The sequence below is a fragment of the Modestobacter altitudinis genome, from assembly GCF_005930475.1.
GTDB classification, from domain to species: Bacteria; Actinomycetota; Actinomycetes; order Mycobacteriales; family Geodermatophilaceae; genus Modestobacter; species Modestobacter altitudinis.
Genome location: NZ_SJEW01000004.1, coordinates 114,515 through 163,301, shown reverse-complemented (window position 1 = coordinate 163,301; position 48,787 = coordinate 114,515). Strand labels below are relative to the sequence as shown.

The following is a 48,787-nucleotide window of genomic DNA, read 5'->3' as shown; positions in this document are numbered from 1 at the left end:
CCTCTGCGCCCGCCCCCGCGCCGCCGACCGTCACCACCTCCGCGCCCGCACCGTCTCCCTCGTCCACGCCGTGTGGCTGAGAGCCGACCGGCGCGGCCGTCGCCAGACCCGCGGGCACCGGGTGACACACCGGTACCGCGGCACTCGCGTCGCGCCGGTCGCGGCCGGGCCAGCGATTAGGCTCCCCGACGGCGTGGCGACCCTCGTCGTGCCCGGACCGGAGCCGCGAACCGCGCACCCGCTCGCCCGAGAGGACCCCCGATGACCACGCCCTCAGTGCTCGGTGAGCGCTATGAGATCGGCGGGGTGCTCGGCCGTGGCGGGATGGCGGAGGTGCACCGGGGGCGGGACCTGCGGCTCGGTCGCGAGGTCGCGGTCAAGGTGCTGCGGCAGGACCTCGCCCGCGACCCGTCCTCCCAGGTGCGGTTCCGCCGGGAGGCGCAGGCCGCCGCGTCGCTGAACCACCCGGCCATCGTCGCGGTCTACGACACCGGTGAGGACCGCGGGCCCGCGGGGGCGACCCCGTACATCGTCATGGAGTACGTCGAGGGCGAGACGCTGCGCGACGTCCTCCGGCGGGAGGGCCCGCTCCTCCCCGACCGCGCCATGTCGCTGACCGCGGACATCTGCGCGGCCCTGGACTTCAGCCACCGCAACGGCATCGTGCACCGGGACGTGAAGCCCGCGAACGTCATGATCACCCCGCAGGGCACCGTCAAGGTGATGGACTTCGGCATCGCCCGGGCGGTCTCGGACTCGGCTGCCACGATGACCTCCACCGCGGCCGTGATCGGCACCGCGCAGTACCTCTCCCCGGAGCAGGCCCGCGGCGAGGGCGTCGACGCCCGCTCCGACGTCTACTCCGCCGGCTGCCTGCTCTACGAGCTCGTCACCGGCGGCCCGCCGTTCACCGGGGACTCACCGGTGGCCGTGGCCTACCAGCACGTGCGGGAGGACCCGAGGACGCCGTCGTCGATCAACCCGGCGATCCCCCCGGACCTCGACGCCATCCTGCTCAAGGCGATGAGCAAGAACCCGGCCAACCGCTACCAGTCGGCCGCCGACATGCGCGCGGACCTGCTCCGCGCCGTCGCCGGTCAGCGGGTCGAGGCGACGCCGGTGATGAGCGACGCCGAGAAGACCACGATCATCGGCGCGGCCGTAGTGGGTCGTGGTGACGACGACGGCTGGGACGACCAGGACGCGCAGAAGCGCAGGCGGAACCGGATCATCGCCCTGGTGGTCGGTGCCCTCGTGCTGATCGGCGGGGCCATCGCCATCGCGCTGGCACTGACCGGCGGCAACGGCGACGACGCCCCACCGGCCACCACCCAGGTGACGGTGCCCGACCTGGCGGGCAGGACCCAGGACGAGGCGACGGCGGCGATCACCGCGGCCGGGCTCACCGTCGGCACGGTCAGCCGGGAGGCGAGCACCGAGGAGCAGAAGGACACCGTCCTCAGCTCCGACCCGGCCTCCGGCGAGAAGGCCGACCCGCAGACGCCGGTCCGCCTGGTGATCGGCGGCGGGCCCAACACCATCGCCGTGCCCAACGTGGTCGGTCGCGACCAGGACGCCGCGGTGACCGCGCTCGAGGGCGCCGGGTTCACCGGCAGCATCAGCACCCAGCAGGAGCGCTCGCTGGCGCCCGAGGGTCAGGTCATCGCCGTCGACCCGGCGGCGGGCTCGCAGGCGGCTCCGGACACCCGGATCACGCTCAGCGTGTCCACCGGGTCGATCGAGCTGCCGGACGTGCGCGGGCTGAGCGAGTCCGCGGCCCGCGAGCAGCTGGTGGCCGCGGGCATCGACAACGGCAACATCGAGACCACGAACGGGGAGAGCGACGCGGTGGCGGCCGGCAACGTGGTGGACTCCGACCCGGGCCCGCGGTCCGCGGTCGCCGAGGGCGACGTGGTCACGCTGCTGATCGCCGTCCCGATCCCGAGCGAGGCGCCGACCACGCCGACGACCCCCGCGACCCCCGCTCCGACGACGACGCCGACGGCCCCCACGCCCACCCTTCCGACAGCCAGCCCGACGAGCTAGATGAAGGACCACCCTTCCCCCACGCCTCGCAAGCTCGGCGCGGGCCCCTGAAGGGCGGCCTGAACCGTCAGACGGTGGCGACGGTGAGGCGGTGGGCGGTGGCCTCGGCGGCAGCGACCCTGGCCGGGTCCGGTGCCAGCCCGCAGCTGGTCAGCCAGTTGGCGAGCAGCTGGTGGCCGCCCTCGGTCAGCACCGACTCGGGGTGGAACTGGACGCCCTCGATCGGCAGCTCGCGGTGCCGCAGCGCCATGACGATGCCCGACGGGGTCCGGCCGGTGACCTCGAGCTCGGCGGGCACGGTGTCGGCCTCCACGGCGAGCGAGTGGTACCGGGTGGCGGTGAACGGTGACGCCAGCCCGGCGAGGACGCCGACGCCGTCGTGCACCACCTGGCTGGTCTTCCCGTGCAGCAGCTCGGGCGCGCGGCCGACGACGCCACCGAAGGCCTCGGCGATCGCCTGGTGGCCCAGGCAGACCCCCAGGACGGGCACCCCGGCCTCCGCGGCAGCACGCACCATCGGCACGGTCACCCCGGCGTCGGTGGGCGTCCCGGGCCCCGGCGAGAGCAGCACTCCGGCGACGTCGAGGTCGGCCAGCTCGGCGACCGTCACCGCGTCGTTGCGCCGCACGACGCTGGGCACGCCCAGCTGACCGAGGTACTGCACGAGGTTGTAGACGAAGCTGTCGAAGTTGTCGACGACGAGCACCGGCCGCGGGGCGTCGAGGATGGCCACGCCTCAGGTGTACACGCCCCCGCCCCCCGGTCAGTCGGTGGGGGCCGTGCTGGCGTACTGGAGGTCCAGCGGGCCCTCGTAGGCGGGCAGGCTGACCTGGCGCTGGTCGGCCACCTGGTAGGTGAGGCCGAACTGGTCGACGGCGGCCCTGAGCAGCTGGACCTCGTAGGAGGCCGCCAGGCGCTGACGCATCTCCGCCGCGTTCCCGACGGCGGTGACGACGAACGGCGGTGAGTAGGTGCGGCCCTGCAGCAGGAGGGTGTTCCCGACGCAGATCACCGCGCTGGTCGCGATCAGCCGCTGACCCATGATCGCCACGCCGTCCGCCCCGGCGGCCCACATGGCGTTGACCACGCCCTGAACGTCGGACTGGTGGATGACCAGGTTGTCCGGGCTGACGTTGCCGGGCTGGGCGCCGTTGGGCTCGGGAGGCGCGTCGTCCAGGGTGACCGACAGGCCGGGTCCCTCCAGCGCGGTCAGGCCGGCGGAGGTCGTGCCCTGGGCGCCCTCGGCCTGTGCCGCGGCCACCTCGCCGTTGCGGGAGGCCGCCTGGTCGGTGAGGCCCTGGACCTGCTGCTGCAGCTGGGCGAGCTCCTCCTGCTGCCGGGCGACGTCGGCGTCCCGCTGCTGGATGAGGCCGGGGAGCTGCGAGCTCTCCCCCGCCCGCAGGTCGGTGCCCAGCGCCGTCCGGCTGGAGGTGGCGAAGAGCAGGCCGGCCACCAGGGCGACGACGGGCACGAGCGCCGTCCACAGCGAGAGCCGTCGCCACCGGACCGACCGCGACATGCTCACCTCCTGGCCGGCGTCCGCTCGCGCCGGGCACCGCCCCGCAGGGTGACGCGCCCCGCGCACCGGACGGGTCTGCTCGCCCGGCAGCTTAGGCTGGGATGAGTCCACGCCGGGGCGACAGGCCACCGGCCCAGTGAGGGAGTCCGTTCGGTGCCCAAGTCGAAGGTGCGCAAGAAGTCGGTGTACACCCCGCCGGAGGGAGTGCTCCCCTCCCGCGCGGCCCGTGCCCGCGCCGTGGAGCCCAGCCCCCGCTGGTACGCGGTCCTCATGGTCGCCCTGATGCTCATCGGCCTGCTGTGGATCGTCGTCTACTACGTCGCCGGCGACCGGATCGGCTTCATGGTGTCCCTCGGGGCCTGGAACTTCGCCATCGGCTTCGGCGCCATGGTCGCCGGCCTGGTCCTCTCGATGCGCTGGCGCTGACCCACCCGCTCCACCGCGCTGTCCACAGGCCCCTGTCCCGATCCGGGACAGGGGCCTGTGTCGTCCCCGGACTTGTCCACCGTCGTTCGGTCACCGCGCGGATGCGGTGAGTGACCGATCCGGGATGTCGACAAGCGGACAACCCGCAGGTCAGCGCGCTGTCCGGGGACCCGGCTGTGTACAGCGCTCCAGTCCGTCCACAGGCGGACCGCTCGGTCGTCCCCATGGTTGTCCACGACATGTGGAGTGTGGACAGCCGCCACCGAGGCGTTGACCTGCGCAGATGCCGCCGATGTGACGGTTGGGACGGAAAGGGCACGGGGGTAACTACACCGCTGGAAGTCCGTCCCCAGTTGTGTACACACCTGTGGGTAAACGTGGACAACCAACTTCTTTCGAACTGCGCTCCAGCTCCTTACTACCCGTGGGCCACGAAGGCAAACGAGCAGGGTGACGGGCCGGTCGCACGCGCCCGCCGGCGTGTTGTCGACGATCCGCCGGTCGCGCCGACCCGTCGGCCGGACGGCGGGCCGGGGGACAGCGGGGACGGTCCTGTGGACAGCGGCGGCCCGAGCCGGGTCCTGACAAGCTGGGGAGGTGCAGTGGGGGCCCCGGACCGGCGAGGTCGTCGCGACCGCGGTGGCCGGGCTGGCGCTGGCCCTCGCCGTCTTCGCGGTCGACCCGGTCGGCCGGGTGCTGGTGGGCGGGGCGGCACTGCTGCTGCTCGGTCTGGCCGCCCACGACGCCGTCCTCCGCCCACGGGTGCGGACCGGCCCGGACGGCGTGACGGTGCGGGCGCTCGCCGGCCGCACGACGATCGCGTGGCCGCACGTGCGGGCCCGGGTGCGCGTGCAGCGGCGCTGGGGGGTGCGGGCGCGCACTCTCGAGCTGGAGGACCGCACGGACGACGCCGTGCTGGTCGTGCTGGGGCGGCGCGAGCTGGGCACGGACCCGGCGACGGTGGCCGAGGTGCTGCAGGCCGGCGGCGCCGCCGGGTGAGGGCTCCGGTCAGCCCACGCCGGCGTACACCAGCGCCAGCAGGACGACGACGAGAGCGGCGATGCCGGCGATCGCCAGCGGCGGGCGGCGGCGGGCGGCGACCAGCACCGCGGCCGCGGCGGCCCCACCGACCAGGCCGCCCAGGTGCCCGATCAGCGAGACACCGGGCAGGAAGCTGATCACCAGGTTGATGCCCAGCAGGGTCAGCAGCCCGCGGAGGTCCTGCTTCTGGTGCACCAGTACGACGCCGTAGGCACCCATCAGGCCGTAGATGGCGGTGGAGGCGCCGGCCACCTGCCCGAAGGGGGCGCCCAGCAGCTGGATGGCCGCTGCGCCGCCGATGATCGACACCAGGTAGACGGTCAGGTAGCGGCCCCGGCCGAGCAGGCGCTCGAGCTCGGAGCCGAACACCAGCAGGGAGAGCATGTTCAGCCCCAGGTGGAGCACGCCGTAGTGCAGGAAGGCCGCGGTGAACGGCCGCCACCAGTCGCCCATCTGCACGAACAGCGGCACCTGGGCCAGGTCCTGGAAGAGCTCGGTGCGGTAGTTCTGCAGCGGGTCCTGCCCACCGATCCCGGTCAGGACGGCGGTGAGCAGGAACATCGCGACGTTGACCCCGATCAGGGTCAGCGTGACCGGGCCCCAGCGGCGCCCGGCGCGTTGCAGCCCGCCGGTGCGACGCGGCTCGCGCACCCCGGCGTTGCCCGCTGCGACGTCGTCCGGGCACTGGAACCCGACGGCGGCGGGGTTCATGCACTCCGGGCAGATCGGCCGACCGCAGCGCACGCAGTGCACGCCGGTGGGGCGGTCGGGGTGCCGGTAGCACGTCGCCGGAGGCGCCGGCTGCGGGTTGCCCGCGCCGGCGCCCCCGGTGTCGTCCCTGCCGTCAGGAGCGCTCAGCTGCGCTGCACCTCGACGGAGGTGATGACCACGTCGTCGACCGGACGGTCACCGCGGGCGGTCGGGGTGGTGGCGATCGCGTCGACGACCTGCCGGCTGGCGTCGTCGGCCACCTCGCCGAAGATCGTGTGCTTGCGGTTCAGGTGCGGCGTGGGGCCGACGGTGATGAAGAACTGCGAGCCGTTGGTGCCGGGGCCGGCGTTCGCCATGGCCAGCAGGTAGGGCCGGTTGAACGACAGGTCGGGGTGGAACTCGTCGCCGAACTGGTAGCCGGGGCCGCCGATGCCCTGCCCGAGCGGGTCGCCGCCCTGGATCATGAAGCCCTCGATGACCCGGTGGAACACCGTGCCGTCGTAGAGCTTGTCGGTGGTCTTGGCGCGGGTCTTCGGGTGCGTCCACTCCTTGGCGCCCTCGGCGAGGTCGGCGAAGTTCGCGACCGTCTTCGGGGCGTGGTCGGGGAACAGGTCGACGGTGATGTCGCCGCGGTTGGTGTGCAGGACGGCGCGCCGCGCGGGAGCAGTCTGTTCAGTCACGGGACCACTCTCCCACTGCCGTGCAGCGGCGTGCCGACGGGTGGGCCGGAGGGGTGGAGACGAGGGGAATCGAACCCCTAACCCCCGCCTTGCAAAGGCGGTGCTCTGCCAATTGAGCTACGTCCCCGGGAAGCGCGGCGAGCCGCGCCGGTCCTGGGCGGTGCTGGTCAGGACGGGCGGGGTGTGCTGACCGCGTCGGGCCCGCTGGTGGCCTCGGCCCACAGGTCGGCCTCGCCCTTGCCGGCGGTGCGCTTGCGGACGGCGACCACCGCACTGGCAGCCAGCGCTGCCATCGCCAGCTTCTTCAGCACGCGGGACCTCCTCGATCGGTGGTGACCGTCGCGGCTCCGGTGACCGCTGCGGGGCGTCCGGGTGCGGGTGACCGGCCCCCTGGAGGGGGTGCCGGTCGCCCGCCGTCGGTGCACGGGTGGGCCTGGGAGGACTTGAACCTCCGGCCTCATCCTTATCAGGGATGCGCTCTAACCGCCTGAGCTACAGGCCCGTGGACCGTGGAAGAGCCTACCTGGCGGTCGGCAGCTCCCCGACACGGGGTCCTTGCCGCTAGTCCCGCTCGGCGAGGGTGACCTCGAGGCCACCGACGAGGTCGGAGCAGAGGTTGTAGACGAACGCCGCCACCGTGCACAGCGCGGTCAGCAGCACGATGTTCACCGCGCCGATCACCGCCGCCCCGCCGAGGACGACCGTGCCCGAGATGACGTTGCCACCACTGCCGGCCTCCTCGCCCGAGGAGCTGCTGAGCTGCCCGATGAGGTCGTTGAGGGTGTCGAAGACGCCCAGGCCACCGAGGACGCCGTAGAGGACGGCGACCGCGATCATCCACACGAAGAACAGCGCGATGGAGACGACCAGCGAGATCTTCAGCGCCGACCAGGTGTCGATGTGGCGCAGCTGGAGCCGGGCCCGCCGCGGGCCGCGGCCCGCGCCGCGCACCTTGCCGGTCCGCGCGGTCGCCTCCGCGGCCGGCCGGTCGCCGTCCGGGGTGCGGGCGGGCGAGGGACGCGCGGAGGCGTCCGGCGGCCGTGCCGCGACCGGGCTGACGGTGACCGCCTGGGTCGCGTCCACCGGCAGCGGGCCGCCGCGGGCGGCGCGGTTGGTGCCGGTGACCGGGGGCACCGGGGGCGCGGGGGTCGCCTGCGGACCCAGCGGCGTGACCGGGTGGGCCGCCGGCGGCGTGGGGGCGGCGCCCTTGGTCATCGAGACCGGGGCCTCGGCGGAGGTGGCGTCGGGGACCCGCGCCCGCACGGTGGCATCAGGCGTCTCCGCCGACCCGGCCGGAGCCGGTGCCGCCGCACGGGCGCCGGCCGGCGACGAGCCGACGGCGGTCGCACCGGCTGGGGACGGTGCGTCCTCCCGCTCCCGAGGGGCGTCGACCGGGGCAACGGCCTCCGGCACCCCGTCGGACGTGCCGGACCCGCTCCGGGTCCCGGTACGCACCGAACTGCGCCCTCGGTCGCTCATCCCAGTCTCCTGTCCCCCAGCGGCCTCGGCCGCGTCGCTGCACCCACCGGTCCACCGCCTGGCACGCGGGCGGTGGACCGGTCACTGCGGTGGTCGTTGCGCAGCCCGGAGCTGGGACGTCGTCGTCCCCGGCACCGGTCTGGCATCGGCCCCAGACTAGGCGTCGGGCTCGTCGTTGTCCGTCGTACGCGCGATAGCCACGATCGACACGTCATCGGGCAAGTTCATGAGCTTGACACCCATCGTCGCGCGGTCCCGGGTGTGCCGGACGCCGTTGACCGGGGTCCGGATCACGCCGCCCCCGGAGGTGATGGCGTAGAGCTCGTCGCCGAGCACCACCGACAGCGCACCGACGAGCGCGCCCTTGCGGGCCTTGGGGTCGGCGGTGAGCACGCCCTTGCCGCCGCGGTTCTGCTCCGGGTAGTGCTCGATGCCGGTCCGCTTGGCGTACCCACCCTCGGTGGCGACCAGCACGTCGACGCCCTCGGTGACGACGATCATCGACAGGAGCTGGTCGTCGTCGGTGAGCGAGATGCCGCGCACGCCCTCGGTGGCCCGGCCCATCGGGCGCAGCTGGGCGTCGTCGGCCTTGAAGCAGATCGACATCGCCTTGCGGGTGACCAGCAGCAGGTTCTGGTCCGGGCTGATCAGCGTCGCGCCCACCAGCTCGTCGTCGTCCCGCAGGTTGATCGCGATGACGCCGCCGGTGCGGGGGGAGTCGAAGTCGGTCAGCCGGGTCTTCTTCACCTGCCCGCGCGAGGTGGCCAGCACCAGGTACGGCGCGACGGAGTAGTCCTTGATCTGGATGACCTGGGCGATCTTCTCGTCCGGCTGGAAGGCCAGGATGTTGGCCACGTGCGCACCGCGGGCGGTGCGGGCGGCCTCCGGCAGCTCGTAGGCCTTGGCCCGGTAGACCCGGCCCTTGTTGGTGAAGAACAGGATCCAGTCGTGGGTGGAGCCCACGAAGAACTGCTGGACCAGGTCGTCCTGCTTGAGCTGCGCACCCATCACGCCCTTGCCGCCGCGCCGCTGGGAGCGGTAGAGGTCGGCCTTGGTGCGCTTGGCGTAGCCGGTGCGGGTGATCGTGACGACCACCTGCTCCTCGGCGATGAGGTCCTCCATCGACACGTCACCGTCGTTGGCCACGAACTGGGTGCGCCGGTCGTCGCCGTACCTCTCGACGATCTCGGCGAGCTCGTCGCGGATGATCTGCCGCTGCCGCTCGGGGGAGTCCAGGATCGCCTGCAGTTCCGCGATCCGGGCCTCGATCTCGGCGAGCTCGTCCAGGATCCGCTGCCGCTCCAGGGCGGCCAGCCGGCGCAGCTGCAGGTCGAGGATCGAGACCGCCTGGATCTCGTCGACGTCCAGCAGCTCCATCAGCCCGCTGCGAGCGGCCTCGGCCGACTCACTGGCCCGGATGAGGGCGATGACGGCGTCGAGCTGGTCCAGCGCCTTGGCGTAGCCGCGCAGGATGTGCGCGCGCTCCTCGGCCTTGCGCAGCCGGTACCGGGTGCGCCGGACGATGACCTCGACCTGGTGGGCCACCCACAGCCGCACGAGCTCGTCCAGCCGCAGCGTCCGCGGGACGCCGTCGACGATGGACAGCATGTTGCAGCCGAACGTCGTCTGCAGCTGGGTGTGCTTGTAGAGGTTGTTCAGCACCACCTTGGCGACGGCGTCCCGGCGCAGCGTGATGACCAGCCGGCGGCCGACCCGGTCGCTGGACTCGTCGGCGATCTCGGAGATCCCCTGCAGCCGGCCGTCGCGGACACCGTCGGCGATCGCCTCGGCGAGGTTGTCCGGGTTGACCTGGTAGGGCAGCTCGGTGACCACGAGCTGCACCCGGCCCCGGGAGTCCTCCTCGACGGTGACCACGGCGCGCATGCGCACCGAGCCGCGACCGGTGCGGTAGGCGTCCTCGATGCCCTCGCGGCCGACGATCAGCCCGTGGGTCGGGAAGTCCGGGCCCTTGACCCGCTCCATGCACGCGGTGAGGGCCTCCTCGGGCTCCGCCTCCGGGTGGTCCAGCATCCAGAAGACGGCGGCGGCGACCTCGCGCAGGTTGTGCGGGGGCATGTTGGTCGCCATGCCGACGGCGATGCCGGCCGAGCCGTTGACCAGCAGGTTCGGGAACCGGCCGGGCAGGACCAGCGGCTCGGACTTGGTGCCGTCGTAGTTGGGCTGGAAGTCGACGGTCTCCTCGTCGATGTCCCGCAGCATCTCCATGGCCAGCGGCGTCAGTCGTGCCTCGGTGTTGTGGCTGACGAACCCGTTGGTGACGAAGGCGTGGTCGTCGGTCTCGACCTTCAGCGAGAAGACCGGGGCGATGCCGGCCTCGACCACCGAGGCGACCTCGGCGTAGTGGAACCGCCCGTCGACCAGGGGTGCCACGACCTCCAGCGCCTCGGCGTTGGTGATCCGGGCCTCGATGAGGTCGCGGTCGCGTTCCCACCGCTCGATCCGGTCGACGTTGTGCCGGCGCAACCAGTTCAGCTCGGTCCACCGCTCCGCGCCGGCGGCACGCAGGAACTCGGCGACGAAGGGCACGTGGTCTGCGGACATCGCCGAGGACGTCGCAGGCACCTGGGCCAGCTCGGCTTGCAGCTTGCCCTGCTTGCGACCGAGGAAACCGACGTGGGCAGCGAACAGCCGCGCGTCCCGCCGGTTGCTGACGACGACCTTGATCTCGCCGTTGGCGTACCGACAGAGGGAGGAGACGACGCCGAACTCCAGCAGCAGCTGCTGGACCTCGCGGGCCAACCGGTCGCTGCGGGTGGAGTAGCTGATCTGGATGCTGTTCCGGGGCAGCAGGGACGACGATCCGTCCCCCTCGAACAGCGCCTGCAGGAACACCCGCCGGGTGCCGGTCGTCGACCGCCAGATGAAGGCGGGGACCTGCTTGGCAGCGCTGCGCTGCCCGACCATCTCGCCGAGGTCGGTCCTGCGGAGCGACGCGGTGTCCTGCACGTCCAGCTCGTGCAGGGTGCTGCCCGAGGCGATGACGCGCGAGGAGACGTGGCGCTGGCCGCCGACGTGGCGGTCATAGGCAGCGAGGACCTCGGTGAAGAAGGCGCCGTCCACGTTGTTGAAGCCCGCGCGCTCCTCGGACACCCAGCCCTCGCTGACGAAGGCACCGGCCAGCAGTGCGGCGTCGGCGTCGCCGGTCGAGGGGGCGTCGACCTCCTCGCGCGGCTGGCGCTGCAGGACGACCCGGTCGCCCGGCTCAATCTCGTCGATCAGCTTCCACAGCAGCGTCGGCACGCCGAGGACGCTGACCAGGCAGAGCACCGGGTGGTTGCCGGTACCGGTCAGCTCGAAGCCGCCCGTGGTGGTCAGCTTCTTGACCGGGTGGACGCCGGAGTGGAAGACCGTGCTGGCAAGCACCGGGTCGCCGTTGCGGTCTAGGACCTTGAGGCCGAGCTCGCGCTCGCTGTTCGGCGCCATCCCGACGGCCAGCTCGTCGAGCGTGACCGTGCCCTCGACGGTGCGCACCAGTGTGTCGCCGATCACACAATACCGCATGGCCGCGGCCGGGTCGTTGCCCGGCGAGCCGAAGTTGCCCTGGCCGTCGATCAGCGGGTAGCGCATGGACCAGGGCTGGGCCAGCCGCACGAGGGCGTCGTAGATCGCCGAGTCGCCGTGCGGGTGGTAGTTGCCCATGACCTCGCCGACGACGCGGGCGCACTTGACGGTGGCCCGGTCGGGGCGGAAGCCCTGGTCGTACATGGCGTAGAGCACCCGGCGGTGCACGGGCTTGAGCCCGTCGCGCACCTCGGGCAGCGCGCGGCCGACGATGACCGACATCGCGTAGTCGATGTAGCTGCGCTGCATCTCGTACTGCAGGTCCACCGGCTCGACGCGGTCGCGGCTGGGGGTTTCCGTCACGGTTCAGTTCTCCACAATCGAAGGACCCTGTCCTCCCCACCCTTCGCGAGCTCAGGGCGGGTCCCGGGACGGGGCCGGGGGCGTGTAGCGGTGGGGGTCTCTCGACTACACGTCGAGGAAGCGGACGTCCTTGGCGTTGCGGGTGATGAAGCTGCGGCGGGCCTCGACGTCCTCGCCCATCAGCACGCTGAACAGCTCGTCGGCAGCGGCGGCGTCGTCGAGGGTGACCTGGCGCAGGATCCGCGTGTCGGGGTCCATGGTGGTCTCCCACAGCTCCTTGGCGTCCATCTCGCCGAGGCCCTTGAACCGCTGGATGCCGTCGTCCTTGGGGATCTTGCGACCCGCCTCGGCGCCGGCCTTGAGCAGCGCGTCGCGCTCCCGGTCGGAGTAGGCGTACTCGAGGCCGACCTTGCCGCCCCACTTGATCTTGTACAGCGGGGGGGCGGCCAGGTAGACGTGGCCGGCCTCGACCAGCGGGCGCATGAAGCGGAACAGCAGGGTCAGCAGCAGCGTGGTGATGTGCTGGCCGTCGACGTCGGCGTCCGCCATCAGGATGATCTTGTGATAGCGGAGCTTGGTCAGGTCGAACTCGTCGTGGATGCCGGTGCCGAAGGCGGTGATCATCGACTGGACCTCGGTGTTCTTCAGCACCCGGTCGATGCGCGCCTTCTCGACGTTGATGATCTTGCCGCGGATGGGCAGGATCGCCTGGTACATCGAGTCGCGGCCGGACTTCGCCGAGCCACCGGCCGAGTCGCCCTCGACGATGTAGACCTCGGAGTTGCGCGGGTCGGTCGAGCGGCAGTCCGACAGCTTGCCGGGCAGGCCGCTGACCGACAGCAGGCTCTTGCGGGCCAGCTTGCGGGCGTCCTGCGCGGCCCGGCGGGCACGGGCGGCCGAGGCGGCCTTGGTGATGATGACCTTGGCCTCGGCCGGGTTGGCCTCGAACCAGTGCCCGATCTGGTCGTTGCAGACCTTCTGCACGAAGCCCTTGACCTCGGTGTTGCCGAGCTTGGTCTTCGTCTGGCCCTCGAACTGCGGGTCGCCGAGCTTCACCGAGACGATCGCGGCCAGGCCCTCACGGATGTCGTCGCCGGTCAGCGCGTCGTCCTTGGCCTTGAGGATCCCCTTCTCCTTGGCATACCGGTTGACGATCGAGGTGAGCGCCGCCCGGAAGCCCTCCTCGTGCGTGCCGCCCTCGTGGGTGTTGATGATGTTGGCGAAGGTGTGCACCGACTCGGAGTAGGCGTCGGACCACTGCATCGCGACCTCGAGGGACATCGCGGTGTCGTTCTTGCCGACGCCGTCGGCGGAGAAGCTGATCACCGAGCGGTGGATCGCGCTCTTGCGGCGGTTGATGTAGGTGACGTAGTCGACCAGGCCGCCGTCGTAGCGGTAGGTGACCTCGGTGGGCTCGAACGCCTCGTCCTCGTGGCCGGGGGCGGTGGCCTCCTCGACGATCGAGGTCTCCTCGGCCAGCCCGGTGTCGGCCTTGCCGTGCCCGGGCCGCTCGTCGCGCAGGATGATCGTCAGGCCCTTGTTCAGGAAGGCCATCTCCTGCAGCCGACGGCTGATCGTGTCGAACGAGTAGGTCGTCGTCTCGAAGATCGTCGGGTCGGCCCAGAAGGTGATCGCCGTCCCGCGCTTGTCGGTCGGGCCGATCTCGTCCAGCTTGCCCGGCTTGGCCTCGGTGTAGTGCTGGTGCCACTCGGTGCCGCGGGTCCAGATGCTGACGTCCAGCTCAGAGGAGAGCGCGTTGACGACGGTGACGCCGACGCCGTGCAGGCCACCGGAGACGCCGTAGCTCTTGCCGTCGAACTTGCCGCCGGCGTGCAGGATCGTCAGCACGACCTCGACCGTGGGCCGCTTCTCCACCGGGTGCATGTCGACCGGGATGCCACGGCCGTTGTCCTCGACCCGCACACCGCCGTCGGCCAGCAGGGTGACCTTGACCGTGTCGCAGTAGCCGGCCAGCGCCTCGTCCACGGCGTTGTCCACGACCTCCCACACCATGTGGTGCAGGCCGCGCTCACCGGTCGAGCCGATGTACATGCCGGGGCGCTTGCGGACCGCCTCGAGGCCCTCGAGGACGGTGATGGAACTACCGGAGTAGGCGGTCTCGTTCTGCGGCGCTGCGACCACGTGGGGCCCTTCTCTTGCGCAACCGGGCAGCCGTGGCGACCACGTCGACGCAGACGTCGACCGGCGCAGGACGGCTCTCAGGGGGCTGCTGGGGGTGTGTCCCCTCCAGAGTACCGGGTCAGCGCACCCAGGACGCGCCGTCCACGCCCTGACGTCCCGCCAGAGCCCCTCCCGGCACATCCGGTACCACCGGTGTCGGCCCCCGGCCCGACACGCCGTCCTCGGCCCACGTGCAGGGGCCCGCCGCGAGACGAAGGACCCCGTCCTCCTCACCCCTCGCGAGCTCGGGGCGAGCCTCGGGACGGGGCCAGGGGCAAAGGGCCCTTCCTCAGTTGACCGGACCGCCCTTGGTGAACCGGTCGGGGTCCAGCGGGGGTGCCGGCTGCCCGGTGCGCCGCTGCACGAGCACGGTCACCACCCAGAGCAGGACGCCGATGCCGAGCAGGATGCCGGCGATCCGGTACTGCTCCGAGGGCCGACCGGCCCACGGCGTGGCGAGGAACCCGCAGGCCAGTGCACCGACGACCGGGAGCACGGTGGGGGTGCGGAAGTGCTCGCCGTCGACCTCGTCCTTGCGGAGCACCAGGACCGCGACGTTGACCACGGTGAAGACGCCGAGCAGCAGCAGCGCCGTCGTGCCGCCCAGCGCGGGCACCGCGCCGACGAAGGTGATCAGCCCGAACGCCAGCGCGGTGGTGAACAGGATCGCGGTGGTGGGGGTGCGGCGCGTGGGGTGGACCTTGCCGAGCAGCGGCGGGAGCACGCCCTGGTTGCTCATCCCGTAGACCAGCCGGCTGGCCATCAGCATGTTGATCAGCGCCGAGTTGGCGACGGCGAACATCGTGATGACCCCGAACAGGCCGAGCGGGAAGCCCGGCGCCCCGGCCTCGACCACCTGCAGCAGCGGGGTGTCCCCCTCGCTGAGGGCGTCGGCCGGCACCAGCGCGATCGCCGAGACCGACACCAGCACGTAGATCAGGCCGGTCGCGAGCAGCCCGATCAGCAGCACCTTGGGGAAGATCCGCCGGGGCTCGTGGCACTCCTCGGCCATGTTGACCGAGTCCTCGAACCCGACCATCGCGAAGAACGCCAGCCCGGTCGCGGCGATGACCCCGCCGATCAGCGACCTGTCGCCGGTCTCGATCTCGGTGACCCGGGAGAAGTCGCCCTCACCGACGCCGAGCGCCCACAGCCCCACCCCGATCACGATGAGCAGGCCGGTGAGCTCGACGCAGGTGAGCACCACGTTGGCCTTGACGCTCTCGCCGACGCCGCGGTGGTTGACCAGCGCGACCAGGCCCATGAACGCCAGCCCGATCAGGGTGATCCCGATGCCGTCGGAGATGCCGAGGCCGAACACCTCGGCGGCGTTGGCGCTGAACGCCCGGGCCGCGGTGGAGGCCGAGGTGATCCCCGAGCTCATCACGGTGAAGGCGACCAGGAACGTGACGAAGTGGATGCCGAACGCCTTGTGCGTGTACAGCGCCGCACCCGCCGCCTGCGGGTACTTGGTGACCAGCTCCAGGTAGCTGAAGGCGGTGACCAGCGCGACCAGGAAGGCAACCAGGAAGGGCAGCCACACCACGCCACCGACCTGGGCGGCGACCTGGCCGGTCAGCGCGTAGATCCCGGTGCCCAGGATGTCCCCGACGATGAACAGCAGCAGCAGCCCCGGCCCCATCACCCGCTTGAGGCTGGGCTGCCCGGTGGTGCCGGTCTCGCTCCGCACGCTCTCGGCCATCAGGTGCCTCCCTGGGTGTTGCCAGGGATCGTGCTGTGCGCGCCGCGTCCTGTCGAGCCCCGACCTGCAGCCGTTGCCGCACGTTCCACGTGGAACGCGGGGCGGTGAACCGACCGCTACACCAGGAGCTGGGCGGTGGCGAGCTCGCGGTAGAGCGGGCTGCTGTCCACCAGCTCCGGGTGGGTGCCGACCGCGACCACCCGGCCGCCGTCCAGGACGACGATCTGGTCGCTGTCGACCACGGTGGACAGCCGGTGCGCCACCACCAGCAGCGCCCGGTCGGCGGCCGCCGCGGCGAGCGTGTCCCGCAGCAGGCCCTCGTTGCGCGCGTCCAGGCTGGCCGTCGGCTCGTCCAGCAGGAGCAGCGCCGGGCGGGAGAGCAGCGAGCGGGCGATCGCCAGCCGCTGCCGCTCCCCACCGGACAGCAGCACCCCGTCGTCGCCGACGGCGACGTCGAGCCCGCGCGGCGAGCGGCGCACCACCCCGGTCAGCCCGACGTCGGCGAGCGCCTGCCACAACCGGTCGTCGCCGGCGTCGGGGGCGGCCAGCAGCAGGTTCTCCCGCACGGTGCCGGCCAGCACCGGCGCCTCCTGCTCGACGTAGCCCATCCGGGCGCGCAGCGCCGCCCGGGGCAGCTCGCGCACGTCGGTGCCCGCCCAGCGGACCGACCCGGCAGACAGCGGGTAGAAGCCCTCGACCAGCGCCAGCACGGTCGACTTGCCGGCCCCGGACGGGCCGACCAGCGCGGTGCGGCTGCCGGCCGGCACGGCGAAGGACACCCCGTGCAGCACCGGCGTCCCGTCCGGGTAGCCGAAGCCCACGCCGTCCAACTCGAGCAGCGGCACCGGGTCCCCGGCCCGCAGCACCCGGAGCGCCGCCCCGACCAGCGGGCGCTCGGGCACGTCGTCGTGCTCCGGTTCGAGCACGAGGACCTCCTGCACCCGGGCCAGCGCGCCCAGCCCGGTCTGCAGCTGGGTGTACGAGCCGATCGCCTGCCCCAGCGGCATGACCAGCAGGAACAGGTAGAGGATGAAGGCCACCAGGTCGGCGACGGCGATGGAGCCGGTCGCGACCCGGTAGCCGCCGAGGCCGAGGACGGCCAGGAAGGCGCCCTGCACGGCGATCGAGCCGGCCGGGGACACCAGGGCCTGCAGCCGGGCGACCTGGACGCCGGCGGTGAACGCGCGCTCGGCGCTCACCCCGACGGTGGCCACCTCCCGCGCGGTCGCCCCGCTGGCCCGGATGGTGCGGACGGCGGACAGTGCACGCTCCACGGCGGCGCTCATCGCCCCGACCTGCTCCTGCGCCTGCCGGGACAGCGTGCGCACCCGGCGGGAGGCGAGCACCGCGGTCGTCACCCCCACGCTGACCGCGAGCACGGTGACCAGCAGCAACCAGGCGTCGACCAACGCCATCGCCACCAGCGCACCGACCCCGACGACCACCGAGCCGGCCAGCTCCACGACCCCGCTGGTGACGGTGGCCCGCAGCAGCGTGGTGTCCGAGCCCACCCGCGACATCAGGTCACCGGTGCGGCGGCGGTCGTACTCCGCGATCGGCAGCCGCAGCAGCCGGTCGACGAGCAACCGGCGGGTGCTCAGCACGACACCTTCCGCGGTGCGCTGCAGCAGGTACTGCTGACCGGCGCCGAGCACCGAGGCAGCGACCAGGACGACGACCAGCGCGAGCACGCCGGGGAGCACGGCCCCGCCGGAGCCGACCGCGCTGATCACCCGGCCGACCAGCGCCGGCTGGGCGAGCGCGGCGGCGGCGGAGACCAGCGACAGCCCCGCCGCGCCCAGCAGGGCGGTGCGGTGCGGGCGGAGCAGCGGCAGCAGCTGGCGCAGCCCGGCCGAGGCCGGCCGGTCCTCCGGGGCGGCGCCGGTGTCGCTGCTCAGCGGGCGGCCGCCAGCGCGGCGACGACCGCGGCGAGCAGCCGGGCGTGGTGCTCGATCAGCTGCGGCCGGTTGCCGTCGGGGCGCACGGCGGCCACGAAGCCGACCGCGGACCACAGCTCGTCGCCGTCGTCGCTGCCGAGCAGCAGCTGGCGGACCAGCGGGTCCTCGACCAGCCGGCGCACCTGCGGGCCGTCCGCGGCCGCGAGCAGCACCCAGCGACGGTCGAACTCGGGGTCGGGGCTGGGGACCTGCACCAGCCCGCCGGTGCCGTGCCGCCACATCCGCGCCGGGGAGAGCCGGAACGCGGGGACCTCGCCCAGCACCGGCGCGGCGGTGACCGCGTGGGTGCTGACGAAGCTGCGCCCGACCGGAGAGACGATGTCGAAGGCCACCAGGTCCAGCCCGTTGCCACGGCCCCGGAGCACCCGGCTCGCGCGGTCGTCCCGGCCCGGGCGCACCGGCGCGCTCTGGACCAGCGCGGTGAGCGGCTCGTCCTCGGGGGCGGTGCCGTCGGAGAGCACCCAGCCCACGCTCATCGCCCAGGCCTGGGTGCCCCAGGGGTCGGCGGGCGGGACCATGATGGGCTGCCCGGCGGGGGCGTCGGGTACCTCGCCCGGCGTGGGGCGGGATCCGAGGAGCCCACCGAGCCCGCGGCGTCGCTCACCCGGCGGGGGCTCGTCGGACGTGCGCTGGTCGGCCGCCGGCGGCTGCCACGGCTCCGGCCGGGCCTCCCGGCCCGCGGGCTCGACCGCAGGCAGGTCCCAGCCCGGGGGCTGCCAGCTGTCCGGGGTGTCCTTCCCGCCCCCTCGCCCGCCCTCGCCGCCGAGGTGCGCGGGCTCCTGCCAGCCCGCAGGGCCGTCGGCCCGGCCGTCGTCGAACGCGTCTCCGTCGCGGTCGCGCGGGGTGCTCATCGCCGGTTGCTCCTCGTCGTCGTGCGCTGGTCAGCCGTAGGTGTCGCGGGGTCCGCGGCCGCGGACCGTGCGCGGGCCCTTCTTCCAGCTGGGTGCCGTCGGACCCACAACGCGCAGCCTGGTCACGACGTCCCCGCCGACGCCGGCCCGCAGCCTGCCCAGGATCGAGGGGGCGAGCAACCGGAGCTGGGTGGCCCAGGCCGTGGACTCGGCCACCACCAGCAGCTCGCCCTCGTTCAGCGACTCCGGCCGGCAGTGCGCGGCGATGTCCGGGCCGACCAGCGCGTCCCAGCGGCCGAAGACGGCGCCGACCTTGGTCTGCGCCGTCCAGTCCTGCTGGGCGACCAGCGCGTCGACCAGGGAGGCGAGGGTCTGCGGGTCGTCCGCCCCCGGGCCCGGCCCGGTCCAACGGCGGCGCGGACCGGCGACCCGCCGGCGGGTGGGCTGCGGCCGGGCGGCCGAGGCCGCGCGGGCGGCCTCCAGAGCCGCCCGGGCGATGTCCGAGGGCCGGGCCGGTCGTTCCTCAGCCACCGTGCACCTCCTCGTCCTCCCGCAGGGCATCGGTCAGCACCTGCAGCGTGCCAGCAGCGACCTGCACGCGGGTGCCGCGCAACGCCGCCGGCACGTCCTCGGCGACGGCGGCGGTGATCAGCGTCTGCTCCGCGCTGCCGGCCACCTCGGCCAGGGCCGCCCGGCGGCCGGCGTCCAGCTCGGCGAAGACGTCGTCGAGCAGCAGGATCGGGTCATCGCCCTCGGCCCGCAGCAGCGCGAAGCAGGCCAGCTTCACCGCCAGCGCGAACGACCAGGACTCCCCGTGGCTGGCGTAGCCCTTGGCCGGCGCCGGACCGAGGTGCAGCACCAGGTCGTCGCGGTGCGGGCCGACGAGGGTGATGCCGCGGTCGACCTCGTCCTTGCGCCGCTCGCCGACCTGCTCGCGCAGCGCCGCGGACAGCTCCGCAGGCCCGGGCAGGACCCGTCCCGGGTCCGCGGGCGCGCCGTCACCGGCCAGCGGGACGGTGCTGCTGTAGCCCAGCGCTGCTCGGTCCCCGCCCGGACCGGCCACCCCGGCGTAGGAGTCGGCGACGTAGGGGGCCAGGTCCGCGACCAGCTGCAGCCGGGCGGCGAGCAGCTGCCCGCCGAGCTCGGTCAGGTGCCCGTCCCAGACGTCGAGGGTGGCCAGGGCGTTGCCGCGGGCCAGCTTCGCCGTCTTCAACAGGGCGTTGCGCTGCTTGAGGACCCGGTCGTAGTCGCTGCGCACCCCGGCCAACCGCGGCGTGCGGCTGACCAGCAGGTCGTCGAGGAACCGGCGTCGCTCGGCCGGGTCGCCGCGGACGAGGGCGAGGTCCTCGGGGGCGAAGAGCACCGTCTTGACCAGCCCGAGCAGCTCCCGCGGCCGGGTCAGCGGGGCCCGGTTGACCCGCACCCGGTTGGCCCGGCCGGGATTGATCTCCACCTCGACCAGCAGCTCGCGCTCGTCCTTGCGCAGCGCCGCGCGCACCACCGCCTGGCTGGCGCCGTGGCGCACCAGCGGCGCGTCGGCGGAGACCCGGTGGCTGCCCAGCGTGGCCAGGTAGCCGACCGCCTCGACCAGGTTGGTCTTGCCCTGCCCGTTGCGGCCGACCAGCACGGTCGGGCCGGTCGTCAACGCCAGGTCGGCCAGCTCCCAGCTGCGGAACTGACCGACCTGGAGGTGCCTGAGGTACACCGTTCAACGACCCCGTTCGAAGCTGGTACAACCGCCCTGCAGGGGCCCGCGAAGCGTGCGAGGCGTGAGGGGCAGGGTGGTCCTTCCTCAGGCCGGCTTCTCGGACACCGGGGGGTTGTTGCCTCGGCTGTCGACGCTGTGCACGGCGTGCCCGCCGAACTGGTTGCGCAGCGCGGCGACGGCCTTCATGGTCGGGGAGTCGTCCTGCCGGGAGGCGAACCGGGCGAACAGCGACGCGGAGATCGCCGGCATAGGGACGGCGTGCTCGATCGCCTGCTCCACGGTCCAGCGGCCCTCGCCGGAGTCCTCCGCGTAGCCGCTGATCTTGTCCAGGCCCGGGTCCTCCTGCAGCGCCTTGACCAGCAGGTCCAGCAGCCAGGAGCGGATGACGGTGCCCTGGGTCCACGAGGCGATGACGCCGGGGACGTCCTCGACCAGGTCGACGGCGGCCAGCAGCTCGTAGCCCTCGCCGTAGGCCTGCATCATCGCGTACTCGATGCCGTTGTGGACCATCTTGGAGAAGTGGCCGGCACCGACCGGACCGGCGTGCACGAAACCGACGCCGGGCATCTCGTTGCCCTGCTCGTCGTGCGGCGTCGGCGGCTTGAGCGCGTCGAACACCGGCTGGACCTTCGCGACGTCCTCCGCGGAGCCGCCGACCATCAGCGCGTAGCCGTTCTGCAGGCCCCACACGCCGCCGGACACGCCGGCGTCGACGTAGCCGATGCCCTTCTGGGCCAGCTCGTCGGCGTGCACCTTGTCCTCGGTGAACCTGGAGTTGCCACCGTCGACGATCACGTCGCCGGGGCTCAGCAGCTCGCCGAGCTCGCGCACCGTCGCCCGGGTCGGGTCGCCGGCCGGGACCATCACCCAGACCACCCGGGGTGCCTCGAGCGCGTCGACCAGGCCCTGCAGGCTGTCGACGTCCCGCGCGCCCGGTGCCCGGTCGTACCCGACCACCTCGTGACCGGCGCGCCGTACGCGCTCGGCCATGTTGCCGCCCATCTTGCCCAGCCCGACCAGCCCCAGCTGCACGTCCTGCTCCTCAGATCGATGTCTCGCTCGTGTGCCGCGGTCCTCCGCGGCAGGTCTCCGTGGGCGCGCGCAGCGCTGCGGGGCCCGGCGACCACATCGTCCTCGCCCCAGCAGCACCCCGCAGCACCGGCCCCGGTGACGTGCTGGAACGGCCACCCTCCAGGGGCCCGCGCCGAGCGTGCGAGGCGTGGGGGGAAGGGTGGTCCTTCCTCAGCCGGGGAGGCGCACCGGCATGATCAGGTAGCGGTAGCTGCCGCCGCGCTCCGCCTTGCCGCTGTCTCCGGCGTCGTCGGAGGTGGGCTCGGCCACGCCGGAGAGGACGGCGGGCTTCAGCGCGGTGGTGAAGTCCATCCGCGCCCGGTCGGTGTGCACCGCGGCCAGCCCGTCGAGCAGGAACGTCGGGTTGAAGCCGATGGTCAGCGGGTCACCGTCGAACTCGACGTCGCACCGCTCCTCGGCCTGGCCCTCGTCGTCGGTGCCGCCCGCGCGCAGGGTGACCTGGCCGGGGGTGAACTCGCAGCGCAGCGGGGTGCCGCGCTCGGCCACCAGGGCGACGCGCTTGGCCGCATCGGTGAACAACCCGACCGGCAGCGTCGCGAACGACGCGGACTCACTGGGCATGATCGCCCGGTACTTGACGAACTCGGCGTCCAGCAGCCGGGTGGTGGTCTGCCGGTCCTTGCCCGACAGGCCCAGGATGCCCTCGCCGGAGCCACCGGAGGACAGCGACAGGGTGACCTCCGGGCCGCTGGTCAGGGTCTTGGCCGCGTCGGCGAGCGTGCGGGCCGGCACCAGGACGGCGGCGGACAGCCCCGAGGACTCCGGGCGCCAGGTGAACTCGCGGACCGCCAGCCGGTAGCGGTCGGTGGCGGCGAGGGTGACCTGGTCGTCCTCGATCTCCAGCCGGACGCCGGTGAGCATCGGCAGGGTGTCGTCGCGGCCGGCGGCCACGGCCACCTGGCTGACCGCCTCGGCGAAGGCGTCGCTGTCCACCGTCCCCGCGGTGGAGGGGAGCGAGGGCAGCGACGGGTAGTCCTCGACCGGCAGGGTCGGCAGGCTGAACTTCGCGTTGCCGCAGGAGATGGCGAGCCGGGCGCCCTCGGCGACGACGTCGACCGGGTGCGGCGGCAGGGCGCGGGTGATCTCGGCGAGCAGCCGGCCCGGGACCAGCGTGCGGCCGCCCTCACTGGCCTGGACGTCGACCTCGGAGCGGGCCGAGACCTCGTAGTCGAAGCCGGAGACCGCCAGCTGGTTGCCCTCGACCTCCAGCAGGATCCCGGCGAGCACCGGCACCGACGGACGCGGCGGCAGGCTGCGCGCCGTCCACGCCACGGCCTCGGCGAGCACCTCTCGTGCCACCCGGAACTTCATCTCAGACCCACTCCTTGCCGACGTGCGCTGCTGGTCCGCTCCGGCTCCTCCGGCGCGGCTGCGGCGCCCATCCTCTCCCGAGGGACCCCCTTCGTGGCCAGCCCGTCTTCTGAGAGCACTGCTCTGGAGCCGCGTCCCCACCCAGAATGTGGTTCAAGGACACCCTGGGAGAAGTACTTCATCTTCGTCATCACGGCTGTGGACCCTGGGGATCGGACCCCTTTGCGCTGGTCAGCCCGTGAACAGCCCTGTTGGTGGGCTGTGGGCAGGTGACCGTCTCCCTGTGTCGACACGTGGACAACTCGACAGCTGTGCACCGTCATCGGCCCGTCTCCACCCCTCGTCCCCTGGTCACGCCCAGGTCCGTCCCCACCCGGTGGGCAGGACGGCGCCCGTCCACCGGTCCCCGGGTCGACATGTGGACACGGCGGGGACGGTGAGGCGGCCGGCGCAGACGGTCGATCTCCGGTGACGCGGTGTGACGGTCGGTGACGCGCCCCGGACCAGCGCGGGAACGCCCGGACGCGGTGATCCCCAACCTGTGCACAGATCTGGGGACAAGGCGACATGTCACGCGAACGGGTGACCGTCCCGCGGTGGACAGCGCCCTACTGGCGGGCGCGGCTCTTGATCCGTGCGGTGAGCTCGGTGACCTGCGTGTAGGTCGCCCGCCGCTCGCTCATCAGGCCGGTGATCTTCTTGACCGCGTGCATCACGGTGGTGTGGTCCTTGCCGCCGAACGAGGCACCGATCCGCGGCAGGGAGAGCTCGGTCAGCTCCCGGCAGAGGTACATCGCGATCTGCCGGGCGTTGACCAGCGTGCGGCTGCGGTTGGAGCCCTGCAGCTCCTCCATCGTCACGGAGAAGTACTCCGCGGTGGCCGCCATGATGATCGCCGCGGTGATCTGCGGACCCTGCTCGTCGCTGATCAGGTCCTTGAGCACCAGCTCGGCGAGCGCCAGGTCGACCGGCTGCTTGTTCAGGCTGGCGAAGGCGGTGACCCGGATCAGCGCGCCCTCGAGCTCGCGGATGTTGGTCTGCACCTTGCTGGCGATGAACTCCAGCACCGCGTCCGGTGCCTGCAGCCGCTCCCCCCACGCCTTCTTGCGCAGGATGGCGATGCGGGTCTCCAGGTCCGGCGCCTGGACGTCGGTGATCAGGCCCCACTCGAAGCGGGTCCGCAGCCGGTCCTCCAGCGTCGTCAGCTTCTTCGGCGCCCGGTCGGAGGTGATCACGATCTGCTTGCTGGCGTTGTGCAGCGTGTTGAAGGTGTGGAAGAACTCCTCCTGGGTGCGCTCGGCGCGCTCCAGGAACTGGATGTCGTCGATGAGCAGGAAGTCGATGTCCCGGTAGCGACGGCGGAAGTCCTCGGCCCGACCGGAGTGCACCAGGTTGATGAACTCGTTGGTGAACTCCTCCGTGCTGACGTACCGCACCCGCACGTTGGGGAACATCCGGGCGGCGTAGTGCCCGATCGCGTGCAGCAGGTGGGTCTTGCCCAGCCCGGAGTCGCCGTAGATGAACAGCGGGTTGTAGGCCCGCGCCGGCGCCTCGGCCACGGCGACCGCTGCCGCGTGGGCGAACCGGTTGCTGTTGCCGATCACGAAGCTGTCGAAGACGTACTTGGCGTTCAGCCCCGGGTCCAGGCCGGCCGGCCGGCGGTCGGCGAACAGCGGGACGGCACCCTGCCCCCGCCCGCCGCGCTCGGCAGGTCGGCGGTCGGCGCCCTGGCTGCGGCTGCCGTCGTCGTCGGCCTCCCGGTCCCAGGGCGCGAGCCGGGCCTGCACCCCGACGCCGGGACCGCTGTCGCCGGCCTGCCACTCCCCCGGGCCCTCCTCGGCGACCGGACCCGCGGACCCGCGGGACCAGTCGCGGCCGTCCCCGGACTCCGGCAGCCACGCCTCGGCCCGGGCGGCGTCGGCGCGCACCCCGAAGGCGCTGCGACCGTCGTCGACCCGGTCGCGGTCGGCCCGGTCCTCCGCGGCGCGGTCGCTCGCCGCCCGCTCGCGGGCGGCGAGCTCGGCCGAGGCGCGGTCGTGGGCGAGGCGGTCCTGGGCGAGCTGCTCCTGGGCCAGCCGCTCGTCGGCCGACCAGTCCGGGGCCGGGCTGACCGGGGTGAGCCGCTCCCGGTCGGCGAGGGCCCAGCGGCGGTCGTCGGGCGCCTCGGCCCGGCGGACCGGCGACGGTGCTGCGGCCGGCGGGCCCGCCGGCTCGTCCTCGAGCTGGACCGCCACCCGGATGGCACGGCCGAACTCCGCCGACAGCGCCTCGGCCAGCTGCATCCGCATCCGCGACTCGAGCACGGTCTGGGTGAACTCGTTGGGGGCGGCGAGCACCGCGGTGTCCTCGACCAGCCCGAGCGGGCGGGTGAGGTTGAGCAGTGCGTTCTGCTGCGGGGTCAGGCTGGTGGAGAGCCGCTCGCGGATCTGGTCCCAGACCGTCGCCAGGTCGACCGTGGAGTCGGCCATCGACTGTGTCCCTTCCCGTGCCTTCTCATCGTCGCTCCGCAGCCGTCGTCCACAGGTGGGACCGGTGTGCCGAGGCCCTGCTGGATCCCCCGTCCGGTCCCCAGCTGTGGACGTCCGTGGGCGTGCTGTCCACATGAGTGTCCACAGTCTGTGCACGCCCGGCGACACCTGGTCCGTAGGTCCGGGGTCCGGGACCTGGGACCCGGCGTCGTCGCTGGTCGGCGCCCTGTTCGGACGTCGGGGGAGGGTGTGTGGGACCGGCGGGGCGACAGGGTCGGCATACGAACCGGCCACCGATCGTCCAACGCGGAGCGACGGGGACGCTAACAGCTCCATCCACAGCCCGGCAACGACGTCGGTGCAGCGACCTGCGGGGGCGCGGCGTGTCCAGCACCGCTGCGTGCCCGAGCTGGTCCACCATGTGCGGTCCGGCCAGTGCCGTGGCCCGCCGCGGCCCGCGACGCGTCTCGGCTATGCTGGTCGGAGTCTGTGCACTGGACCCGGTGCTGGTCCCCGTCCCGGGGGCCGTCCGGAGCCTGCGCACGGCAGACCAGCCCCGGGCACGGGGGCCGGTCGGACGGCCTCCCGGCCGACGACCACCCCGTTCCCGCGCGTGCGGGGCCCACCCGGGTCCGCGCCGCCCCGACGTCGTCAGCAGTGGGAGTCCCTCGTGAGCAAGCGCACGTTCCAGCCGAACAACCGTCGCCGGTCCAAGACCCACGGCTTCCGGCTGCGGATGCGCACCCGGGCCGGCCGCGCCATCCTCGCCGGTCGCCGGTCCAAGGGTCGCGCCAAGCTCTCCGCCTGAGGTGCTGCCTGCGCAGGCACGCCTGCGCCGGCGGCCGGAGTTCACCGCGGTGGTGCGGTCCGGCCGACGTGCCGGGCGTCCCACCCTGGTGCTGCACTACCTGCCCGAACGGCCCGCCGTCCGGTCCGGGGGTCCGCTGGACCCTCCGGCCGGACCGCGGGCCGGTTTCGTGGTCGGCAGGACCGTCGGCAACTCGGTCTGCCGGCACCGGGTGACCCGCCAGTTGCGGCACCTGCTCGGTGCCCAGCTGCACCGGCTGCCGCCCACGGCCGACCTGGTCGTCCGGGCTCGTCCAGAGGCGGCCGACGCCGGCTCCGCGGTGCTCGGGCGCGACCTGGACGCCGGCCTGGACCGGCTGCTCGGGAACCGCCCGGGCTCCTCGCGGGCGCGCCGGTCGTGACCGCCGCCCCTGCCCGCGCGCTGCTGGCCGCCGTCCGCTTCTACCAGCGGGCGATCAGCCCGGTGTTCCCGCCGCGGTGCCGCTTCGAGCCCAGCTGCAGCGCCTATGCCGCCGAGGCGATCGAGGTCCACGGCGCCGGGCGCGGCACCTGGCTGGCGGTGCGCCGGCTCGCCAAGTGCGCACCGTGGCACCCCGGTGGGGTCGACCTCGTCCCGCCGCACGCCGGAACCGCTGAGCCCACCCACTCGTCGTGCACAGCGGCGTCGGACCCGACCACTCCACCGGTACCGCCGGCCGACGACCCCGCTCGTCGCCACGGTGCCACCCCGCCGGCCTCTGGCCGGTCAGCGCAGCAGGAGGCTGGCGTTGCTTGACTGGATGTACACCGCGATCGCCTGGGTGATGAAGACCTGGCACTCGCTGTTCGCGAACTTCCTGGACCCCGCGGGCGGCCTGAGCTGGGCCCTGTCGATCGTCTTCCTGGTCATCACCATCCGCGTGCTGCTGTTCCGGCTGTTCGTCAAGCAGGTCAAGAGCCAGCGGGCGATGCAGGAGATCCAGCCGGAGATCCAGAAGCTCCGCAAGCAGTACGGCAGCGACAAGCAGGGCTTCAGCACCGCGATGATGGCGCTGCAGAAGGAGCGCGGGGTCAACCCGCTGGCCGGCTGCCTGCCGCTGCTCCCGCAGATCCCGGTCTTCATCGCCCTGTTCCACGTCCTCCGCCGGCTCGCCCCCGGCAAGGAGGGGCTCTACAGCTGGAGCGACAAGCTCACCGACGACGCGGCCAAGGCCGACCTCTTCGGGGCGCCGATCTCCAGCTCCTTCAACATGCAGGAGCCCAAGGCCAGCCAGATCCTGGGCCTGCCCGGTGTCGACTACACCAGCATCCGGGTCGTCTGCGCCTTCCTCATCGTGGTCATGTGCTGCACGACCTTCTTCACCCAGAAGCAGATCCAGAAGCGCTCCGGCCCGGTCGAGGGCCAGGCCGCGATGGTGCAGAAGCTGCTGCTCTACGGGATGCCGATCAGCCTCTTCGTCTCCGGCTTCTTCTTCCCGGTCGGCGTGCTCATCTACTGGTTCACCAACAACCTGTGGACCCTGGGCCAGCAGTTCTACATCCTCAAGAAGCTGCCCCCGCCCGGGTCGCCCGGCGCGCTGGCCAAGGCCGCCGCCGAGAAGCCGCAGCTCGACCCGAAGACGCTCGCCCCCAAGCCCGGTGCCAAGCCCGTCCGGCCCAAGCCCGCCCGTCCGGCCACCGCTGCCCCCACCTCGACCGTGAGCACCGAGGGTGTCCCGGTCGACGTCCCCCCGACCGGGGTCACCCAGGGGGACGGCGGGCTCGACGGCCCCCTGGACGGCCCACTGGACGGCCCTCTCGACGGGCCCCGGGACGGCGCGACGGGCAGCACGGCCAACGGCCGCCCGACCGGCGGGGGCAACCGTCCCCGATCCGGGTCGACCGGCAGCCGCTCGGCCGGGCCGGCCAACCGCGGCAAGCGCAAGCGCCGCTGACCGGCGCGGGCAGCCGGGCCGCGAGCCCGCCGCCCGCCCCTCGACCACCGGGTTCGCCCGGCCGCCTGCTCGACCTTGGAGGACCCCCGTGAGTGCATCCGACAACCACACCGGAACCGACACCGTGACGACGGCCGAGGCGACCTCGGACGCGGTGCTCCCCCAGATCGGCGGCGCCGGTGACCCGGCCCTGCCCGACGCCGACGCGGCCTCCGCCGACGCCGTCGTCGAGCCGGTCGACATCGAGGACGCCGAGGACGACGACGCCGAAGACGACGACGACGCGGAGCAGGGCGAGAGCCTGCTGGTCCGTGAGGGCGACGTCGCCGGTGACTACCTCGAGCGGCTGCTGGACATCCTGGACGTCGACGGGGACATCGACCTCGACGTCGAGGGTGACCGGGCCTCGGTCGCGGTCGTGGGCGGCCAGCTCAAGACCCTGATCGGGCCGGACGGCGCCACGCTGGAGGCGCTGCAGGAGCTCACCCGGCTCGCCGTGGCCCAGTCCACCGGGGTCCGCAGCCGGCTGATGCTCGACATCGGCGGGTTCCGCGCCAAGCGCCGGGCCGACCTGACCAGCCTCGCCTCCGCCGCGGCCGAGCGGGTGGCCCAGAGCGGCCAGCCCGAGCGGCTGTCGGCGATGAACCCGTTCGAGCGCAAGGTCGTGCACGACGTCATCGCCGCCGCCGGCGGGGTGCACAGCGAGTCGGAGGGCGAGGAGCCGAACCGGCGCGTCGTGGTCCTGCCGGACCGGTGAGCGACCCGTCCGACGACATCCAGAACCATCCGGTTCCGGAACCTCCGGCGACCGCCGCCGGCGTCTTCGGGGACGCCGTCGGCGCCGCCGAGCGGTACGTGGCCATGCTCGCCGGTGACGGCGTCGTCCGGGGGCTGATCGGCCCGCGGGAGGTCCCGCGGCTGTGGGACCGGCACGTGCTCAACAGCGCCGCGCTGGCCGAGGCAGTACCGGCCGAGGCGCGGGTGGTCGACGTCGGCAGCGGCGCGGGGCTGCCCGGCATCCCGCTGGGGTTGGCCCGTCCGGACCTCACGCTCACCCTGGTGGAGCCGATGGCTCGTCGGGTGGAGTTCCTGCAGGACGTCGTGACCGCTCTGGGCACGCCCTGGCGGATCGTGCGCGGGCGGGCCGAGGAGCGCTCGGTGGTCCGCGCCGTCGGACCGGTGGACGTGGTGACCGCCCGCGCGGTCGCCCCGCTGCCACGGCTCGTGGGCTGGTGCCGGGGGCTGCTGGCCCCGGGCACGCAGCTGATCGCCCTCGTGGGAGCCCGCGCGGCCGCCGAGGTCCCGGACCTGGTGCCCGAGCTGGAGGCGGCCGGCATGCGGGACGTGCAGACACGGGCCGTCGGTGTCGACCTCGGCGCGGCAGCCACTACCGTGGTGGTCATGACCCGGGGACCACGGTGACCCGGCCCCCTGCAGGGGAGCAGGGAGTCCTCTCGCCGTTCCACGTGGAACACGTAGACGCCGTTCCACGTGGAACACGGCGGTGAGGAGGATGCACCGATGACGGACCCCGGCGAGCGACTGCGCACCAGTCTCGCCGCCGACGTGGCGGTCACGCCTGAGTTCGACAGCCCCATCGCCATGGAGGCGATGCGGGCCACCCGGGTCCTGCACGCTGCCGACCAGGACCCCTTCCCCGCCCCGGGACGCATCCGGGTGGTCACGATCGCCAACCAGAAGGGCGGCGTCGGCAAGACCACCTCGACGGTCAACCTGGGTGTGGCCCTGGCCATGTACGGACTCCGCACCCTGGTCATCGACCTGGACCCGCAGGGGAACGCCAGCACCGCCCTCGGGGTCGAGCACACGGTCGGGACGCTGTCGATCTACGACGCCCTGATCGGGGACAACACCCTGGCCGAGGTCGTCCACCCCACCACGGCCAGCCCGAACCTGCTCTGCGTGCCCGCGACGATCGACCTGGCCGGCGCGGAGATCGAGCTGGTCTCCGTCGTCGCCCGGGAGCACCGGCTGCGCCGCTCGATCGAGACGTACCTGCACGAGCTACCCGCCGAGGAGCGGCCGCACTACGTCCTCATCGACTGCCCGCCGTCGCTGGGGCTGCTGACCCTCAACGCGCTCGTGGCGGGCGACGAGGTGCTCATCCCGATCCAGTGCGAGTACTACGCGCTGGAGGGACTCGGCCAGCTCCTCGCCAACATCGACCTGGTGCGCGCGCACCTGAACCCGGGCATCTCGGTGGGCACCATCCTGCTCACCATGTACGACGGGCGGACCAAGCTCGCCGACCAGGTCGCCGACGAGGTGCGCAACCACTTCGGTGAGCTGGTGCTCGGCACGGTCATCCCGCGCAACGTCCGGGTCAGCGAGGCGCCCGGGTACGGCCAGTCGGTGCTCACCTACGACCCCGGCTCCCGCGGCTCCACCAGCTACGTCGAGGCCGCGCGCGAGTTCGCCCAGCGGGGCGTCGCCCTGTCGCCGGCCCCGACACCGCCGAAGGCCGCGCCGCCGCCCCCGGTGGCCGGTCCCCCGTCGGTGGCCGCGCTGGTGCTCGGCGAGCCGGTGGCCACCCCTTCCTCCCGCGGACGGCACGCCACGTGACGACCGTGGGCACCCAGCTCACCGCCCGGCCGCTGCTGCGGACCCCGGGCACCTGCGAGGAGGACCTGTGACGAAGCGCGGCGGTCTCGGCCGGGGCCTGGCGGCTCTCATCCCCACCAGCGCGCCCGCACCGACGGCGACGCCCGCGGCCCGCGCAGCCGAGGCCGCTGAGGCCGCTGAGGCGGCTGGGGCCGCTGCGGTCGAGCAGACCGGCGCCGCGCCCCCGGACGGCGACGACGGGCGCACCGCGTCGGTCCACGAGCTGCCGGCCCGGGTGATCGAGCAGGTGGCCGGCGTCCCCGGTGCCTTCCTGCGTGAGCTCCCGGTGGACGAGGTCGTCCCGAACCCCAAGCAGCCCCGCCAGGTCTTCGACGACGAGGCGCTGGAGGAGCTCACCCACTCGGTGCGCGAGTTCGGCCTGCTCCAGCCGATCGTCGTCCGTGAGGCCGGCGAGGGCCGGTACGAGCTCATCATGGGCGAGCGCCGGCTGCGGGCCGCCCGGGGCGCCGGGCTGGAGACGGTGCCGGCCATCGTCCGGGACACCACCGACGACGCGATGCTCCGGGACGCGCTGCTGGAGAACATCCACCGGGTTCAGCTCAACCCGCTGGAGGAGGCGGCGGCCTACCAGCAGCTGCTGGAGGAGTTCGGCGCCACGCACGAGGAGCTGGCCAGCAAGATCGGCCGCAGCCGCTCCCAGGTCACCAACACCATCCGGCTGCTGAAGCTGCCGGTGAAGGTGCAGACCCGGGTCGCGGCCGGGGTCATCTCCGCCGGGCACGCCCGGGCGCTGCTGGGGCTGCCGGAGGCCGAGGCGCAGGACGCGCTGGCCACCCGGATCGTCGCCGAGGGCATGTCAGTGCGCGCGACCGAGGAGGCGGTGGCGATGGCCGTCGCCGAGAGCCCCACGGCAGCCCGCCGGACGGCCCGCAAGCTCTCCGCCCCCGGGGTGGAGGACCTCGCCGGACGGCTCTCCGACGTCTTCGAGACCAAGGTGAAGGTCCAGATCGGCCGGGCCAAGGGCCGGATCGTGGTCGAGTTCGGCTCGGTGGACGACCTGCAGCGGATCGTCGGGATGATGGCCCCCGACATCAGCGGTAGGAGTTGAGCACCGGGTGACCGTCGTGGTTACGTCATGAACGTAACCACGACGCGGCATGAGCCGCTCCGGTCGGACGACGCGGGCCGGAGGCTCGCCGAGGAGGAACGGGCAAGGGCTCGACGTGGCCGGCACGGCTCCTGGCCGCGGTGTCGTCCGTCAGGACGACGATGTCACGGCGGCGCGAGCGAGGAGGCGGCCGAGGACGTCGCCGAGCCGGTAGCCGGCCGCCTCGACCGCCATCGGGAACATCGACGTCTCGGTCAGCCCGGGCGAGACGTTCACCTCGAGGAAGTGCACCTCGCCGTCCGGGGTGACGAGGGCGTCGGTGCGGGACAGCCCGGCCAGGCCGAGCACCTCGTGCACCCGCAGCGCGACCTCGGCCGCGCGAGCTGCCACGGCCTCGGAGACCCGCGCCGGGGAGTGGTACTCCGTCATCCCGGGCGTGTAGCGCGAGGTGTAGTCGAAGACACCGGACTCGGGGGCGATCTCGACCGCCGGCAGGGCCTCGGGCCCCTCCCCCAGGTCGATCACGGACAGCGCCAGCTCGACGCCGTCGACGAAGCGCTCGACCATGACCGTGTCGCCGTAGGCGAAGCAGCTGACCATCGCCGCCGGCAGGTCCTCGACACGGCTGACCTTCTGCACGCCGAGGGCGGAGCCGCCCGAGGCCGGCTTGACCATCAGCGGCAGCCCCAGCCGGGCCACGATGAGGTCCAGCACCGCGCCGGCGCCCAGCTCACGGAAGGTGCTGTGCGGGAGCGCGACCCAGTCCGGCGTCGAGACACCGGCCGACCCCACGACCGACTTGGCCGCCGGCTTGTCCCAGGCCAGTCGGCAGGCCGCGGCGGGTGAGCCGACGTAGGGCACGCCGGCCAGGTCGAGCACCGCGCGCAGCGCGCCGTCCTCGCCCGTGGCGCCGTGCAGGGCGATGAAGACCGCGTCCACCGGCGCCCCCGAGAGCCCGGGGAGCAGTTCGGCGTCCGCGTCGTGCAGCTCGGCCTCGACCCCGGCGCGGCCGAGGGCCTCGACCACCTGGCCGCCGGAGTTGATGCTGACCTCCCGCTCGAAGGTCAGCCCGCCGGCGAGCACGAGCGCGCGCAGCGGCTCCTTCCGGGGTGCCTCCACCGGTGCGGCGGCCGGCTCGCTCATCGGTGCGGCTCCTCGTGCTGGTCGGCGTTGGCCGGTCCGATGACCGGCGGTGGCGGGCTGCAGACCGCGCGGAAGGTACCGGTGTCCACCGCGTCGAAGGTGGAGTGCAGGTCCAGCTCGGCCTCGATGACCCGGGCCAGCCGGCGCACGCCCTCCCGGATCCGGTCCGGCTCGGGGTAGCAGTAGGACAGCCGCATGTACTCCTGGCCCTGGCCGTCGGCGTAGAAGCCGATGCCCGGCACGTACGCGACGTGCGCGGCGACCGCCCGGGGCTGCATGAGCTTGGCGTCCAGCCCGTGCGGCAGCTTCAGCCACACGTAGAAGCCGCCGTCCGGCCGGGTCCAGGTGGTGCCGGGGGGCATGAGGGCGGTCAGCGACTCCAGGGTCGCGTCCCGGCGCTCCCGGTAGAGCTCGGTGAAGACCTTGATCTGCTCGCGCCACGGCTGGGTGTCCAGGTACCGGGCGACGGCGTACTGGGTCAGCGACGGCGGGCAGAGCACCTGCGCCTCGGTGGCCAGCACGAGCTTCTCCCGGACGGCGAGCGGGGCCAGCACCCAGCCGACCCGCAGCCCCGGGGAGAAGGTCTTGGAGAACGAGCCCAGGTAGATGACCCGCTCCTCGTTGCGGGCCCGCAACGCGCGCATCGGCTCGTGGTCGAAGCCCAGCAGGCCGTAGGGGTTGTCCTCGATGACCAGCAGGTCGTACTGCTCGGCGATCGCGATGACCCGTTCGCGGCGGGGCTCGGAGAGGGTGATGCCGGCCGGGTTGTGGAAGTTGGGCACGGTGTAGAGGAACTTGACCCGCTCGCCACGGGCCCGGCACTCCAGCAGCGCCTGCTCCAGCGCCTCGGGGATGAGCCCGTCATCGTCCATGGCGACGTGCCGGACCTGGGCCTGCGCGGCCTGGAAGACCCCCAGCGCACCCACGTAGGACGGCGCCTCGGCCAGGATGACGTCACCGGGGTCGACGAACACCCGGGTGACCAGGTCCAGCCCCTGCTGGGACCCGACGGTGACGACGACCTCGCTGGGCCGCGCGTCGGTGATGCCCTCCAGGGCCATCACGTCGCAGATCCGCTCGCGCAGCCGCGGGTCGCCCTGGCCGGAGCCGTACTGCAGGGTCTGCGCGCCCATACCGGAGACCAGCTCGCCGATCATCGAGCCGACCGCGTCCAGCGGCAGGGCGGTGACCGCCGGCATGCCGCCGGCGAGGGAGACGACCTCGGGCCGGCTGACCACGGAGAACAGCGCCCGGATCTCCGAGCTCTTCATCCCGTGAGTGCGTGCTGCGTACCGGTCTGCCAGGGGGTCCAGCCGCGGGTGCCGCGGGGAGACGTGCGGGGACGCACCGCTGGAGTACGCCCCGGCCTGACCGGTTCCGACCGCAGGGTCGGGCACAGGAGGGGTCACCCGTCGGAGTCTAGGCGGCGAGGCCGGACCGGTCCGTCCCCGGCGCGCCGTCAGGCGGTCGGTGAGCTCAGCCGCGGCGGCAGCAGGAACGTGCCGGTCGCCGGGTCGGCGTCGGCGGGGAGGAACAGCCGCTGGACGGCGGCGACCACGGCCTGGGCCACCGTGCTGCGGGTCCGGGCGTCGAGCAGCAGCAGCCGGTCGACCGGGTGGGACAGGTAGCCGCAGTCGATCCGGACGGCGGGCATCCTGGTCATCCGCAGGATGTCCCAGGTCTTCGGGTGCGAGCCGCAGTCGAGCATCCCGGTGCGGGCGATGACCTCGCGCCGGACCAGGTTGGCGAACTCCTCACCCACCGTCGAGCTGGCCCCGGACCCGGTGCCGTAGTAGTAGCTGGCCACGCCGCGGGCGTGCGCCGAGCCGTGCGCCTCCATGTGCAGGGAGAGGAACAGGTCGGCGCGGGTCTCGTTGGCGAACGCGGTGCGGTCACCGACGACGGGGTCACCGGTGCGACCGCGGGTCAGGTACACGGTGGCGCCCGCGGCGGCCAGCCGGCCCTCGATCCGGGAGGCCAGGTCGAAGACCAGGTCGGCCTCGGTGGTCTCCCCCGCGGTGTAGCCGGTGTCCTCGCCACCGTGACCGGGGTCGATGACGATGACCCGGCCGATGAGGTGCGAGCCGGACTCGACCATCGAGGCGCTCTGCCGCAGCAGCTGCGGGCGGCCACCGGTGACCCGGCGGCCGAGCTGCTTGAGCGCGCGCAGGGTGGCCGGCCCGCAGGTGCCGTCGGCGGTCAGGCCGTAGTCGCGCTGGAACGTGCGCAGCCCGGACTCGGTCTCTGCGCCCAAGATGCCGTCGGCCCGGCCGGCGTCGTAGCCGAGCTCGAGCAGCAGCTCCTGCAGCCGGCGGACGTCGTCACCTCGGGCGGGGTGCTCGGGGTCGTAGCGCAGCAGCCGGTCACCGAGGGACCAGCGGGCCTCGTTCAGCGCCCGGTACGTCTCGTCGCCCACCCGGCCGTCGACGGACAGCCCGCGGACCTGCTGGAAGTGCCGGACGGCGAGCTCGGTCGCCTGGTCGTACTCGGCCGCCCGGGTGGGGTCGCCGTCGAGCAGCTCGAGGGACCGGAGGACTGCCTGCACCTCGGCCACGAAGGGACCGGTGCTGCCGGGTCGCAGGACGTCCATGCGGCGGTCGTCGCTCCTGTCCTCTGGGGTCGGGCCGGTGGGGGTGGTGCGCACCGTCGATTGTGGCATCCCGACCGGGACCGACGAGGCCCGCCGGTCCAGCTGGACGGGCGGGCCTCAGTGGTCAGACGGTGCCGGCACGGAGCCGGCGGTCGATCACAGGTAGTCGGACAGGTCCGACAGGATGGCGCCCTTGGGCTTCGCGCCGATGATGCTCTTGACCGGCTTGCCGCCCTGGAAGACGGTCATCGTCGGGATCGACATCACCTGGTAGTCACGGGCGATCTGCGGGTTCTCGTCGATGTTCAGCTTGGCGATGGTCAGCTTGTCGGCGTGCTCGGCCGCGATCTCCTCGAGCACCGGGGCGACCATCTTGCACGGCCCGCACCACTCGGCCCAGAAGTCGACGAGGACGGGCTTGTCGCTGCCCAGGACGTCAGTGGCGAAGCTGGCGTCGGTGACGGTCACGGTGTTCTTGCCTGCCATGGTCATGCTCCTTCGGTAGGGATGGAACGGCGCGGCCGCAGGGGCCCGCCGCGAGCCTGCGAGTGGTGGGGGCGGTCGGGTCCTTCGTCTAGCGCTCGTCGAAGGTCTCGGCGAGCCAGCGCTCGGCGTCCATCGCGGCGGCGGCACCGGTGCCGGCCGAGGTGATCGCCTGCCGGTAGATGTGGTCGACCACGTCGCCACAGGCGAAGACGCCGTCGATGGTGGTCCGGGTCGTCGGGTGGTCCACGACGACGTAGCCCTCGTCGTCCAGCTTCAGCTGACCGACGAACAGCTCGGTGCGCGGGTCGTGGCCGATGGCGACGAAGAGGCCGGACACCGGCAGCTGCTCGGTCGCACCGGTGGCGACGTCGGTCAGCTCGACCGCCTCGACGGTGGTGTCGCCGTGCACGTCGGTGACCTGCTTGCCCAGCGCCCAGCGGATCTTCGCGTTGTCCTGGGCGCGCTTTTGCATGATCTTCGAGGCGCGCAGCTCGGGACGGCGGTGCACCAGGGTGACCGACTTGGCGAACCGGGTCAGGAAGGTCGCCTCCTCCATCGCGGAGTCGCCGCCGCCGACCACGACGATGTCCTGGTCGCGGAAGAAGAAGCCGTCACAGGTGGCACAGGCCGACACGCCGCGGCCGAGCAGCCGCTGCTCGTTGTCCAGGCCCAGGTACCGGTACTTCGAGCCGGTGGCCACGATGACCGCGTGGGCCAGGTGGACCTCGTCGCCGACCTTGACGACCTTGGGGTCAGCCGTGAGATCGACCTCGGAGACGTCCCGCGCCACGAGCTCGGCGCCGAAGCGCTCGGCCTGGGTGCGCATGTCGTCCATCAGCTGCGGACCCTGGACGCCCTCGGGGAAGCCGGGGAAGTTCTCGACCTCGGTGGTGGTCATCAACGCGCCACCGAACTGGGAGCCCTCGAACACCAGCGGGTGCAGGTTCGCCCGGGCGGCGTACGTCGCCGCGGTGTACCCCGCCGGACCGGACCCGATGATGATCAGGTCACGGACCCCGTCGTGCTCGGCCGGCGGGATGGCCGGCGCGGCGCTGGTCGGGACCGTCAGGCCGGGGGAGGTGTCGTTGCTCGTCACGGGCGGCACAACGGACAGGGCAGGTGCGGCATTCCCCGCCCCCGTCAGCCCGCGGCGGTGACGGCGACCTCGGCCAGGTCGGCCTGGAAGCCGTCCGGGACGGCGGTGAGCCCGGTCACCCACACCAGCACGTAGCGGGCCGTCACGGGGGCGCTGAAGGCGACGGCGTCGGTGCCGGCCAGCGTGGCCGCGCCCGCGACCGGGAAGGCCTCCAGGGCGCCGTCGGGACTGCTGCCGGTGCGCACCTCGACGGTGGAGCCGGGCAGCGTGGTGGTGATCGTGACGCCGGACAGGGCCTGCTCGCTGCCCAGGTCGTAGACGATGCCCACGCCGGGCTTGAGGTTGCCGAAGGCCGCCCTGCGGTAGGTCACGGTCGACCACGCGGTGCCGGGGTCGCCGTCGACGCTGAGCTGCACGTCGTCGTCGTTCTCCGGGTCGCCGTCGCCGAAGGGGTTGTAGATGGCCGCGGCGCTGACCGGGACGGCGGCGCCGGCCACCGGGGCGGCCGGGGTGCTCGGCTCGGGGGCGGCGGTCGTGCCGGCGCCGACGGAGGTGCTCGGCGTGGAGCCCCCCTGGTCGACGCTGCCGGCGACGGACAGCACGTTGTTGCCGAACCACAGCGCGAAGGCGATCACCAGGGCGAGCGCGAGCAGCGGCAGCCCGACGACGGCCAGCCGGCGGCGGGCGCTGGTCGAGGTCCGACGCTCGTCGGCGGGTGCGCCGTCGTCGGTGTCGAAGGTCTCGCCCCAGTCGAGGTCGTCCTCGTCGGCGGCAGGTGCGGCGGGCCGCGGCGGGAGCGGCCGGCCGGGCGCCGCACCGGGTACCGGGGGCAGGGCGCCGCGCTCCAGGCGCACCGGGCCGTCCTCGGGGACGTCCTCCCGGCGCTCGCGGAGCCGGCGCATCCAGCCGCTGTCGGTGTACCCGTCGGGCCGGACGGCCTCCTGCGGGCCGGTGCCGGGCCGCGGGGGCGCGGCGAGCAGCGCGACCATGGTGCTGGCGCTGGACAGCCCGGTGGCCGGGTCGTCGGAGCGGGCCCGGCGGACCAGGGCGGCCAGGTCGGGCGAGGCGATGCCGGCGCCGCCCTGGGGCCGGTCGCCGGTGAGGCAGAGCTCCAGCAGCGCGCCCAGGGCGGCGATGTCGCCCTTCTCGGTGCCGCTGGCGGCGGGCACCGACAGCAGCCCGACCAGCCCGCCGGGCCGGAGCACCACGTGCTCGGGGGTCAGCCCGCCGATCGCCAGGCCGACGCGGTGCGCCTCGGCGACGCCCTCGGCGAGCCGGCGCACCAGCGACCGGGCCTCGCGCTCGGGCAGCGGGCCGTCGGTGGCCAGCCGGTCGGAGAGCCGGTCGCCCTCGATCCACTCGTTGACCACGTAGGCGGCGCCGCCGGGCTCGGTGCCCCCGGTGCCCTCGGCGGCGTCGTAGACCATCGCCAGCGCCGGGGTGGCCAGCCCACCCGCGGTCAGCGCGCGGGTGATCCACTCCCGGGCGGCCGGGCCGCCGGGGGTGTGCACCCGCAGCGCCACGTCCCGGTTGAGGACCCGGTCACGGGCCCGCCAGGAGCGGATGACCCCGGTGGCGGTCTCCTCGTCAGGGGCGACCTGGTCGAGCGGGCGGTAGCGGTCGGGCAGGCCCGTTGTCGTCGACGTCACGGACGCTGCCGACCCCCTGCTCGCTCGCTGCCGGGGACGGCGCCCCCGGGTCGTGCGCCGGACACCCGCGTCACCGTGAGCGCCCGAGCCGCGCCCGGACGCCGGCCACCGCGTCCCGCAGTTCCGGGACGCCGACCAGCACGGCACCCGCGACCACCGCGCTGCCGATGACCACGGTACCGAGGACCACGGCCCCCAGCGACCCCGGCACCGACTCGCCCAGCGACCGGCCGGCCAGCGACACGGCAGCCCAGCCCAGCACTCCGGCGACCAGCGAGACCAGCGCCATCCGGGCCACCACCTGACCGGCCTCGCGGGTGGCGCGCACCCCCAGCTTGCGCTGCAGGACGACGCTGCCGATCACCCAGCCGGCCACGTAGGTGGCGCTCGTCGCGATCATGAGCCCGGCCACGACGTGCTCGGGCCCGACCAGCACCGGCACGAGCAGGAGCAGCGGGACCCGCACGGCGACCATGGCCACCTGGACGAGGGTGGGCGTGCGGGCGTCCTTCATGGCGTAGAAGACCCGCAGCTGCAGCAGGGTGACCGCCATCGGGAGCAGGCCGAAGGCCCCCACGGCGAGGGCGACACCGACGCCCCGGGCGTCCTGCACGTCGGCGTTCCCCCGGCCGAAGGCCACGATGCCCACGGCAGGGCCGAGGACCACCAGGAGCGCGGTGACCGGCAGCAGGCCGGTGGCGGACAGCCGGGTGCCCAGCGAGAGGTCGGCGACCACGCCGTCCATGTCGCCGCGGGCCGCGGCCCGGCTCATCCGCGGCAGCAGCGCGGTGAGCAGCGCGACGCCGATGATCCCGTAGGGCATCTGGAACAGCAGGCTGGCGTTGCTGAAGGCCAGCGGTCCCAGGCCACCGGCGTCGGCGGCGGCGTTGGCCACGACGCTGGCGACCACCACCCCGACCTGGCTGACCAGCACGTAGCCGATGACCCAGACGCCGAGCGTCCCGGCCTCGCCCAGGCCGGTGCCGCGCAGGCCCCAGCGCGGCCGCAGCGGCACCCCGTGCCGCCCCAGCAGGGGCAGCAGGACCAGCGCCTGCACCGCGATGCCGAGGGTGGTGCCCAGACCGAGCAGCCAGACCTGGCCGCCGGTGATGGTCAGCGGGGTCAGCTCCCCCGGGCCCGCGGCGAGCAGGAAGAGGACACCGGTGGCGATCACCACCACGTTGTTCAGCACCGGGGCCCAGGCCGGTGGCCCGAAGACCTGCCGCGCGTTCAGCACGGCGGTGGCCAGCGCCCCCACGCCGTAGAACACGATCTCCACCAGCAGGATCCGGGCCAGCCAGTTCGCCAGGTCGACCTGGCCGGGGTTCTCCGCGCTCTCCCGGATGCCCATCAGCCAGGTCAGCGCGGGCGCGGCGAGCACCGCGAGCACGGTGAGCACGGTGAGGCCGGCCAGCGCCAGGGTCATCAGCCGCTGCGTGTACCGGACACCTCCGTCGGCGTCCTTCTCCTGGGCGTTGACCAGCAGCGGGACGACGACCGAGGTGAGGACCCCGCCGAGCAGGAGCTCGTAGACGATGTTGGGCAGTGTGTTGGCGACCGTGTACGCGTTGCCGATCGCGGCGAACCCGAGGGCGGCGGTCAGCACGACGGTGCGCAGGAAGCCGGTGAGGCGTGAGACCAGGCTGGCCACCGCCATCGTGCCGGCCGCCCGCAGGATGCCGCCGCTGGCGCCGGGGGCGCCCTCGCGGAGCTCGACCTGCTCCTCGTCCTCGTCCGGGACGTGCCGGACCGGCGGGAAGGCGGGGATGAGCTGGGTGTCGTCGGGTCCCGGCACGAACCGGCGCACCCGGGTCGGCGGCGGGACCGGCGGCAGCCCGGTGCGTCGCCGGGGTGCCTCGGCGGCCGCCGGGACCTGCCGCGGGGCGGGTGGCGGCACGGGCGGCAGCGGTCGCGGCCGGGCCGGCGGTGGCACCGGGGGGCGCCCGGCCGGCGCCTCGGACGCCGGTGCGGGGACCGGGCTGATGTTCTTGTACGGCGGCGGGGGCAGCGGGGCCGCCGGCCGCGGCCGCTCCCCCGCCGGCACGTCGGTCCTCGGCTCGCTCACACCGGGCTCCGGGTGGGCGGCACCGCGGTGTCGAGCGGGGACTCGTCCTCGGGCTCGCCGCGGCGGCGCTGCAGCACGAAGCGGACCGCGCGGCGCAGGAACAGCAGCGCCAGCAGCGCCGCTGCGCCGAAGGTGATGCCGAGGGTGATCCAGCCGTAGGCCGTGCTCTTCACCTGCATCGTCACGGCCTCGCCCAGCGGGCCGCCGCCGGGCGTCGTCAGCCGCGCGCTGACCGCGAACCCGCCGGACTGCCGCACGTGCGCGGGGACCTGCAGCGGCGTGCGGGAGGAGGGCTGCAGCGTGGTGACCCCGATGTCGTCGGTGGTCAACCCCACGTTGCCGCGGGTGCGCAGCTCCAGCCGCACCTCGACGGCGAAGGGCAGGTCGTTCTGCACGGTGAGCACCAGCGGGGCGTCGCTGGAGGCCAGGCTGTAGGTGCCGTCCACCGGCGACAGCAGGGTCACCTGGGCGCGCAGGTCGGCGACGGTGTCCCGCAGGTCCGCCGCCGCGGCGGCGAACCCGTCGTCGTCCCCGCGCCACTGCGCGGAGCCGGCCCGGGCGATCGCGGCGTCGTAGCCGGCCAGCACGGTGTCCGGGTCGCCGACGACGGCGGCGGCGAAGTCGTCGCGGACCCGGGAGGTCTCGGCGATCTCGGTCATCCCCTCGGCCGGGAGGACCGCCGTCCCGGCCACCAGGTCGCCGGTGCCGACCTCCGGGCCGGTGCTCAGCGCGTCCACCGGGACGGCCGCCAGCCACGGCTGGGTGACGGTGTCGGCCATCATCGCCGTGACGACGGCCGGGTCCGGGTCGACCGTGCGGGGCGGGGCGACCAGCACGGTCTGCGGCGTGCCGGCCTCCCGCCCGGCCAGCTGACGGGACAGCGCGCCGAGCTCGGCCAGGTAGCGCTGCTCGGGGAGCCGGCCCTCGCCGGAGTCGGGGGTGGCCTGGGCGACGATCCCGGTCAGCCGGCTGTCGGCGACCAGCGTCGTCACGTCGCCGGAGGCGGCGTGCTGGCTGCTGCGGGCAGCGGCGGGCGCACCGCCGGCGCCGACGGCCCGGCCGGCGTCGGACAGCCCCTGGTCGGACAGGACGACGGTGTCCACCCCACCGGCCTGCAGCGTGTCCAGGGTGGTGCCCGACAGCGCGCCCCCGGGCGCCCAGGCCAGGTCGGTCCGCGGCGGAACGCCCAGGACCTCGCGGACGATCGCCGCTCCCGCGCCGGTCCCCGTCTCGTCGTCGCCGGCGGCGGGGGCCTCCGTGCTGCCCGCGGTCGGGTCGGCCGGGGTCAGCGCGCCGCCGTCGTCGGCGGGCTGCTGTGCGGTGCCCTCGGCGGTGCCGGGCAGGCTGCGGGTGACGACCGCGGACTGACCGGTCGCCACCAGCGCGTCGGCGTCGACATCGGCGTAGGGCAGCGCGACGACCGGGTGCTCGTCGGCGACGGCGCGCAGCCGGTCGAGCAGGTCGGCGGCGTCCGCGGTCCCGGCGCCGTCGTCGTCCCCGACGGTGTACGGGCCGGCCGCCATCAGCGACAGCTCCTCGAGCAGGGCGGGGTCCACGGCCAGGGTCACCGGGACCGCCGGGTCGGTCCCGGCCGGGTCGGCGCCGGGGACGGTGGGCAGCTCCTCGACCACCCGGACGGCGCGGTCCAGCCGGCCGCCGTCGGCCACCTCGCCGGCCAGGTCGTCGTCGGCGAACGCGCCGGTCGCGTCGCGGTGCGGGCGGTCGGTGATCGGCCACAGCCAGGCGACCGAGGTGCGGGCGGTGGGCAGCGGCTGGGCGACGACGACGTGGGTGGAGAGCTGGCCGGCCCGCTCGGGGTCGCCGTCCTCGCGGGTGCCGTTGAGGTTGACCAGCAGCGGGTAGACGCCGTCGGCGGTGAGCTGCAGGACGTCGGCGGTGGTCGTGTAGCTGAACGGCAGCGAGTCGCCCGGCTCGAGGTCGTCGGGGAGCTCGAGGAAGGGCGCCGTCACGGTGGTCGCCTCGCTGGGGTCGGCCAGCTCGTCGACCAGCGCGTCGCGGGTGGTCAGCACGTCGCCGCGCTGGACCCGGACCGACAGGTCGGACCAGGTGTCGGTGCCGTCGTTGACCAGGGTGCCGCTGACCTCGATCGGGGAACCGGGGACGACGGTGCGCGGCTCGAGCCGGTCCACCCGGATCTGCACGGGGCGCCCGTCGGGTGCGCTGGCCGGCGCCGGGGCGGCAGCGGCGGGCGCCGCCGGCAGCCCGGCCAGCAGCGCAGCGCCGGCGACCAGCAGCCCGGGGACCCGGCGCCCTCGACCGGGGAGCCGGTGGGGCGTCGGCGGCGCGGAGGGGGTCGAGGGGCGGCCGTCGGCGCGGCCGGCGGCCCGCCGTCTCACGCGCTGTCGGCCAGCAGGCCCGGCGCGCGCTCCACCAGGGCGCGCTCGTCGGCGTAGGCCAGCCGCCCGCCCAGCTCGGTCAGCGGCACCCAGGCGACCTCGGTGACCTCCACGTCGGCGTCGGAGAGCGCACCACCGACGGCCCGGAGCAGGAAGTGGTGGACCGTCTTGTGCACCCGGCGGCCGTCGGCGACGAACCAGAAGTCGATGATCCCGAGCGGGGCGACCACCTCGCCGAGGATCCCGGTCTCCTCGGCGACCTCACGGACGGCGGTGTCCTCGGGCGTCTCGCCCTCCTCGATGTGCCCCTTGGGCAGGGACCAGAGCAGGCGTCCGCGGCGGTCGGTGCGGCCGATCAGGGCCGCGCGGGGACCAGTGACGTCGTCGGCGACCACCAGACCTCCGGCCGAGGTCTCGTCGACCCGGCGCAGCCGGCGGCCGGGGCGCTGCCGCCCGCCCGTCCCAGCCATGTCAGGAGGGTAGCGCGCGCGAGGGCCCGCGCCCGGGTGGCCACTACCCTCGACCGTCGTGTCCGTAGAGCCGCCCCGCCGTCCCGAGCCCCTGCCCGTCCCGCCGGCGGTGCAGCAGACGGTGCGCGACCTGGTCGAGGTCTCCCCCGTGCTCGTCGAGCTCGGCCGGCGCTTCACCGCCGCCGGCCACCAGGTCCACCTGGTCGGCGGGTCGGTGCGGGACGCCCTGCTGGCCGCGGGGTCGGCCGGCGCGCCCGTGGCCCCCGGTGACCTCGACCTGACCACTGACGCCCGGCCGGAGCAGACCCTCCGGGTGCTCCGCGGGTTCGCCAGTTCCACGTGGAACACCGGGATCGCGTTCGGCACCGTCGGGGCCGAGGTGCGCGGCGAGCGGGTGGAGATCACCACCTTCCGGGCCGACCGGTACGACCGCGAGTCGCGCAACCCCGAGGTCGCCTGGGGCACCTCCCTGGTCGACGACCTTGCCCGCCGGGACTTCACCGTCAACGCGATGGCCGTCTCGCTCGGCCCCGACCGCACGGTCACCGACCCCTTCGGCGGCCTCGGCGACCTGCTCGCCCGGCGGCTGCGCACCCCCGGGACGGCGGTGGAGTCCTTCGCCGACGACCCGCTGCGGATGCTGCGCGCCGTCCGCTTCGTCGCCCAGCTCGGGCTCACCCCGGACGACGAGGTGGTGGCGGCGATGACGTCACTGGCGCCCGAGCTCGGCCGGATCACCGCCGAGCGGGTCCAGCACGAGTTCTCCCGCACGCTGCTGAACCCGGCGCCGCGGGCCGCGCTCGAGCTGTTCGTCGGCACCGGGCTGGCCGACGTCGTCCTGCCGGAGCTGTCCGCGCTGCGGATGGAGATCGACGAGCACCACCAGCACAAGGACGTCTACACGCACTCGCTGATCGTGCTGGACCAGGCGATCGCACTGGAGGTGGCCGGGGCTCGGGCGGGTGAGGACGGAGTGGCGTCGCCGGACCTGGTGCTGCGGCTGGCCGCGCTGCTGCACGACATCGGCAAGCCCGCCACCCGCCGGCACGAGGCCCGCGGCCGGGTGTCCTTCCACCACCACGAGGTGGTCGGCGCCAAGCTGGTGCGCAAGCGGCTGACCGCGCTGAAGTACCCCAAGGACGTCGTCGAGGCGGTCTCCCGGCTGACCTTCCTGCACCTGCGCTTCCACGGGTACGGCGACGGCCAGTGGACCGACTCCGCCGTCCGGCGCTACGTCACCGACGCCGGCGACCTCCTCCCCCGGCTGCACGTGCTGGTCCGCTCGGACTCCACCACCCGGAACCGGAAGCGGGCGGCGGCGCTGTCGGCGACCTACGACTCGCTGGTGGAGCGGATCGAGGAGCTGGCCGAGGCGGAGGACCTCGGCCGGATCCGGCCCGACCTCGACGGCAACCGGATCATGGAGCTGCTCGGCATCTCCCCCGGCCCCGAGGTCGGCCAGGCGTGGCGCTTCCTCAAGGAGCTGCGGCTCGAGCGCGGGCCCCTGGCGCCCGACGAGGCCGAGGCCGAGCTGCTCAGCTGGTGGCGCTCGCGGGCTTGAGTGGAGTCCCAGCGCTCGGAAGATGATGCGCTGGGACTCCGTGCGCCGGCCCTGTGGACGGCGGCAGCGCGGTCCCGGTCGGGACGGCCACGCTGCGTCGGTGCCTCATGACCTCCCGTTCGTCCGCCATCGCACCGAGCTCGCCGAGCTGGGTGTCGACAGGAACCGCATCCGACGGGCGTTGCGGTCCGGTCGATGGCTCGAGCCGGTACCAGGTGTCGTGGTGCTGCACTCCGGCTCGCTGAGCCGGCGGGAACGTCACCTGGTCGCGGTGACCTGGGCAGGTCCGGCCGGGCGCCTGTCCCACACGAGCGCGTTGTGGCTGCATCGCGCCCGGATCGACGAGCCGCGTGCCGCCCGTCGGGTGTCCGGGGTCCGGGGCGCCTACTCCGAGCCCGAGGACGCCGGTCTGGTCGAGGTGTCCGTGCCGCACGGGCGGCACCTCAAGTCGACCGGGTTCGTGGTGGTCCACCAGAGTCGACGTCCCCTCGGTGACCTCGCCATCGCGGGTCTGCCGGTGACCGGGGCGGCTCGTGCGGCCGTCGACGTGGCCGTTTCCGCGCGCCGACGGCAGGACGTCGAGCACGTCGTCTCCGACGTCCTGCAGAAGGACCTCGCCGACCTGTCGGAGCTGGCGGGCGAGACGCGGGCACTCGGACGGCGAGCGACACCGTGGCTCAGACAGACGCTGACCGATGCCCTGCGCGGCATGCGTTCGGTCGGCGAAGCCGATCTGCGCCGGGTGATCGTGACGGCAGGACTGCCCGAACCCGAGTGGAACGCGACGATCAGCACCCCGCTGGGCGACTTCCACCTGGACGCCTACTGGCGGGCGCAGCAGGTCGGGGCCGAAGCCGACGGGACGCAGTTCCACCTCTCCGCGAGGGACTGGCAGGCAGACCTGCGCAGGCAGAACGCCGTCCAGGGGACCGGCGTCCGGCTCATGCGCTTCCCGGTGCCGCGACTTCGAGCCGAAGGCCTCAGCTGCGGGGTGGAGCTACGCACGGCGTTGGGGCTCTGAGCGGAGTCCCAACGCTCGGAAGACGATGCGCTAGGACTCCACTGAACTCAGGCGAGGGTTGAGCGCGAGCGGGGGGTGCTCCGCTCGCTGGGCCTGGCTGCGGGCCCAGCGGGCGAAGACGACCGCGGTGACCAGGTACCCGGCGCCGATCACGACCAGCAGCGGCCAGCTGATCCCCGACGCCGGCAGCAGGAAGGCCCCGGCCAGCAGGGCGACCACGAAGAAGACGTTGAACAGCGTGTCGTAGACGGAGAACACCCGGCCGCGGAAGTCGTCCTCCACGGCCTCCTGCAGCGTGGTGTCGACGCAGATCTTGATGCCCTGGGCGACGAAGCCCAGGGTCAGGACGGCGGCCACGACGGCGGGGGGCTCGAACAGCCCGCCGAGCACCAGCTGGCCGGCCGCGGCCAGCACGAGCATGCCGACCACCCAGGCCGCCTTGCCCCACCGGCGCACCGCCGCAGGGGTGACTGCCGCGGCCAGCAGCGTGCCCGCGGCACCGGCTGCGAGCACCTCGGCCAGGCCGGCCAGGCCGCCGGGGAAGAGGCTGGAGCCGGCGGTGAAGGTGTTGCGGTACAGCAGCAGGGTCATCAGCGTCAGCAGCCCGTAGAAGACCCGGTGCACGGCCATCACCGAGAGCACCGCCGTCGCCGGGGGGTGCGCGACCACGTGCCGCGCGCCGGCGAGCATGCCGTGCAGCACGTCCCGGGCGCTCACCGTGGCGGCCAGCGTCAGGTGGTCCGGCCCCAGGTAGGGGCGCCGGAAGCCGGAGACGATCGCCGAGGCCCCCAGGTACGGCAGGGCGGAGAACAGGGCCAGCGTGGCGTAGCCCCCGGGACCCCGGCCGATGAGCTGGGTCGCCCCGATCGCGGCGCCGCCGCCGAGCACCGACGCGATCGCCCCGGCCGTCGTCGACAGGGCGTTCGCCGAGACCAGCGAGGGCTCGTCGGTGGTGTGCGGCAGCGCCGCCGACAACGCGGAGAGCACGAACCGGTTCACGGAGAACACGAGCAGCCCGGCGACGTAGAACCCGACGCCCTGCACCGAGGCCAGCACCAGCGCGGCGACGGCCAGCACCAGGACGGCGCGGACCACGTTGGCGACCAGCAGCACCTGCCGGCGGCTCCACCGGTCCAACCACACACCGGCGAACGGGCCGACCAGGGAGTAGGGCAACAGCAGCACGGCGAACCCGGCCGCGACGTCGATCGGGTCGGCCGCCGACTGCGGGTTGAACAGGACCGTGCCGGCCAGCGCCGCCTGGAAGACACCGTCGCCGAACTGGGAGGACAACCGAGTCAGCAACAGCCTGCGGAAGTCCCCGCGGCGGAGCAGGTGGCGCACGGTGGTGGGCGCATGCTGCACCCGGGCCACACTACGTCGCCTCCCGGTGACCGCCAGCCGAGCGGGAGGCGGGCGCTGCGTCGCCCCTCCGGCCCCGCGCTGATGCACACTGGGGGGCGATGAACCCGGTGCCCTCGTCACCCGACCCCGAGCGTCGTCCAGCCGGACAGGCTGCCGGACGACGTCGGCGCGACGCCGCCCCCGTCCTCTCCGTGGGTTCCCTGGACGACGTCCGGCCCGGGTCCCTGCTGATCGCCATGCCCGCGCTGACCGACCCGACGTTCGCCGGTGGCGTGGTCTACGTGCTCGACCACTCCGAGACCGGCACGATCGGCGTCGTGCTCGGCCAGCCCAGCGAGGTCGGCATCGGCGACGTCCTGCCCGGCTGGTCGGAGCTGGCCGTCGAGCCCGGCGTCTTCCACGTCGGTGGGCCCTGCGAGACCGACACGGCGCTGTGCCTGGCCACCCGCAGCGGGGAGGGCCCGCTGGACGCCGACAGCGGCCTGCGGCAGGTGGCCGGCCGGGTGCACCTGGTCGACCTGGACGGCGACCCCGACCTGCTGGGCGGCGAGATCGAGGGCCTACGGGTGTTCGCCGGGTACGCCGGGTGGTCCGCCGGGCAGTTGGCCGTCGAGCTCGCCGAGGGCGCCTGGGCCTGCGTCGACGGGGAACCGGGCGACGTGCTCGCCGCGGTCTCCGGCCCGGAGCTGTGGCGTGCGGTGCTGCGCCGCCAGTCCGGTCGGTTCGCCGTGCTGTCGACCGCACCGGCGGACCCCTCCGCGAACTGAGCCGGCAGCGCCGGTCCGGATGCGTGTCGCTGGTCCCGGGCGCGCGGACCTGGTAGGAAAGAGGCCGCAGGAGGGGGCGACCTGGGGAAGAGGCCGCCCCCTCCTGTCTCGTTCTCAGATGCCCAGCGCGCTGGCGATCTCCGGGTGCTGCGTGGTGTCCACCGTGTCGGTGTCGGCCGGCAGCGTGATGTCCCGCGGCCCGTGGTCGGCGAGGGTGATCGTCACCTCGAAGTCCTGCAGCGGGGTCACGTACTGGACCAGCAGCTCGCTGTCCGCGGCCACCGAGACCTCCGCGCCGGTCCCGCTCCGGAAGACCGAGGCGAGCTCCCCGTTCACCGACTGCGAGCCGGCCCAGGTGTAGGCGTCGAAGGACCGCGGGTCGTCGGCCGCGCGCGCCGACAAGCGGGTGACCATCTGCACCAGCACGTCCAGCAGCGACGCGGTGCCGGTCGAGCCGCCGGTGACGATCGGCCGCCGGGCGTACGTGGCGGCCGGCAGCCCCGCGGCGCTCAGCGCGTCGGCCAGCCCCGGGACGTCGCCCTGCCACAGGTCGGTCTCGCTGAAGAACAGCGTCCGGGTCTCCTCGGGCTGCCCGTTGGCGTAGGTGGTCACCGCCTGCGCCCGGCCGGTGTCCCGGCTGAAGTCGACCTCACCGGTCAGGGTCAGCACGGCGCCCTCCGCGTAGGGCGCACTGACCTCGACGTCGGCGCCGCCGGCCTGGCGGTCGGCGTAGAGCACCTGGGACAGG

Annotated in this window: 41 protein-coding genes and 2 tRNA genes (1 of these 43 only partly in view); 14 read left to right on the top strand and 29 right to left on the bottom strand. The window is 73.7% G+C overall.

Features of this window, described 5'->3' with window-relative positions:
- Window positions 1–261: 261 nt before the first annotated feature.
- Entirely contained in the window at window positions 262–2,046 is a 1,785-nt protein-coding gene (gene pknB, locus FHL79_RS03235; protein ID WP_138757177.1) for a Stk1 family PASTA domain-containing Ser/Thr kinase, read from the top strand.
- A gap of 67 nt (window positions 2,047–2,113) precedes the next feature.
- Here pknB and FHL79_RS03230 read toward each other — a convergent pair whose 3' ends face one another.
- Window positions 2,114–2,779: an aminodeoxychorismate/anthranilate synthase component II gene (locus FHL79_RS03230; RefSeq protein WP_171057983.1), complete on the bottom strand. Its 666-nt coding sequence runs from the start codon at window positions 2,777–2,779 to the stop codon at window positions 2,114–2,116.
- Between the two features lie 30 nt (window positions 2,780–2,809).
- Window positions 2,810–3,565, bottom strand: coding sequence for a DUF881 domain-containing protein (locus FHL79_RS03225; RefSeq protein ID WP_138757176.1), 756 nt, complete (start codon window positions 3,563–3,565; stop codon window positions 2,810–2,812).
- 153 nt (window positions 3,566–3,718) lie between these two features.
- Here FHL79_RS03225 and crgA point away from each other — a divergent pair, with 153 nt between their 5' ends.
- Together crgA and FHL79_RS03215 are read left to right on the top strand one after the other, a co-directional pair.
- Window positions 3,719–3,991 (top strand): cell division protein CrgA, encoded by a 273-nt coding sequence (gene crgA, locus FHL79_RS03220; RefSeq protein ID WP_138757175.1) that lies wholly within the window; start codon window positions 3,719–3,721, stop codon window positions 3,989–3,991.
- Window positions 3,992–4,588: 597 nt separating this feature from the next.
- Window positions 4,589–4,990 carry a PH domain-containing protein gene (locus tag FHL79_RS03215; RefSeq protein ID WP_138757174.1) on the top strand — a complete coding sequence of 134 codons (402 nt, stop codon included), beginning with the start codon at window positions 4,589–4,591 and terminating at the stop codon, window positions 4,988–4,990.
- Between the two features lie 9 nt (window positions 4,991–4,999).
- On the opposite strand, the gene FHL79_RS03210 is transcribed toward FHL79_RS03215, so the two are convergent.
- The 16 genes from FHL79_RS03210 to dnaA form a co-directional block, all read right to left on the bottom strand.
- Window positions 5,000–5,743, bottom strand: coding sequence for a rhomboid family intramembrane serine protease (locus FHL79_RS03210; RefSeq protein WP_138757173.1), 744 nt, complete (start codon window positions 5,741–5,743; stop codon window positions 5,000–5,002).
- Between the two features lie 143 nt (window positions 5,744–5,886).
- The gene (locus FHL79_RS03205) at window positions 5,887–6,423 is read right to left on the bottom strand and encodes a peptidylprolyl isomerase (RefSeq protein WP_138757172.1); all 537 of its coding nucleotides are present in this window, start codon (window positions 6,421–6,423) and stop codon (window positions 5,887–5,889) included.
- A gap of 54 nt (window positions 6,424–6,477) precedes the next feature.
- Window positions 6,478–6,550 (bottom strand) — tRNA-Ala (locus FHL79_RS03200).
- Between the two features lie 40 nt (window positions 6,551–6,590).
- Entirely contained in the window at window positions 6,591–6,734 is a 144-nt protein-coding gene (locus tag FHL79_RS24920; protein WP_171057982.1) for a DLW-39 family protein, read from the bottom strand.
- 117 nt (window positions 6,735–6,851) lie between these two features.
- A tRNA-Ile gene (locus tag FHL79_RS03195) sits at window positions 6,852–6,925 on the bottom strand.
- Between the two features lie 59 nt (window positions 6,926–6,984).
- The gene (locus tag FHL79_RS03190; protein ID WP_138757171.1) at window positions 6,985–7,902 is read right to left on the bottom strand and encodes a DUF3566 domain-containing protein; all 918 of its coding nucleotides are present in this window, start codon (window positions 7,900–7,902) and stop codon (window positions 6,985–6,987) included.
- Window positions 7,903–8,058: 156 nt separating this feature from the next.
- Complete coding sequence (gene gyrA / locus FHL79_RS03185; protein WP_138757170.1) at window positions 8,059–11,787, bottom strand: intein-containing DNA gyrase subunit A; 3,729 nt, start codon at window positions 11,785–11,787, stop codon at window positions 8,059–8,061.
- Window positions 11,788–11,892: 105 nt separating this feature from the next.
- Window positions 11,893–13,929: a DNA topoisomerase (ATP-hydrolyzing) subunit B gene (gyrB, locus tag FHL79_RS03180; protein WP_138757169.1), complete on the bottom strand. Its 2,037-nt coding sequence runs from the start codon at window positions 13,927–13,929 to the stop codon at window positions 11,893–11,895.
- Window positions 13,930–14,257: 328 nt separating this feature from the next.
- Window positions 14,258–15,670 carry an APC family permease gene (locus FHL79_RS03175; RefSeq protein WP_138757168.1) on the bottom strand — a complete coding sequence of 471 codons (1,413 nt, stop codon included), beginning with the start codon at window positions 15,668–15,670 and terminating at the stop codon, window positions 14,258–14,260.
- Window positions 15,671–15,786: 116 nt separating this feature from the next.
- On the bottom strand, window positions 15,787–17,682 hold the full coding sequence (locus FHL79_RS03170; protein WP_246080290.1) for an ABC transporter ATP-binding protein: 1,896 nt from the start codon (window positions 17,680–17,682) through the stop codon (window positions 15,787–15,789).
- Entirely contained in the window at window positions 17,565–18,479 is a 915-nt protein-coding gene (locus tag FHL79_RS03165; protein WP_138757167.1) for a hypothetical protein, read from the bottom strand. Before FHL79_RS03165 ends, FHL79_RS03170 begins: the two co-directional genes overlap by 118 nt.
- Window positions 18,480–18,509: 30 nt before the next feature.
- Window positions 18,510–19,010 (bottom strand): DciA family protein, encoded by a 501-nt coding sequence (locus FHL79_RS03160; RefSeq protein ID WP_138757166.1) that lies wholly within the window; start codon window positions 19,008–19,010, stop codon window positions 18,510–18,512.
- Complete coding sequence (gene recF, locus FHL79_RS03155) at window positions 19,003–20,184, bottom strand: DNA replication/repair protein RecF (protein WP_138757165.1); 1,182 nt, start codon at window positions 20,182–20,184, stop codon at window positions 19,003–19,005. The genes FHL79_RS03160 and recF overlap by 8 nt, the downstream gene beginning before the upstream one ends.
- An 87-nt stretch (window positions 20,185–20,271) precedes the next feature.
- Window positions 20,272–21,336 carry a phosphogluconate dehydrogenase (NAD(+)-dependent, decarboxylating) gene (gene gnd / locus FHL79_RS03150; RefSeq protein ID WP_281283849.1) on the bottom strand — a complete coding sequence of 355 codons (1,065 nt, stop codon included), beginning with the start codon at window positions 21,334–21,336 and terminating at the stop codon, window positions 20,272–20,274.
- A 93-nt stretch (window positions 21,337–21,429) separates the two neighbouring features.
- Window positions 21,430–22,590, bottom strand: a complete 1,161-nt coding sequence (dnaN, locus tag FHL79_RS03145) for a DNA polymerase III subunit beta (protein ID WP_138757163.1) — start codon at window positions 22,588–22,590, stop codon at window positions 21,430–21,432.
- 608 nt (window positions 22,591–23,198) lie between these two features.
- A complete protein-coding gene (gene dnaA, locus FHL79_RS03140) occupies window positions 23,199–25,058 on the bottom strand; it encodes a chromosomal replication initiator protein DnaA (RefSeq protein WP_138757162.1) in 1,860 nt (619 codons plus the stop codon).
- 670 nt (window positions 25,059–25,728) lie between these two features.
- Between dnaA and rpmH the strand changes: the two genes are divergently transcribed.
- The 8 genes from rpmH to FHL79_RS03100 all read left to right on the top strand — a co-directional run bounded on the left by rpmH (window position 25,729) and on the right by FHL79_RS03100 (window position 31,469).
- Window positions 25,729–25,866: a 50S ribosomal protein L34 gene (rpmH, locus tag FHL79_RS03135; protein ID WP_014743519.1), complete on the top strand. Its 138-nt coding sequence runs from the start codon at window positions 25,729–25,731 to the stop codon at window positions 25,864–25,866.
- A 1-nt stretch (window position 25,867) separates the two neighbouring features.
- Window positions 25,868–26,266, top strand: a complete 399-nt coding sequence (rnpA, locus tag FHL79_RS03130) for a ribonuclease P protein component (protein WP_138757161.1) — start codon at window positions 25,868–25,870, stop codon at window positions 26,264–26,266.
- Window positions 26,263–26,640 (top strand): membrane protein insertion efficiency factor YidD, encoded by a 378-nt coding sequence (gene yidD, locus FHL79_RS03125; RefSeq protein ID WP_138757160.1) that lies wholly within the window; start codon window positions 26,263–26,265, stop codon window positions 26,638–26,640. Before rnpA ends, yidD begins: the two co-directional genes overlap by 4 nt.
- Complete coding sequence (yidC, locus tag FHL79_RS03120) at window positions 26,633–27,778, top strand: membrane protein insertase YidC (RefSeq protein ID WP_246080288.1); 1,146 nt, start codon at window positions 26,633–26,635, stop codon at window positions 27,776–27,778. The genes yidD and yidC overlap by 8 nt, the downstream gene beginning before the upstream one ends.
- Before the next feature lie 88 nt (window positions 27,779–27,866).
- On the top strand, window positions 27,867–28,535 hold the full coding sequence (locus FHL79_RS03115) for a Jag family protein (protein ID WP_138757159.1): 669 nt from the start codon (window positions 27,867–27,869) through the stop codon (window positions 28,533–28,535).
- Window positions 28,532–29,200 (top strand): 16S rRNA (guanine(527)-N(7))-methyltransferase RsmG, encoded by a 669-nt coding sequence (gene rsmG, locus FHL79_RS03110; protein WP_138757158.1) that lies wholly within the window; start codon window positions 28,532–28,534, stop codon window positions 29,198–29,200. Before FHL79_RS03115 ends, rsmG begins: the two co-directional genes overlap by 4 nt.
- 99 nt (window positions 29,201–29,299) lie before the next feature.
- A complete protein-coding gene (locus tag FHL79_RS03105; RefSeq protein ID WP_138757157.1) occupies window positions 29,300–30,361 on the top strand; it encodes a ParA family protein in 1,062 nt (353 codons plus the stop codon).
- A 67-nt stretch (window positions 30,362–30,428) separates the two neighbouring features.
- Window positions 30,429–31,469 (top strand): ParB/RepB/Spo0J family partition protein, encoded by a 1,041-nt coding sequence (locus FHL79_RS03100; protein ID WP_138757156.1) that lies wholly within the window; start codon window positions 30,429–30,431, stop codon window positions 31,467–31,469.
- Between the two features lie 150 nt (window positions 31,470–31,619).
- On the opposite strand, the gene FHL79_RS03095 is transcribed toward FHL79_RS03100, so the two are convergent.
- The 9 genes from FHL79_RS03095 to FHL79_RS03055 form a co-directional block, all read right to left on the bottom strand.
- Window positions 31,620–32,612, bottom strand: a complete 993-nt coding sequence (locus FHL79_RS03095) for a D-alanine--D-alanine ligase family protein (RefSeq protein WP_138757155.1) — start codon at window positions 32,610–32,612, stop codon at window positions 31,620–31,622.
- Window positions 32,609–34,021: an aminotransferase-like domain-containing protein gene (locus FHL79_RS03090; RefSeq protein ID WP_171057980.1), complete on the bottom strand. Its 1,413-nt coding sequence runs from the start codon at window positions 34,019–34,021 to the stop codon at window positions 32,609–32,611. Before FHL79_RS03090 ends, FHL79_RS03095 begins: the two co-directional genes overlap by 4 nt.
- 50 nt (window positions 34,022–34,071) lie before the next feature.
- Window positions 34,072–35,202, bottom strand: coding sequence for an N-acetylmuramoyl-L-alanine amidase (locus tag FHL79_RS03085; RefSeq protein WP_138757154.1), 1,131 nt, complete (start codon window positions 35,200–35,202; stop codon window positions 34,072–34,074).
- 156 nt (window positions 35,203–35,358) lie between these two features.
- Entirely contained in the window at window positions 35,359–35,688 is a 330-nt protein-coding gene (gene trxA, locus FHL79_RS03080) for a thioredoxin (RefSeq protein WP_138757153.1), read from the bottom strand.
- Window positions 35,689–35,776: 88 nt separating this feature from the next.
- A complete protein-coding gene (gene trxB, locus FHL79_RS03075) occupies window positions 35,777–36,784 on the bottom strand; it encodes a thioredoxin-disulfide reductase (RefSeq protein ID WP_246080286.1) in 1,008 nt (335 codons plus the stop codon).
- A 44-nt stretch (window positions 36,785–36,828) separates the two neighbouring features.
- Window positions 36,829–38,433: a hypothetical protein gene (locus FHL79_RS03070; RefSeq protein ID WP_138757152.1), complete on the bottom strand. Its 1,605-nt coding sequence runs from the start codon at window positions 38,431–38,433 to the stop codon at window positions 36,829–36,831.
- Window positions 38,434–38,503: 70 nt separating this feature from the next.
- Window positions 38,504–40,498 carry a murein biosynthesis integral membrane protein MurJ gene (gene murJ / locus FHL79_RS03065; protein WP_138757151.1) on the bottom strand — a complete coding sequence of 665 codons (1,995 nt, stop codon included), beginning with the start codon at window positions 40,496–40,498 and terminating at the stop codon, window positions 38,504–38,506.
- The gene (locus tag FHL79_RS03060; RefSeq protein WP_138757150.1) at window positions 40,495–42,855 is read right to left on the bottom strand and encodes a DUF6049 family protein; all 2,361 of its coding nucleotides are present in this window, start codon (window positions 42,853–42,855) and stop codon (window positions 40,495–40,497) included. The genes murJ and FHL79_RS03060 overlap by 4 nt, the downstream gene beginning before the upstream one ends.
- Complete coding sequence (locus tag FHL79_RS03055) at window positions 42,852–43,325, bottom strand: NUDIX hydrolase (RefSeq protein ID WP_138757149.1); 474 nt, start codon at window positions 43,323–43,325, stop codon at window positions 42,852–42,854. The genes FHL79_RS03060 and FHL79_RS03055 overlap by 4 nt, the downstream gene beginning before the upstream one ends.
- Window positions 43,326–43,383: 58 nt before the next feature.
- Between FHL79_RS03055 and FHL79_RS03050 the strand changes: the two genes are divergently transcribed.
- Window positions 43,384–44,886 carry a CCA tRNA nucleotidyltransferase gene (locus FHL79_RS03050; RefSeq protein ID WP_246080284.1) on the top strand — a complete coding sequence of 501 codons (1,503 nt, stop codon included), beginning with the start codon at window positions 43,384–43,386 and terminating at the stop codon, window positions 44,884–44,886.
- A 100-nt stretch (window positions 44,887–44,986) separates the two neighbouring features.
- On the top strand, window positions 44,987–45,907 hold the full coding sequence (locus FHL79_RS03045) for a putative endonuclease domain-containing protein (protein ID WP_138757148.1): 921 nt from the start codon (window positions 44,987–44,989) through the stop codon (window positions 45,905–45,907).
- A 30-nt stretch (window positions 45,908–45,937) separates the two neighbouring features.
- On the opposite strand, the gene FHL79_RS03040 is transcribed toward FHL79_RS03045, so the two are convergent.
- The gene (locus tag FHL79_RS03040; protein ID WP_138757147.1) at window positions 45,938–47,272 is read right to left on the bottom strand and encodes an MFS transporter; all 1,335 of its coding nucleotides are present in this window, start codon (window positions 47,270–47,272) and stop codon (window positions 45,938–45,940) included.
- Between the two features lie 191 nt (window positions 47,273–47,463).
- Here FHL79_RS03040 and FHL79_RS03035 point away from each other — a divergent pair, with 191 nt between their 5' ends.
- Window positions 47,464–48,039 (top strand): YqgE/AlgH family protein, encoded by a 576-nt coding sequence (locus tag FHL79_RS03035; RefSeq protein WP_218938300.1) that lies wholly within the window; start codon window positions 47,464–47,466, stop codon window positions 48,037–48,039.
- Window positions 48,040–48,153: 114 nt separating this feature from the next.
- Here FHL79_RS03035 and FHL79_RS03030 read toward each other — a convergent pair whose 3' ends face one another.
- Window positions 48,154–48,787, bottom strand: the 3' portion of a protein-coding gene (locus FHL79_RS03030; RefSeq protein WP_138757146.1) for a hypothetical protein. Its footprint extends 146 nt past the window's final position; the window shows 634 of its 780 coding nt (coding positions 147–780); its start codon lies beyond the right edge, outside the window — the gene reads right to left on this strand; the stop codon is at window positions 48,154–48,156.

Bases quoted from the DNA above. Each gene is read 5' to 3' on its own strand.
- FHL79_RS03225 (WP_138757176.1), bottom strand. From the start codon at position 3,565: ATGTCGCGGTCGGTCCGGTGGCGACGGCTCTCGCTGTGGACGGCGCTC.
- FHL79_RS03210 (WP_138757173.1), bottom strand. From the start codon at position 5,743: ATGAACCCCGCCGCCGTCGGGTTCCAGTGCCCGGACGACGTCGCAGCG.
- dnaN (WP_138757163.1), bottom strand. From the start codon at position 22,590: ATGAAGTTCCGGGTGGCACGAGAGGTGCTCGCCGAGGCCGTGGCGTGG.
- FHL79_RS03085 (WP_138757154.1), bottom strand. From the start codon at position 35,202: ATGGACGTCCTGCGACCCGGCAGCACCGGTCCCTTCGTGGCCGAGGTG.
- FHL79_RS03055 (WP_138757149.1), bottom strand. From the start codon at position 43,325: ATGGCTGGGACGGGCGGGCGGCAGCGCCCCGGCCGCCGGCTGCGCCGG.
- FHL79_RS03175 (WP_138757168.1), bottom strand. From the start codon at position 15,670: ATGGCCGAGAGCGTGCGGAGCGAGACCGGCACCACCGGGCAGCCCAGC.
- FHL79_RS03095 (WP_138757155.1), bottom strand. From the start codon at position 32,612: ATGAGCGAGCCGGCCGCCGCACCGGTGGAGGCACCCCGGAAGGAGCCG.
- FHL79_RS03165 (WP_138757167.1), bottom strand. From the start codon at position 18,479: ATGAGCACCCCGCGCGACCGCGACGGAGACGCGTTCGACGACGGCCGG.
- trxA (WP_138757153.1), bottom strand. From the start codon at position 35,688: ATGGCAGGCAAGAACACCGTGACCGTCACCGACGCCAGCTTCGCCACT.
- FHL79_RS03105 (WP_138757157.1), top strand. From the start codon at position 29,300: ATGACGGACCCCGGCGAGCGACTGCGCACCAGTCTCGCCGCCGACGTG.
- pknB (WP_138757177.1), top strand. From the start codon at position 262: ATGACCACGCCCTCAGTGCTCGGTGAGCGCTATGAGATCGGCGGGGTG.
- dnaA (WP_138757162.1), bottom strand. From the start codon at position 25,058: ATGGCCGACTCCACGGTCGACCTGGCGACGGTCTGGGACCAGATCCGC.
- FHL79_RS03190 (WP_138757171.1), bottom strand. From the start codon at position 7,902: ATGAGCGACCGAGGGCGCAGTTCGGTGCGTACCGGGACCCGGAGCGGG.